At 43.9% G+C, this 43,303-nt stretch carries 35 protein-coding genes and 3 tRNA genes; 13 read left to right on the top strand and 25 right to left on the bottom strand.

Annotated features, from left to right (window positions below):
* Nucleotides 1–285: 285 nt before the first annotated feature.
* Both dnaE and H7844_12850 read left to right on the top strand, forming a co-directional pair.
* A complete protein-coding gene (dnaE, locus tag H7844_12855) occupies nt 286–3,657 on the top strand; it encodes a DNA polymerase III subunit alpha (GenBank protein MEO5358169.1) in 3,372 nt (1,123 codons plus the stop codon).
* An 8-nt stretch (nt 3,658–3,665) separates the two neighbouring features.
* A complete protein-coding gene (locus tag H7844_12850) occupies nt 3,666–4,643 on the top strand; it encodes an acetyl-CoA carboxylase carboxyltransferase subunit alpha (protein ID MEO5358168.1) in 978 nt (325 codons plus the stop codon).
* Here the strand turns inward: H7844_12850 and H7844_12845 are convergent.
* From H7844_12845 to H7844_12800, 10 genes are all read right to left on the bottom strand, one after another.
* A complete protein-coding gene (locus H7844_12845) occupies nt 4,640–5,194 on the bottom strand; it encodes a hypothetical protein (protein ID MEO5358167.1) in 555 nt (184 codons plus the stop codon). The genes H7844_12850 and H7844_12845 overlap by 4 nt on opposite strands.
* Nucleotides 5,195–5,263: 69 nt before the next feature.
* Complete coding sequence (locus H7844_12840; GenBank protein MEO5358166.1) at nt 5,264–6,346, bottom strand: glycosyltransferase; 1,083 nt, start codon at nt 6,344–6,346, stop codon at nt 5,264–5,266.
* Nucleotides 6,347–6,368: 22 nt separating this feature from the next.
* Nucleotides 6,369–7,709, bottom strand: coding sequence for a hybrid sensor histidine kinase/response regulator (locus H7844_12835; protein ID MEO5358165.1), 1,341 nt, complete (start codon nt 7,707–7,709; stop codon nt 6,369–6,371).
* A 46-nt stretch (nt 7,710–7,755) separates the two neighbouring features.
* The gene (locus H7844_12830; GenBank protein MEO5358164.1) at nt 7,756–10,686 is read right to left on the bottom strand and encodes a response regulator; all 2,931 of its coding nucleotides are present in this window, start codon (nt 10,684–10,686) and stop codon (nt 7,756–7,758) included.
* Between the two features lie 7 nt (nt 10,687–10,693).
* Complete coding sequence (cheB, locus tag H7844_12825; protein ID MEO5358163.1) at nt 10,694–11,791, bottom strand: chemotaxis-specific protein-glutamate methyltransferase CheB; 1,098 nt, start codon at nt 11,789–11,791, stop codon at nt 10,694–10,696.
* Nucleotides 11,788–14,217: a hybrid sensor histidine kinase/response regulator gene (locus H7844_12820; GenBank protein ID MEO5358162.1), complete on the bottom strand. Its 2,430-nt coding sequence runs from the start codon at nt 14,215–14,217 to the stop codon at nt 11,788–11,790. The genes cheB and H7844_12820 overlap by 4 nt, the downstream gene beginning before the upstream one ends.
* A gap of 36 nt (nt 14,218–14,253) precedes the next feature.
* The gene (locus H7844_12815) at nt 14,254–16,404 is read right to left on the bottom strand and encodes a methyl-accepting chemotaxis protein (GenBank protein ID MEO5358161.1); all 2,151 of its coding nucleotides are present in this window, start codon (nt 16,402–16,404) and stop codon (nt 14,254–14,256) included.
* Nucleotides 16,405–16,425: 21 nt separating this feature from the next.
* The gene (locus tag H7844_12810) at nt 16,426–17,478 is read right to left on the bottom strand and encodes a chemotaxis protein CheW (protein ID MEO5358160.1); all 1,053 of its coding nucleotides are present in this window, start codon (nt 17,476–17,478) and stop codon (nt 16,426–16,428) included.
* Nucleotides 17,479–18,996 (bottom strand): tetratricopeptide repeat protein, encoded by a 1,518-nt coding sequence (locus H7844_12805; protein ID MEO5358159.1) that lies wholly within the window; start codon nt 18,994–18,996, stop codon nt 17,479–17,481.
* Nucleotides 18,997–19,184: 188 nt separating this feature from the next.
* The gene (locus H7844_12800; protein MEO5358158.1) at nt 19,185–19,712 is read right to left on the bottom strand and encodes a hypothetical protein; all 528 of its coding nucleotides are present in this window, start codon (nt 19,710–19,712) and stop codon (nt 19,185–19,187) included.
* 591 nt (nt 19,713–20,303) lie between these two features.
* On the opposite strand from H7844_12800, the gene H7844_12795 reads away from it, so the two are divergent.
* The 3 genes from H7844_12795 (at nt 20,304) to H7844_12785 (ending at nt 23,095) form a co-directional block, all read left to right on the top strand.
* A complete protein-coding gene (locus H7844_12795; protein MEO5358157.1) occupies nt 20,304–20,717 on the top strand; it encodes a helix-turn-helix domain-containing protein in 414 nt (137 codons plus the stop codon).
* Nucleotides 20,718–21,212: 495 nt separating this feature from the next.
* Nucleotides 21,213–22,496 (top strand): ATP-binding protein, encoded by a 1,284-nt coding sequence (locus H7844_12790; protein MEO5358156.1) that lies wholly within the window; start codon nt 21,213–21,215, stop codon nt 22,494–22,496.
* The gene (locus tag H7844_12785) at nt 22,496–23,095 is read left to right on the top strand and encodes a hypothetical protein (GenBank protein ID MEO5358155.1); all 600 of its coding nucleotides are present in this window, start codon (nt 22,496–22,498) and stop codon (nt 23,093–23,095) included. The genes H7844_12790 and H7844_12785 overlap by 1 nt, the downstream gene beginning before the upstream one ends.
* Before the next feature lie 298 nt (nt 23,096–23,393).
* Here the strand turns inward: H7844_12785 and H7844_12780 are convergent, their stop codons facing one another.
* From H7844_12780 to pheA, 12 genes are all read right to left on the bottom strand, one after another.
* Nucleotides 23,394–24,044, bottom strand: a complete 651-nt coding sequence (locus H7844_12780; protein ID MEO5358154.1) for a cytochrome b N-terminal domain-containing protein — start codon at nt 24,042–24,044, stop codon at nt 23,394–23,396.
* 12 nt (nt 24,045–24,056) lie between these two features.
* Nucleotides 24,057–24,515: a Rieske 2Fe-2S domain-containing protein gene (locus tag H7844_12775; protein ID MEO5358153.1), complete on the bottom strand. Its 459-nt coding sequence runs from the start codon at nt 24,513–24,515 to the stop codon at nt 24,057–24,059.
* 13 nt (nt 24,516–24,528) lie between these two features.
* Nucleotides 24,529–24,813 (bottom strand): integration host factor subunit beta, encoded by a 285-nt coding sequence (locus tag H7844_12770; GenBank protein MEO5358152.1) that lies wholly within the window; start codon nt 24,811–24,813, stop codon nt 24,529–24,531.
* Nucleotides 24,814–24,866: 53 nt separating this feature from the next.
* Nucleotides 24,867–25,715 carry a signal peptide peptidase SppA gene (sppA, locus tag H7844_12765; GenBank protein ID MEO5358151.1) on the bottom strand — a complete coding sequence of 283 codons (849 nt, stop codon included), beginning with the start codon at nt 25,713–25,715 and terminating at the stop codon, nt 24,867–24,869.
* A 9-nt stretch (nt 25,716–25,724) separates the two neighbouring features.
* Entirely contained in the window at nt 25,725–27,293 is a 1,569-nt protein-coding gene (locus H7844_12760) for a 30S ribosomal protein S1 (protein MEO5358150.1), read from the bottom strand.
* Nucleotides 27,277–28,122 (bottom strand): 4-hydroxy-3-methylbut-2-enyl diphosphate reductase, encoded by an 846-nt coding sequence (ispH, locus tag H7844_12755; GenBank protein ID MEO5358149.1) that lies wholly within the window; start codon nt 28,120–28,122, stop codon nt 27,277–27,279. Before ispH ends, H7844_12760 begins: the two co-directional genes overlap by 17 nt.
* 2 nt (nt 28,123–28,124) lie before the next feature.
* Nucleotides 28,125–28,763, bottom strand: a complete 639-nt coding sequence (gene cmk / locus H7844_12750) for a (d)CMP kinase (GenBank protein ID MEO5358148.1) — start codon at nt 28,761–28,763, stop codon at nt 28,125–28,127.
* Nucleotides 28,764–28,769: 6 nt separating this feature from the next.
* Nucleotides 28,770–30,062 carry a 3-phosphoshikimate 1-carboxyvinyltransferase gene (gene aroA, locus H7844_12745; protein MEO5358147.1) on the bottom strand — a complete coding sequence of 431 codons (1,293 nt, stop codon included), beginning with the start codon at nt 30,060–30,062 and terminating at the stop codon, nt 28,770–28,772.
* A complete protein-coding gene (locus H7844_12740) occupies nt 30,055–30,987 on the bottom strand; it encodes a prephenate dehydrogenase (protein ID MEO5358146.1) in 933 nt (310 codons plus the stop codon). The genes aroA and H7844_12740 overlap by 8 nt, the downstream gene beginning before the upstream one ends.
* Nucleotides 30,971–31,996 (bottom strand): 3-deoxy-7-phosphoheptulonate synthase, encoded by a 1,026-nt coding sequence (gene aroF, locus H7844_12735; GenBank protein MEO5358145.1) that lies wholly within the window; start codon nt 31,994–31,996, stop codon nt 30,971–30,973. The genes H7844_12740 and aroF overlap by 17 nt, the downstream gene beginning before the upstream one ends.
* Nucleotides 31,997–31,999: 3 nt before the next feature.
* A complete protein-coding gene (gene hisC / locus H7844_12730) occupies nt 32,000–33,073 on the bottom strand; it encodes a histidinol-phosphate transaminase (GenBank protein MEO5358144.1) in 1,074 nt (357 codons plus the stop codon).
* Nucleotides 33,074–33,150: 77 nt separating this feature from the next.
* Entirely contained in the window at nt 33,151–34,236 is a 1,086-nt protein-coding gene (gene pheA / locus H7844_12725) for a prephenate dehydratase (protein ID MEO5358143.1), read from the bottom strand.
* A gap of 237 nt (nt 34,237–34,473) precedes the next feature.
* Between pheA and H7844_12720 the strand changes: the two genes are divergently transcribed.
* The gene (locus H7844_12720; protein ID MEO5358142.1) at nt 34,474–35,493 is read left to right on the top strand and encodes a Tim44 domain-containing protein; all 1,020 of its coding nucleotides are present in this window, start codon (nt 34,474–34,476) and stop codon (nt 35,491–35,493) included.
* A 108-nt stretch (nt 35,494–35,601) separates the two neighbouring features.
* Here the strand turns inward: H7844_12720 and H7844_12715 are convergent, their stop codons facing one another.
* Both H7844_12715 and H7844_12710 read right to left on the bottom strand, forming a co-directional pair.
* Nucleotides 35,602–37,347 (bottom strand): tetratricopeptide repeat protein, encoded by a 1,746-nt coding sequence (locus H7844_12715; GenBank protein ID MEO5358141.1) that lies wholly within the window; start codon nt 37,345–37,347, stop codon nt 35,602–35,604.
* Complete coding sequence (locus tag H7844_12710; GenBank protein MEO5358140.1) at nt 37,334–39,211, bottom strand: tetratricopeptide repeat protein; 1,878 nt, start codon at nt 39,209–39,211, stop codon at nt 37,334–37,336. Before H7844_12710 ends, H7844_12715 begins: the two co-directional genes overlap by 14 nt.
* 135 nt (nt 39,212–39,346) lie before the next feature.
* On the opposite strand from H7844_12710, the gene H7844_12705 reads away from it, so the two are divergent.
* The gene (locus tag H7844_12705; protein ID MEO5358139.1) at nt 39,347–39,874 is read left to right on the top strand and encodes a hypothetical protein; all 528 of its coding nucleotides are present in this window, start codon (nt 39,347–39,349) and stop codon (nt 39,872–39,874) included.
* 86 nt (nt 39,875–39,960) lie between these two features.
* Nucleotides 39,961–40,293 carry a hypothetical protein gene (locus H7844_12700; GenBank protein MEO5358138.1) on the top strand — a complete coding sequence of 111 codons (333 nt, stop codon included), beginning with the start codon at nt 39,961–39,963 and terminating at the stop codon, nt 40,291–40,293.
* A gap of 151 nt (nt 40,294–40,444) precedes the next feature.
* On the opposite strand, the gene H7844_12695 is transcribed toward H7844_12700, so the two are convergent.
* Nucleotides 40,445–41,047, bottom strand: coding sequence for a class I SAM-dependent methyltransferase (locus H7844_12695; GenBank protein MEO5358137.1), 603 nt, complete (start codon nt 41,045–41,047; stop codon nt 40,445–40,447).
* 60 nt (nt 41,048–41,107) lie between these two features.
* On the opposite strand from H7844_12695, the gene mnmE reads away from it, so the two are divergent.
* From mnmE to H7844_12670, 5 genes are all read left to right on the top strand, one after another.
* A complete protein-coding gene (gene mnmE / locus H7844_12690; GenBank protein MEO5358136.1) occupies nt 41,108–42,508 on the top strand; it encodes a tRNA uridine-5-carboxymethylaminomethyl(34) synthesis GTPase MnmE in 1,401 nt (466 codons plus the stop codon).
* A gap of 261 nt (nt 42,509–42,769) precedes the next feature.
* Nucleotides 42,770–42,851 (top strand) — tRNA-Tyr (locus tag H7844_12685).
* Between the two features lie 5 nt (nt 42,852–42,856).
* Nucleotides 42,857–42,928: transfer RNA gene (locus H7844_12680), tRNA-Gly, on the top strand.
* Nucleotides 42,929–42,945: 17 nt separating this feature from the next.
* A tRNA-Thr gene (locus H7844_12675) sits at nt 42,946–43,018 on the top strand.
* Nucleotides 43,019–43,151: 133 nt separating this feature from the next.
* A partial coding sequence (locus H7844_12670) for a GTP-binding protein (protein ID MEO5358135.1) occupies nt 43,152–43,303 on the top strand: 152 nt, incomplete at its 3' end.

Raw genomic sequence — 43,303 nt, 5'->3', positions numbered from 1 at the left:
TAATGAATATGGTTAGAGCTATAAATACTATAGATACATTAGAAGAGTTTAAAAATCTTATCAGAAAAGCCGGTTCATTAGATGAATTAAAGGAATTTCTGGGGAGTGCAGTATAAAACACTCAAATTGTGCTTATACCAGCTGTTTGCTTTTGTTTATGAGTGACTGATTCCCACTTTAGGGGAGACGTCAAGGAGCTTTCGACGAAGCCAGCAAAGTTAATCGAATGACTGCAACTTGGTATCAGATTGACAATGCAGTAAAAAAACAGGTATTATACAACCTATGCACCACGCTGATTACGTACCGTTACACCTGCACACACAATACAGTTTGTTAGACGGAGCTATCCGTATAGATGAACTGGTTGAAAAGGCGGTGGAGTATAAACTGGCAGCCCTTGCCATCACTGACCACGGTAACTTGTTTGGCGCCATGGAGTTTTATAAAAAGGTCTCAGATGCCGGCATAAAGCCTATCATTGGCTCAGAGGTTTATATATCCTCCGGCAGCCGTCTTGAAAAAATCAAAGGTACATACCACCATCTTATCCTTTTAGCTAAAAACATGGACGGATATAAAAACCTTGTCTCTTTAGTAACCAAAGCCTACACGGAGGGATTTTACTACAAACCGCGTATTGACAAGGACCTGCTCACACAGTACAGCGGCGGTCTTATAGCCCTTAGCTCGTGCATGAAAGGTGAGGTGCCATGGTATTTGCAGCAGGGATTGACCGATAAGGCCAGAGAGGCCGCTCTGTACTTTAAACATATCTTCGGCCCTGACTTTTATATTGAAATTCAAAACAACGGACTCCCCGAACAAGAAGAGCTTAACAAAAAACTAATTGAACTCTCCTATGACACTCACATAAAGGTTGTTGCCACAAACGACTGCCATTACCTAACAAGGGACGACGCCAAAGCTCATGAAATTCTACTTTGCATTCAAACCGGCAAAACTGTTTATGATGAGGACCGTCTCAAGTTTAAAACAGACGGCCTTTATTTTAAATCGCCGCAGGAGATGGCTGCCGCTTTTTCATACATACCCGAGGCGGTGTCAAATACCAGAGAGATTGCCGAAAAGTGTAATCTGACCTTTAAACTCTATGATATCCGCCTCCCCAGATATAACTTTAACGGCAATCTGAGCCCTGAGGACTACCTGGAAAAGCTGGCACGCGAGGGGCTGGCAAAGAAAGTAAGCCCAACGCCTGAGAAGCCCTACGTTGACAGATTTGAATCGGAACTAAAGGTTATAAAGAAGATGGGCTTTGCCTCATACTTTTTAATAGTGTGGGATTTTATAAACTATGCACGAACCAGGGGGATACCGGTTGGTCCTGGTAGGGGCTCCGCCGCAGGCTCATTAGTTGCCTACACTTTGGATATAACCGACATAGACCCACTTAAGTACAATCTGCTCTTTGAGCGCTTTTTAAATCCTGAAAGAATAAGTATGCCCGATATTGACGTGGATTTTTGTAAGGACAGGCGCGGAGAGGTTATAAGCTACACGGCTGAGAGATACGGCAAAGACCATGTGGCACAGATAATAACATTTGGTACAATGGCCGCAAAGGCTGCGGTACGAGACGTTGGAAGGGCCCTTGCAATGCCCTACGCAGAGGTTGACAGAATTGCCAAATTGATTCCCCTTACACTTAATATAACCATTAAAGAAGCCATGCAGGCTGAGCCGGACTTGAAAAATGCCTATGAAAAATCAGAGGAAATTAAAAATCTGATTGATATTGCAATGAGGCTTGAGGGATTATGCCGTCATGCCTCCACTCATGCCGCAGGTGTTGTCATCTCCCCCACGCCGCTTACCGACTATACCCCGTTGTATAAGCCCACAAACGAGGAAAACATCATAACCCAGTTTGACATGGGCTCTATTGAAAAGATGGGGCTTCTTAAGTTTGACTTCCTAGGCCTTAAGACACTTACAGTTATAAAGCAGACTCAGGATTATCTCAGAGACAGGGCTATAGAGCTGGATTTAAAAAGTATTTCATTTGATGACGAAAAAACGTATCAGCTCCTTGGGCAGGGGACCACAACAGGTGTGTTTCAACTTGAGAGTTCAGGGATGCGTGATATTTTAATCAGAATGGCTCCTAACAGGTTTGAAGACCTGATAGCGCTGGTTGCCCTGTACAGGCCCGGCCCTATTGGCAGCGGGATGGTTGATGACTTTATAAAGCGGAAAAAGGGGCTTGTCCCGGCTCAGTACGAATTACCTGAGTTAAGGGACATTCTGGAGGAGACCTATGGAGTCATTCTGTATCAGGAGCAGGTCATGAGGATAGCCAATAAGCTTGCAAGTTTCACCATGGGACAGGCCGATATACTGAGAAAAGCCATGGGGAAAAAGATAAGCTATGAGATGGATAAGCAAAAGGATGATTTTGTTAAAGGAGCTGTTAAAAATGGGATAAAAGAAGTTACGGCAGTTAAAATATTTGATCTGATGGCAATGTTTGCAAAGTACGGATTCAATAAATCCCATTCAGCAGCGTATGCCTACATAACATACCTGACAGCTTACCTGAAGACCCACTACTCAGTGGAATTCATGGCGGCTAACCTTTCCACGGAGGATAGCTCCGATAAGATTGTGAAATTTATAAAAGAATGCCGTGAAATGTCTATAGAGATACTGCCCCCGGATATAAACGTCAGCGACAGGAAGTTTAAAATAATCGGCAGCGCCATAAGTTTTGGGCTTGAGGCGGTAAAAGGGGTTGGTTCTGCGGCAATAGAGTCAGTGCTTGAAACCAGAGACAAAGGGCTCTTTAGAAGTCTTGAGGATTTTATCGGTAGGGTGGATTCCCGCAGAGTCAATAAAAAGGTAATAGAGAGCCTTATAAAGGCCGGGGCCTTCGACTCTATGATAAAAACCCGTAAAGGAGCGTTTGAAAACTTAGATATTTTATTAAACGGCAGCGGCCATAACACACCGTCTCTTTTTGGCTCTATACCGATATTTAGTGCAGCCGGCACAGAAACCGAATGGGATGAAAATGAAAAGCTCAGCTTTGAAAAGCAGTCACTTGGATTTTATATAACCGGCCATCCGCTTAAGAATCATGAAAGGGAATTAAAGCAGTTAAACATCGTAAAGACCTCCGCTTTTGAGAATATTATGGATAAGGAGGAGGTAAAGGTAGCAGGTATCGTATCAGCGTTGGCTAAAAAACAGGTTAAGGACAATAAGGGACAGATGGCGATAGTGCAGTTGGAAGACGATGAGGGGAGTGTGGAGGTTGTAGTTTTTCCTGATATTTTTTCCCGCTGTGATACGTTTCTTAAAAAGGATGCCCTGGTTGTTATAAGAGGCAAACTGGAGGCATCGGAAAAGGGCACTAAAATATTAGCCGCAGAGGTTCAACGGCTTCAGAAAGCTATAGATGACGCTTATAAACATATAGAGATAAAACTCTTTGAAAAGCACTGCAATAAAGCAACATATGTAAAACTGAGGGAAACACTGTCGTTTGTTGCAGGGCCGCTTCCGGTCTATCTTAAGCTCTATAACGACGATATGGTAACTACCATAGCGACAGCGTTTAACGTATCGGTGGAGTCCGGTTTAATTGATAAAATAGAAGATATTTTGGAGAAGGGCACAGTAGCCCTTAACTGAAGCCGACCATGAGATCATACCTTGATTTTGAAAAACCTCTTGAGGAGTTGGAGTTAAAAGTTGCACAGATGCAGGAGTTGCAGAGTGCGGAATCATCGGACAATGGTGCGGAAATTTTACCGGTTTTAGAGAAATTAGAAAGTTTAAGAAAAGAAATCTTCATTAATCTCACTCCGTGGCAAAAATGCCAACTGGCACGCCACCCTGACAGACCATACACAATGGATTATATAAGCAAAATAACCGGCACCTTTATAGAGCTTCACGGTGACAGGAGATTTGCAGACGATCCGGCAATCGTGGGAGGGTTTGGCACAATAGAGGGCATCTCCGTGCTGATTGTGGGACACCAGAAGGGAAGAGGAACAAAGGACAGAATTGTCAGAAATTTCGGGCAGCCAAACCCTGAGGGGTATAGAAAAGCGCTTCGCCTGATGAGGCTTGCCGAGAGGTTTGATATTCCGATACTGACACTTATAGACACACCGGGGGCCTATCCGGGAATTGGTGCGGAGGAGCGGGGACAGGCCGAGGCAATAGCCGTTAATCTGATGGAAATCTCCACAATAGAGGTGCCGATAATATCCATTGTTATTGGAGAGGGTGGAAGTGGCGGGGCACTGGCCTTAAGCGTATCAGACCGTCTTGTAATGCTTGAGCACTCAATCTACTCGGTAATATCGCCGGAGGGCTGTGCCGCTATTTTGTGGGACTCAGAGGCTGGGCTTAACCAGGAGGACTTCGCTAAGGCAGCCGATGCATTGAAACTTACGGCAAAAGACCTGATAAGTTTCAACATAATAGATGCGATTTTACCGGAGCCGCCGGGCGGGGCCCACAAAGACCCGCAGAGTACTGCTATGACGATAAAAAACTACGTAATTGAGAACATAAAATATCTCAGAAAAATCCCGCCTAAACAGTTATTGAAAAACAGACACAATAAGCTCAGAAATATCGGTTCTTTTTCAGAGATAAAACCCTAACGGTTTTCGTTAATCGTATCCTTTAAGGTTTTCAAATCAGAGTCCTGTCCGTTAGAGGTTGCCTCAGCAGCCGGTGATTTGCGTTTAAGTTTGATATCAAAGCCCATCGCCATCGTAACTATTTCTTTCCCCTGCATTTTAAACGTTAAAGCAGCAGATTTTAGCTCCTGCTGATAGCTGAAACACGGCCACAGGGAAACAATTAAAAGAGCAGGCGCAACCAAATGATGATATTTATGTGAAACGGCTCCTTTAGTTAAATCAACAATTACATTTCTTATAAACGCAAAGGCATAAAGCACCGCCGCCGCCAAAAAGATACCGGATGTGGCAAGCCAAAAAATAAATGTCAGAGCGGCACGGGCCGTAAGTCCCTCATCATCGGCATCTTTTATTTTATCAACTATTATAAATTTATTCATAGGTTGTGCTTCGATGTCAGGGAACCGGGAAGCCCAGTAAATAATAGAAAGAAGCCATACAAAAAACAGCACCTCACCTATTTTAAACCTGTTATCGTAAATCCAGTCAAAAAAGGTTCTCTCCCTCATACAACCTCCCTTTTGCATTAAAATTTTTAATAATTATAGCGTTTTGCCTAAGTTCAAACGGAAACATGTTCACTTCTTTTTTGACAAACCCGTCTTGTTTTTAGCCATCTTATTTATGATAGGGGCATATTTCAAATCCTTCCAGAGTTTTCTCATAAGCCACACATAGAGAAAGTAAGACCTCTCACAGATTTCATGGTAGTCATCCGGTGGTATCACAGCACTTGCAAGCACCGAGATTCTCTTAAGTATCTTGTATAATATGGGCGGGTTTGCGTGGGCAAAGTCTTTATATAACAGAGCTTCCCTCAGAGCCTTCAGTTTTTCACCTCTGCTGTTATAATAAAATATTTTCTTTCTGTTAATAGCCATCTGCATTTTATTTTCAACCAGTCTGTTTTTTAAACCTGCAGCATCCATCCACTTTTGCAGGTCGTGTAAGTTGAGAGATTCTTTCTCAATGATCTTTTCTATAGTAAAGGTATCATGGTTTGACCAGCAATTTTTACCATGAATTCTGTAGCCGCCCAATGGCTCCGGTATGTAGATGATCTTTCCGGCAACTAAAGGCATTACTGTATGCAGGTAGGAATCGGCACAAACTCTGTAGTAATCCGGAACAGGCAGCACTTTTTTAAGGCAATCCATCCTGAAAGTATTTCCCGATGTTGGAACAACAGGAATAAGAATACCACCGATATAATCATCAGAGTTGTATTGCCTGAAAGCAACCTCACCCTCATCCTGATTCCACCAATATGCATCTCCTCCATTTTCCTCTGATATACTAAGGTTGTGGTTTACGATATCCACAGAGCCGGAGCTTTTTTCAAAATGGCAAGCTACAATTTTTAGTTTATCCTTATACCAGAAATCATCTGCATCCAGGAGAGAAACAAATTTTCCCCTTGCACGTAAAAACCCCGCGTTAAAAGCCGATGCTTGCCCGCCATTTTCCTTATATATATAGGTTATAGCATCTTTGTACTTCTTTACCAGTTCAGAGGTGTTATCAGTGGAGCCGTCGTCAACAACTATAATTTCCACCTCACTTAGGGGAAATGTCTGGTTTAAAACCGACTCTATCGCTTCTTTTAAATAATTACCGTAATTGTATGTATCTATAACGACTGAAAAAAACGGAATTGCCATTGTCAGGCCATCTCCTCTTTGCTCATGAGTGCGGGATTGATATTTTCAAAATGGCTCCGCAGCTTCTGTTGTCAGCCGATATGGTACCACCCATGTTATTTTCTATTATAATCTTTGCTATGTAAAGACCGATTCCTGTGCCGTTTGACTGGCCCTTTGTTGTGAAATAAGCGTCAAATACTTTGGGGAGGATGTCAGGTGCAATTCCACCTCCGGTATCCATTATGTCTGTTACAACGTTTGCACCTTCTTTTTTAATTACTATTGAAATTGCACGATTTTCAGAGTGCCCGCTGTGCTTCCTTGCCACTATAGCATCCCGAGCATTGGATATTATATTTAAAATCACATGCATAAACTCATTACGATACCCTCTGACGGTTAGATCGCTGTACTTAACTCTTTCTACATTTATATCAATTGAGCTGTTCTTTATCTGAGATGATAATATTCGTATAACCTCGTTAACAGCATCAACCACATTAAACTCGGTTACTTCTTTTGATGGTTTGAAAAACTTCCTGAAATCATCTATCGTTTTTGACATAAACTCTATCTGCCTTGCTGAGTCCTCATAAGTCTTGTCTATGAAGTCCTGATTAAGCTCTCCATGTTCAAAGGTTTCTTTCAAATCCTGCATCATCAGGGCAAAGGAATTCAGAGGCTGCTTCCACTGATGTGCTATTACCCCAATCATTTCCCCCATCGTAGCCATTTTTGAACGATGAATCAACAATTGCTCTTGCTCCAGCCGCTTCCTTGTCTCCTCCCCCACCCGCTGCTCTAAAAGCGTATTCATTCTGGTTAATTCGTATTCCTTTTCGATTAATTGCTTATTCTGGTCTATAACCTTTTCATAAGTCGTTACGAGGAGATTTAAAATCTGGCGGCGTTCCGGGTTTAAAATATAATTCTTCCCCCCAAGTGTTAACTCTATCCCTGATGCCGGGCCGACCGGGCCCTGTTCTGTTTTATACAACCTAATCAATTGCTCTATTCTGTGTATTAATGAATCCTCGGTGTAGGGTTTTATTATGAAGTTATCCGCTCCGCTCTCAAGACCCTTTATTATGTCCTCCACAGCCGACAGCTGGGTAAGCAGTATCACCGGTATGCCCTTTAAGGTGTTATCGTGCTTAACCTTTCTGCACATTTCATATCCATCCATAACCGGCATCTGTACATCGCTTATTATTATGGCAGGCAGGCTTTCTTTCAGAAACTCCAGCCCCTCCATCCCGTTTCTGGCTATCCTCACCTGATATCTATATCTTACTAACAAGTTTTTGAGAAACACCGCCTGACTAAGGCTGTCCTCAACTAGTAATATCTCTGCGCCGCTTTTTTGATCATTTTCCGACATAATATAAAAGCCCCTTTATGTGATTAATGTATTTTACCATATATTGTTATCGGCTGTGTTGTTTTAGAGGGTTATGACGTTCTATCATCTCAACAAGTTCCGCCGCCCGTATCGGTTTTGTGATATAGTCATCCATTCCCGCATCCAGGCACCGCTGTCTGTCTTCCTTCATAGCGTGTGCCGTCATTGCTATCACAGGAATATGACGGGTTGACTCTGTTGCCTTGATTATCCTTGTTGCTTCAAAACCATCCATAACCGGCATCTGCACGTCCATTAAAACTATATCAAACAGTCCCTCACTTAAAAGTGCTACAGCCTTTTGCCCGTCCTCAGCCTCAGTTATGCTATAGCCGTGCTTTTTCATTATCCCTTTAGCAACCACACGGTTTGTAAGGTTATCATCCACAAGAAGAATGCGGAGTGCCGAGATATCAGTCGCTGCCGGCTGCAGCTTAAGCTGCTCAGTGACGGCTTCTATTTTAGGCAACGGCTTTTTTAGCAGCTCCTCCATGGTTTTTATAAGTTCCCTGTGTTTTATCGGTTTAATCAGATACGATGAGACTCCGATTTCTTTACACCTTTCAACGTCTCCGCTTCTTTGGTTGGAGTTGAGCATCATAACAACCGAGGATGGAATGGCCGGATCATTTATTATCCGCTCCGCCATTTTAAAGCCGCCAATCCCTGCAAGACGCACATCAATAAAGACTATATCGTAGGGAGTTACCGCCGCTTTGGCATCTTCCAGCTTTTTAAATGTATCATCCGCTCCTTTTGCTTCAATAACCTCGTTGTCGGAGCACTCCAGAATGTCTCTGATTATGGAACAACTGCTGGTGAAATCACAGGAAATCAACACCCTTGCATGGTCAAAGCACAACGGCTCTGCACATTCACTAACAGCGCTTAGAAAGAACTTTGATGTAAAATGGAACGTACTGCCCTTGCCTTCAGCGCTCTGAAGCCATATCTCTCCACCCATCAGAGTTACCAGCTGCTTTGATATGGCAAGCCCCAGTCCTGTACCTCCATATTTTCTTGTCATTGAGCCGTCCGCCTGAGAAAAGTTCTCAAATATATATTTAAACTTAGCGGCAGGTATTCCTATGCCGGTATCAGCAACGGTAAAGTGGAGCATTACCGACTGTCCGCTGTCATAGCCGGGCTCTGTATCCACCCCTATTGATATTTCCCCTTTCTCTGTAAATTTCAGCGCATTACCTATTAAGTTGATGATTATCTGCCCAAGACGGGCCGGGTCACCTATCAGTTTAAGAGCTACCCCCTGTCTTATATAGTATGAAAGCTCGAGCCCTTTTTTATGAGCCTGTATGGAAAGAGGGTCACATATGTTTTCTATTAAGTCACGGAGGTCAAAGGTTATTTCCTCCAGCTCAAGTTTGCCGGATTCTATTTTTGAAAAATCCAGAATGCTGTTTATAATGGTCAAAAGAGAATTGGCTGAATTAAGCACTATCTCTATGTATTCCTTCTGTTCAGGTTGTAACGGGGTATCGAGAACAAGCCCCGACATACCAATAATGGCATTCATCGGGGTGCGGATTTCATGGCTCATGTTAGCCAGAAATTCGCTTTTGGCACGGTTTGCCACCTCAGAGGCCTCTTTAGCTTTTCTTAACGCCTCCTCCACCTCCTTGCGTTGTGTAATGTCCTCATTTACAGACAGATAATGTGTAATAGTTCCATCGGCGTCCTTTATTGGAGATACTGTGATACTGTTCCAGTAGTAGTTGCCATTTTTTCTTTTGTTAAGAAGTTCTCCCTGCCACGTTTCACCGGCTCTGATAGTTTCCCAAAGATTAGCATAGACCTCAGGGGAAGTCTTACCGGATTGCAAAAAGCGGGGGTTTTTCCCTGTCACTTCCTGCCGGCTATACCCTGTCACCTCACAAAACTTAGGATTAATAAAATCTATTTTGCCGTCAATATCCGTTATAATTACAGCCACCGGGCTTTGTATTATGGCGCTTGAGAGCTTAATCAGCTGTGCCTCGGCACGCTTGCACTCTGTTACGTCATTTATAAATCCCTCATAGTACTGCGGCTGCCCCGCCTCGTTTTTCACCACCCTGATGTTCTGTTCAATAATCAGCTCGCTGCCGTCTTTCTTCTTTAAATGGCTCACAAAGTCTTTAATAGAAGCATTGTTTTTCAGGGCTTCCATAAATTTTTCATAGTCTTTGCGCTTAAAATACTGGCAGGACAGGTCCTGACAAAAGGTCAAAAGCTCGTCCTTACTTGAATAACCCAGCATCGTGGTAAAGGCCGGGTTTATCGAAAGGAATTTGCCCTCGGGGCTAAATCTGTAAAATCCGCTGAATGTATTTTCAAAGAGCACTTTGTAAGACTCCTCAGAGGCTTGCAGCTCCTTAGTCCGCTCTCTTACCTTATTTTCAAGCTCCTCGTTGAGGGTTTTTAACTCAAACTGTGCTTTGATTAATTCCGTGTTTTTCTGGACGGCATTTTCATAGGTTGAAAGGAGAAGGTTTAACGTTTGTCTCGGATTGGATTTTATAGTATATTGTTCACCCAGAAAGTTAATTTTCAGCCCCTCCTCGGGATTGTCATCCCGCCCTTTGTTTACATCTGAAAGAAGTGACTCTATACACAGCAGCAGATATTTTTCATCATACGGCTTAGTTATATAGTAGTCGGCCTCGGATTGGAGCCCTCGTATGATTTCCCTTACATCGGAAAGGGCTGTCAACAAAATCACAGGAATGGCTGCCAGCCCTTCTGTGTTTTTTATTTTTTGGCACATTTCATAGCCATCCATCCCCGGCATTGAAATGTCGCTTATGATTAACGACGGCCTGTGTTTTTCCGCCTTGGCAAACCCATCTATACCATCCACCGCTGAGACTACGTCATAACCGAAACGCAGCAAAACACGCTTCAGAAGCTCCCGCTGAATGGCACTGTCCTCTACGACAAGTAATCTGGTCTTATCCATAATTGCCTCAGGCTTTATTTATAACCACAGATTTCTCTTTGGCCGCAAAGTCAACTAAAACCCTTGCGATGCTGCCGACATCAAGTACATATTTGGCAGCGCCTAATCTGATGGCCTGCTCAGGCATCCCAAAGACAATACTGCTCTCTTTGTCCTGAGCTATTGTAACGCCCCCCGCCCTGCTTACTGTCAGCAGCCCGTCGGCTCCGTCCCTTCCCATACCGGTTAATAGCACTCCTAAGGCTGACGCTCTGAAGCGCTCCGCTAAAGAGGCCATTGTCACCGTGACAGAGGGCCTGTGCCCATCTACCGGAGGTGCACCGGTAAGGAGAAACCCGCCCTCATTGTTGAAGGTTAGATGTTTGTGATCAGGAGCAAAATATACGGTTGAGGGCTGCGGACTTTCATTGTTGTGTGCAATAGCCACTTTCATTTTGCAAGCCTTATCCAGCCACTCAACAAGACTTTCTAAAAAACCGTCACTTATGTGCTGCACGCAAACTATGGGAACAGGGAAATCATGAGGCAGCCCTTTAAGTATGGTTTCAAGGGCCTGTGGGCCTCCGGTTGAGGCCCCTATTACAATCATTCTCAGGTCCTTGTTTAAGGAAACACTTACAGCGTTATCCAATTGAGCAGGGGTGGGAGATGTGGCTGCCTGTCCCCTTCTCTTTAGTTTACTAAAGGGAATGACCCCTGAAAGAACCTTTATCTTGCTTATAAGTTCGGCGGCAAACTCGCCTGTGGTATCAACCAAAGCTCCCTGTGGTTTGGGAAACACGTCTATGGCGCCGGCCTGCAAAAGCTGAAATACGTTTTGGGTATGGTCTTCACTGACTGATACGCTCACCACAAGGGTGGGAAGCGGATGCCTTGCCATTATTTCCTTTGTAAACTCCAGACCATCCATGACAGGCATATGAAGGTCTGTGCATACTACGTCGGGGTTAAGTCTGGGAATCATCTCAAGCCCCTCTTTTCCATGCCGTGCCACTCCCACCACCTCGATTTCATCAGAGCTTGCAAACATACGCTTCAGAGCCAACACCGCCACAGGGGAGTCTTCCACTATGAGTACTTTTATGCGTTTTATCAAATTTTTCATACTATAAGCCTTTTTAATGTCTCCAGAAACACCTGTTTGTCAAATGCCGGTTTGGTTATGTAGGCATTTGCTCCCACCTCTATACCGCGCTTCATGTCTTCCTCGGAGGAGAGCGTTGTTACTAAAATCACTGGTAACTCCTTATACTTAGCATCCATTCTTATGTTTTCAGTTAAAGTTAGTCCATCCATATTTGGCATTTGAACGTCTGACACCACTGCGTCAAATTCTGAGGTTTTCAGCTTATTCAAGCAATCAAGACCATCCACACATGCTGTAACCGCATAGCCGGCTCCCTCAAGTATGCGTTTCATCTGAGTTCGGGTCGTTATGGAATCCTCCGCCATTAACACACTATGCTGCCGTGCCGCCGTCTCCGCCTGTTGAAGCGATGTGGAGGTAAAGCCCTTACTCTTTATCGTTTTCAGTATATCATGCGGATTCAGCACCATGCAAACCTCACCGCTGCCCAATATCGTTGAGCCTAAGACATTACGCACCCGCTTTAATATCCCGCCATAGGATTTTACCACTATTTCCTGTTCATCTACAAGCACATCCACCAAAACACCGAAAAACTGCTCATCCGCCTTAAACATTATGCAGGGAAGTCTCTGAGCCAATGAATCAGCTCTGAGGGTTTTACCTGAATCTCCCTGCTCTGAGACCTCAAGGATATCGGTTATATATAGGACGGAGACGGGATTACCGGCAAATGTAATTGTCTTGTGGCCTTCCAGGTTATATATATCCGACAGTGTCAGCATAAAGGTGGTCATAACGAGTTCTATGGGCAGGGCGTAAGTTCTGTTGCGGGCTCTCACCAGAAACACCCTGGTGGTTGAAATGTTCACGGGGATGCGCATTGTCATCTTACATCCCTCGTTAGGAACAGATTCCACCTCAATACCGCCCTTTAGGCGTTCAAGGGCAGTCTTGACAACATCCATTCCTATGCCGCGGCCTGAAATATCAGTCACGATACGGTTTGTAGAAAAGCCCGGCAAGAAAATTAACTTGTGTATTTCAGGGGTGGACATTTTATCCAGCACCTCACGTCCAATGAGTTTATTCTTAATGGCTGTCTCTTTTATCCTTTCCGTATTAAGCCCCTGACCGTCATCAAATACCTCGATAACTATATTTGTACTCTCTTTATAAGCCTTTAAGAGGATCAAACCGCACTTGTTTTTCCCAAGCGCTGTGCGCACCTCCGGAGTCTCTATTGCGTGGTCTGTCGAATTCCTTAACATGTGCATGAGGGGGTCTTTTATCTCCTCGATTATTCGTTTTTCCGCTCTTGTCTCTCCGCCTTCTATCACAAAGTTAATCTCTTTTGCCTTTTCATTTGCCAAATCCCTCATCATACGTTTAAAGGGGTTAAACACCGTGGAGAGCGGAATAAGCATGAGCTCGTGGGCTCCGTGGTCCAGCTGCTGTGCTACAAAGGAAATCCTTGAGCCGTCTTCCTGCAGTGAATTTTTAAGATTACTCAAAAACTTATGAAACACCTCCAGGTTATTTGCAAACTGAGCTTTATGTGCGGGGTTTGAACCGTTACCTGCCCTTAACTCCCGCAATATCACACTGTCCCACATTGCCACTGTCTCTGCAATGTCGCTAATGCGCTGGTTTATCCTGTTTTTGATTACGACAAGCTCCCCGACGTGTACAATGAGAGAGTCAAGTTTAGAAGCATCCACTCTTATAGTATCTATGGTGCGTTTTCCCTCATCAAGCCAAAGAACAGTGCCCTCGGCTTGTTGAGCCTCCACATCCATCTTTGTCTGTTCACTGTCGCCCTCCGAGGGCGGCGTTTTATCATCCGCTGTGACGTTAGGCTCTTTCACATAAGCAGGTGCAACGGGTTTTGAGGGCTCTTTAACTTGTGATGAAATCTCCTTATGCTCCGTATCGGTGGAACCGGAGGCAGGCTGCGATACTGCGGCTATAGCCACAGCCGCCGCTGTTTCATTTGCTTGTATTTCAGGCTCCCGGCTCTGCACTACCGGCGCCCCGGCAGCAGGTTTTATCTCAGAAGTGCCTCCGATCTTTTCACCTTTCAGCTCCTCGATTATTTGCAATATATTTATATTGGTGGTCTCTCCGGTTAAAGCCTCATGCAGCAGCGCTTTTATAATATCAAGACATTTATATATGCTGTTTACAGATGAGGTGGATAGCTTAGTGGCTCCGCGTTTGGCTTTGGATAACATATCCTCCAGCGTATGGCTGACAAGTTCTATTTTATCAACACCCATTAACCGTGCAGAACCCTTCAGAGAGTGTGACTCCCGAAACAGCTCTTCCAGCAACCCCGGCTTATCCGGCGTTTGCTCAAGCTGCAAGAGCCCTTCCTCGAGTTTCTGTAGATGCTCCTCTGTTTCAGCTTTAAATATTTCTCTTAATTCCTGATCTTCTATCATGATTGCCCTTTTAACCTGTCAAGCCGCTGCCCATCCTTATACCATCTCCTTAAGTTCCTTAGCCACATCGTTTAAGCTCCTGATGCCCTGCTTTGTCTGTGTGATGCCTGCGGAGGTTTCCTTCACACCCCTGTTTATTGAACCCATCGCATCCACCACTTGTGTAATAGCTGCTGATTGCTGCTGAATGTTAAGGAATATTTGTTGAATGTTCTCGGCGGAGCTTCTTATAACGGTAGTGAGCTTGTTAAACGTTTCGGCTGTGTTTTCAGCCAGTTCCATTTCCTTATCCACGGTCTTTGTGCTTTCCTCAGTGACCATAACAGTGGAATTTGTGGCTTTTTGAATCTCTGCAACCACATCGCTGATTTCTTCAGCCGATTTTTTGCTCTGCTCCGCTAGTTTTCGGATCTCCATAGCCACAACAGAAAACCCCTTACCGTGTTCACCAGCCCTTACAGCCTCAACGGCGGCATTCATAGCCAGCATTTTGGTTTCGTTGGCAAAGTCTGAAACCACAGATGCAATACTTTCTATGCGGGTGGTTTTTTCACTTAACTGTAAAATTCTTGTGGCGGTAGCTTCTACCCTCTCCTTTAGTACAGTCATGCCGTGAAGCATTTCATTTATGTTAACAACACCTTCATTTACCATAATTAACACCTGCCCTGCCCCGTCTGAGGCGGTTCTTGCCTGCTCGGAGGACTGTTTAAAGGAGGCGGAGAGCTCATCCATAGTTGTGGTTGTTTCATTAACCGCCGAGGCTTGCTGGGCCGCCGTCCTTTCGTGCTGTTCAACCGTGCTTGAGATTTCGGTTGTAGAGGATGAAATAGTGTTTATCCCCCTGTTTAGCGGAATACTTAAGGAGCGGCTTACAAAATAGCTTATAGCAATAACACAGGCAGCGGTAATTATACCCAAAATCCACATGATGTTAAACAGTTCATGCGATGTTTTCAATGCCTGTGCTTCCGACTCTTCCACAATGATAACCCATTTCAGACCAGGAATGTTAATCGGAGCATGTGCTATGAGGGATGGAACATTAAGATAGTTGAGCGCTCCTATATGGCTGTCTGAAATACCGGCAAGGGATTCTTTTACATCTGCTGTGTTTACTTTAAGAATTTCTACTGAAGTATTATGTCTTTTGATTTCATCTGTAATCTTTTTATCTACACCAAGTTTCTGAAGTGATCTGATAAAACTATCCTGAGATTCTATTAAAGGCCTCGAGTTTGTTTTCATATGAAAGTCATCACCCACTATGTAGCACTCTCCGGTAAGACCAAGTCCAACGCTTTTCCAGTCCTTGCTGCTTGTCATTATATCGCTTACTTTGTCTATAGGCAGTTGAAAGACAAGGACGCCTATTTTTTTATCGCCGTCAAATATGGGGGCGGCAATGAAACCGGCAGGGGCGTTGTTTGAAGGCGCATAGGGGTCATAATCTATCAGTTTAGCAAAACCCTTTTCTTTAGATTCAACAGCGGCAGCAAAGGCCCTTCCCAGGCCTGAATCACTGTAAGGACCGCTTATCAGATTAGTTCCAAAATCAAGTTCCTTATCCACTGTATAGACTATATTGCCTGTTTCGGCATCTATCAAAAACATGTCATAATAGCCGAACTTCCTTGTATAGTTACGCAGTATCTTATGGTATTTTTTATGTACAGAGTTATAGGTGTTGTCGCCGGCGGCGTAATCCAATTTCCCTTTACTTCCTACAGGGTAAGGATTCCCTGATATGTAGTCATGCTGGAGAATTCTGACAGTCTTTTTTTGCGGCCACCATGAAGCTATGATATTATCCGGGACATCCGGGGTGCTGTCTTTCTGTGTCTGATACCTCACCATAAGTTGGTCCTCGTTGTGCTTGAGGTTGGAATCGTATCTTGCGGCGGATTCTTTCTCGACCTGAGAAAACGCACTTGAAAACTCCTTCATAGCCTCCACAGTCATTTTGCTTTCACTAAAGGTAGAGGCTTGTGACTCAATTGTTTTAAAATATTGTTCTACCTGAGCCTTCTTTAGTTCCCTCATTCCTACGAGCTTATCAAGAGTTTTTTGTATAAACCTGTCCCTTGTTTTTGTGTATGCATAAATCCCAACGGTGGTAAATGGTATCATTCCAATTAATATAAACAGGGCAAACAGTTTCATCTTTAACGACATTTTCACTTTCATTAAAATTCCTCCTAATATTGGTTACAAGCTATCATTCACTACTAAACCACCCCTGTACAAAACACTTTGCAGGTTTAAAACTACAATAGCTCTGTCTTCAAAGATGGCGGTGCACTTAAAGAAGTTTTCATTAGCGTCTCTAACGGCTATCGGGAGCTCTTTTTGTTCCGATGCCGGAAGGTATAAAACGTCACGAAGAGTTTCTATACAAATACCTACTGTAAAATTATCTATGACAACCACAACGGCAGAGTCCATAGCCTTTCCACTGCCGCTACGGGACAGCCCGATGGTGCTGCGGATATCTATCAGGGTTACAATCTCACCCCTGAGGTTAATGTTTCCAATTATGTGAGAAGGACAGCAGGGCACCTGCCGGTACTCCTGCACGGATATAAACTCACGGATGCTCTCCAGCTCGATGCCAAAGAGTTCATTCTCAAGCTCAACTACTGCTACCGGCATAAGTGCACTGCCGTCATACCGCAGCACATCCCTGAGGGCCAGTGCCACCGCCCTCTTATGAAACACAGCGGCTGTCTCCGTGTTTTCCTCCGAGGATGAGGCCTTATCGGATAGCAGCTCATCAGCCGTGGATTCCAGCCCCTCATATTGGGTGATTAATGCCATGATACGGGAGTCAAAAAGTTTGTGGTGGCTTAAAATCATCAGTATATCTTCATTGATTTTTGCCACCTGCTCTATAAAACCGCTCCGGTGCATTGTATCATCACTATAGAGCGGCGCCTTTTCTATCGAATCTGAGGGTATATCATAAATATCTTCTATTTCATTTACAATGACGCCTATGAGTCTTTTATTGTGGCTAAAGATAATAACCTTATCGGTTAATGAGTAATGCAGCCCTTTACGTCCAAAGCGTTTATCAATGTCTATAAGGGGTATAACTCCTCCGCGGACATTGACAAGTCCTGCCACATAATCCGGTGCCTCGTCTATAAGTTTGAATTCAGGCAAATGGATTATTTCACGCACATGCAAGGAGTCAACGGCATAGACAAACCTGCCGCAACGAAATGCAATATAGGGTATTATCATAATCGCATCCGTCACTTATACCTTACCTCTGACTTCGGTTAAACCTTGCTTTTTTAACTGCCGGAGCAGCTCTCCGGCACTCAGGCTGCCGTAAAAGTCTATTTTCTTATCAGACGGTAATTTTTCAAGAATATTAAGCGCAGTCTCCTTTAGTTTTTCAGCCCTTAATACATCTCCGCTGTTTTCGTATAAAATACTTAACTCCATATAAGCCGCTACACAATTGGCATCGAGGTAGATAACTCTCTTAAGCATATCCTTTCCCTCCTCCTCATTGCCATACTCCTGTGCAATATGAGACAGGAGGTAATAGGGGCGTATATCCAGAGAGTTTATAGCAATGGCCTCTTTGCAAGCAACAGCTGCGTTGGCAAGGTCGCCGGTGTTGGCATACGCCTCCGCCAACAAAACGTATGCGTCTGAGCTGTTAGGATTATCTGTCAGGTGATATTTCATCTTTTCTATTACCTTGGGGTACTGACCAGCCTCTAATAAGGCATTAGCCTCATCCATAAACCCGGATGCTTTCCTGATGTCAGGTTTTTTCTTTATTGGCTCCACAGCGGTGCTCTTTTGGTGTGCAGCCTGAGTGTGAATTTTTTTACCTTGTGTGGATTTTTCGATTTTTTTAACCGGTATATGCACAACCGGTATATGCGCAAGAGGCACAAAATTAATTGGCAGTTCCGCCGGATTCTTGTGGTCTTTTTCACCACGCTTAAAAATAGTGGAGTCCGGGTAAGTCACAGGTACAAGACCCCGCAGCGGCACAGCTTGCAACTCCGCATGTCCGGTTAAGAGATAGCCGCCATGCCTGAGGCTTTGTGTTAACTTACGCAGCGCTATTGATATGTTTTCAGGCTGAAAATAAATAAACACGTTCCGGCAAATTATTAAATCCAGCTCACATATACCTGCGATAACATCGGGATATGTGTCTTTAATGAGATTGCCCTGCCTGAAATTAACCATACGGCGGATATGTGGGTCTATTTCGTAATGTCCTTTTCGTTTTATAAAATATGCCGATATAACGTCTTTGGGTACCATCCTGAAAGACCACTCACTGAAGTGGCCCTTGATGGCCTTTTCTATGGCGCTTTCGTTAATGTCTGTGCCGATAATCGAGATGTCCCACAGGTGGATATCAGGGAGTAATTCATTAACCACTATGGCAAGTGAGTATGGTTCCTCACCTGTTGAACATCCTGCACTCCAAAGGCGAAGTGTACGCCTATCCCTGTTGTGTTCAATAAGCTCCTTGAGAATTATGTTTCTAAGGAGTGAAAACTGTCCCTTGTCACGGAAGAAAAAACTCTCTCCGGTTGTTATAGTCTGATAAAGCACCTTCCACTCATGCTTGCTCTCCGGAGTGTCCGCCGTTAGAAACGTACAATAAGCGTCCACAGAATCTACAGACACATGGCGCAGTCTTGACGATATTGTGGTGTTTAAGTCCTTTTCATCAACATGCAAGCCTGTATGGGCGGAGATGAAGCTCTGAATGGTGGTTAGCGACGGACTATTGCTCATCCGAATTGTTTTTAAGAAATCTTAACGCCATATCCAGAGTTTAACGGACCCTCCTTATCAGGTATTTTACATAATAAGCACTTTTTAAAGCGCTACGATATAATACATTAAAGGTGAAAAAATTATAAAGAAGAGAAATGAAAAGGGGCCTGTGGAAGGCCCCTTTTTGTGATAAAGAGTTTTTTTTCTTATTTAAATGGATTTGGAATATTGATGTTTACAGATGGTGCAACCGTGGTGGTGGTAGGTGGTGGCGGTACAACAACCGGCGCAGCACGTCCGGCAGGCCTGATTCTTTCCGGCCCAACCCACTCATCCCATGAGCTGTCGTATCCATCATAGTGAATATATGTTTGGTTTCCGCTTGCCCTTAGAACATGAGCTGGATACCATGAGCCTTTCCATTTAACGTCAACCGGGTCGCCGGCTGAATAAAGCCCCGACGACGGCCCTGAGGACGACGGCCCGTCTGTGCTTCTTATCCTGTCCAAACCAACCCATTCATCCCATGACTTGCTATAGCCGTCATAGTGAATGTACGTCAGATCACCTTTTGTCTTAAGCACTGTTGCAGGATACCACGAGCCTTTCCACGATACCTCCACCTTATCACCCCTTGTAAAGGCAAACGACAGAGCTGTAAAACTCAGAGTCAATGCCAGAGCCAGCAACAAGGTTAATACTTTCGAAAAACCATAATTTCTCATCTTACCCATTAATCCCTCCTTAAACTATTTTTCGAGGGGTTTTAGCAACCCCAGGCAGCTACAGACTAATACCGAGTTACATTCAATCGCCTAACTTTGTTGGCTTCGTCAAAAGCTCCGGGGCGTCTCCCCTAAAGGGGAATCCCCTATGAGGGGAGGTGTCGCTTTCTCCCAGCCGCCTGCGTTTACTTCTGACTGCAACTCGGTATAATATACTTGTTTGAACACTCTTAACGCTTACAGCTATTAAGTGCTCACAAATGCAAACATCAACCTTGCTTACTTTACAATATATTCAAATGGTTTTGCAAGTACCGGGTAAACAGGCGGTATCTACTGCTATGCAACTCATCGTAAGTGTCTGTTTTTGAAGGATAATCTATATCACGGCAAGCATGGTAATATGCCCTTCTTTTCTCCCCTTGCGGGAGGGGGAATATCCCCGAACTTTTATCGATAGTTTCTTCCTGAAAGAATGCAAGGTGATATGAAGATTGTAATCCTTTTTTCAGAAACAATTGCCGGCGATATATAGAATTTTTTTATTTTTCTCTTGACAATTTTTTTTATTTGTTTTAGCGTATATATGTATAAGAATTAATGAAGATGATAGGTGATTATCTTAAGAAAATGCGGGATGAAAGCGGTATTTCTTTGGAGGAAATATCGGTAAGGACTAATATTAAGATAAGTTACCTGATGGCGCTTGAGCATGAGGATTATAGTTCCCTTCCCTCAGAGCTATATATTAAGGGTTTTATAAGCTCATATGTTAAATCACTTGAATTAGACCCTGCAGAAGCTGTTAAGATTTATAGCAATAACGGCGGAAACGGAAAGCACAGTCAAAAGGAGCATATACCTGCGTGTGTAAAACCGCTGAGGTTTCAGCTGGATGATGTTAAGAGCAAGTCCGGAGGAAGCAAAAAATATATTTATATAGCCATTACAATACTAATTGTTATATCTATAATTTTAGTGCCGATAATACTCAACGGCAAATTAATCAAGTAAATGTAAGCGTCAAGTTACCCCCACCCGTGATTTAAAAATAACCTCCATAAAGCACCTCCTAAAACTATCGGCAGACATGCTGCCACGCTATTTTATTTACAAACAAAGCCTTCCGTTGGAACAATAAGCAAGGGTAGTTAAACGCAGGGATACGTCTTTAAATTTGAATGGTAAGATTATTACTATTAAAGGAGAGTTAAGAGAGAGAAGCAAAAACCACACCAATTTGATTACGCATCAGATATTTCATAACCAAGCTCCTCCATCCCTGAAAAAATTAATTGAATACTTACGCCTACACTATACAAATTAAAAACGGAAGTGTCAAGCAAAAAATTTTGTTAAAAGTGTAAAAAAAATTTTGCTAATGCGTTTGCCCTGCAAGATTTCTTAATTTGGGGAAAGCACAGTTTGTTTTTATGCTATAATAGTAGTGAATTGACATAAAATGAGAAATATATTAACACATAAAATTCTAAAAACCGGGATGCACGGATGATTTGTTTAGTCGAGGCATTACGTTACAGATGTTTAAAGTATATCAAAAAAGATATTGGCAACTTCCATATTTTGGTTGGTCCCAACGCTAGTGGAAAATCTACCTTACTTGACGTCATTTCTTTTCTTGGCGATGTTGTCAAAAACGGGCCTGAATCTGCCGTAAGAAAAAGAACTCCAAATTATAATGATCTTTTTTGGCTTAGAGAAGGTGATTCTTTTGAACTTGCCGTCGAAATGAAAATTCCCGATAAGTATGAAAACGAAGGTAAATGCAGGTACGAAATAACAATAGGAAAGATTGAAGAGACCGGTGAATTAGGTATTTTAAGCGAAACTTTGTGGTTTATACCAAAATACTCAGAATGTTTAAACAAGAATTCAGAACGCTATGATACTTCCTCAATACATCCAAAACAGACAATAGTTAACAGACCGGAATTATCATGGATAAAAATGATAAACAAAATTAAAAATGGTAAGGATGAATTCTACCCTGAGAAAAAAGTTACTTTTACTGTAGGCAAATTGTTTGAAGGTTTTATAAGTGGTGGGAGTGCAACTATTTCGTATTCATTTAAACTGGGGCCTCAAAAATCCGCTTTGGGTAATTTACCTGAGGATGAAACTAAATTTCCAGTGGCTATCTGGTTTAAGAAAATGCTGATGGACGGCATCCAAACCCTGATACTTAACAGTGAGAAAATGAGAAACTCGAGCCCGCCGGGAATGCCAAGGCAGTTTAGCACGGAAGGCTCAAATTTGCCATGGGTCATAGAACGTCTCAAAACGGAATATCCCCAAAGATTTTATAACTGGATAGAACACGTCAAAACTGCGCTCCCTGAACTTAAAACTGTAAAAACTCTAATCAGAGAAGATCTTCAGCACCGTTATCTTGTCGTTGTATATAAAGATAATCTGGAGGTACCGTCATGGATGGTTTCCGACGGTACTCTCAGACTGCTTGCATTAACAATTTTAGCGTATTTACCGGATATTGAGGGAACACTCTTGATTGAGGAGCCGGAAAACGGAATTCATCCAGGGGCGATAGAAACAATATTTCAATCCCTGTCCTCAGTCTATAATGCTCAGGTGCTTGTAGCCACACACTCACCTGAAATTGTTAATGTGGCAGGGATAAAAGACATCCTGTGTTTTGTCAAAACAGAGGATGGTGTAGTGGACATCGTATCAGGTAAAAACCACCCTAATCTTACACAATGGAAAGGAGAGACGCCTCTTTCCATACTTTTTGCCTCCGGCGTGTTGGGATAATGAAAGACCTTTTTATTCTTGTGGCTGACAAAAATATGGAATACACATTTAACGGAATATTAGAACGGAAAGATTCGTTAAAAATAAGGGATATTACGTTTTACGTTCAGGGACATAAGCTAAGAGATCCTGGTGTTTACAAAGGAGCTCATGAATTTCTGAAGATATATATAGGCCAATATAATTATGCTTTAGTTGTGTTTGACAGGGAAGGTTGCGGCTGTGATGATACAGCATCCGAAATTGCATATGTTGTGCAAACTAACCTCAATAGTAACGGATGGGAAAACCGGTCAAAGGTAATAGTGTTGGATCCGGAACTTGAGATATGGATATGGAGCGATTCTCCTGAAGTTGCCCAATGTATAAACTGGGACCATAAGGAGCTGAGAGACTGGTTAGCCCAAAAATATCTTACAACGGATTCAACTAAACCTGCAAAACCGAAAGAAGCATTTGAAGAGGCGTTAAGAGTTAAGAAAATACCACGCTCGTCATCTATATATAGAAAATTGGCGGAAAGAGTTAGTTTTAAAAGGTGTGAGGATTCTGCATTTAAAGAATTCACCGGCACATTGCAACAGTGGTTTCCGAGGTAAAGGCAAAGTGCTCTGTGCTTAGATGGTGCAAAATCAATGACAGACATTAAATTTAATAAGAGAGAGTTTACGGCTCAGGTAACATCGTGGCTGAATGTGTTTTTAAGGGATGGCACATCCGCTTTTGAGGTGGTGACATCCGAGACATCTGTAAAGATATCGGGAAGATAAAACAAGATTTCCCGATACTCAGATATGGTTAAACAGACAGGCTAATCAGGGATTTTGCGGCTGGGAGTTAAAACCCCCTGCAACTGAGGTTGATGGCGAGGAGCTTCTTAAGTAAGCGTCAAGTAAATTACAAGTTACCTTTTATCCCCTGCCGTTTAATCATATGGAAGTGTGCCCACAAAAGCATTGCCATGCAAAGGGGAAACCACAAAACGTGCATACTGTAAAACCTGATTAATGTGTTTCCGTCTATGTCAGCCCCTCCTCTTATCAAATACACAATGTGTTTGCCAATGAAGGGTACGGTTGCACCCATTGAAGTGCCCACCTCTGTAGCCCAGTAGGCCTTTTGGTCCCATGGCAGAAGGTAACCGGTAAACCCTGAGGCAAAGGCAAAGAACAGTGTCAATGAGCCCACAACCCAGTTTAGCTCCTTTGGCTTACTGTATGCTTTAGAAATAAAGACCCTGAGTGTGTGGCTAAGAATAAACACAATAAGAAAGGTGGCGGACCATTTGTGCACAGAGCGGATGAACCATCCGAGATGTACCTCTCGCTGAATTTTTACAATGCTTATGTATGCCTCATGCTCCGACGGCACATAGTACAAGGAAAGGAGCAGACCGGTTGTTAATAAAAGCAGGCAGGAGGTAAATGCCGCCCCGCCCAGGCAATAAAAGTAGTTTAATCCCTCAGGGTTTATCCTGCGTTTAAGAAACCTGCTGTGAGGTTTCTTTACATGAAACACGTCATCTATCCAGTCAAATATTTTTCCCATTTTAGCTGTTTGCTAAATTTTAAAACCTATAAAAACGTGTCCGTTTTCAATCTTAAGAGGAAGTCTTGTAAGGGGCTCAGGGGGAGGGCCGCCAAGCACTGTTCCTTCCGTGTCATATCTTCCACCGTGGCACGGACATGAAAATTCGTTTTTATGCCGGTTATAGGTGACAAGACACCCCAGATGTGTACAAACCGGCGACAGCGCATATATCTTCTTTGTATTGTTAACGATATAAACCACACCGGTCAGCTCACCTGATACTCCCTGTCGCTCTGATTTAAAGTGGTAATCAAACCTCTTCACCCCTCTTATGGGAAGTCCGTCCTCTGTCATTAAACTAAAAAATGTATATTTTTTTTGCCTTATACCGGCTGGATATGAAAAAATAACGGTGACTACAGAAAAAACCGCTGCGATTAAAACAAAAAAAACCTTTATGAGTTTTTTAATAAATTCCCTTCGTACCAAATTTACACTACCGTCAGGATTTATTATTTATCATTTCCCTGAGTTCCTTGCCTATTTTGAAATGGAGGATTCTCTTGGCAGGCACTTCAACTTCCTCACCGGTCTTGGGGTTCCTTGCAATGCGGGCTTTACGTTCTTTTAAGCGGAAATTTCCAAATCCTCGTATCTCTATTTTCTCCCCTCTCTCCAGAGCATCAATAATACTTTGAAAAAACGCTTCCACTATTATTTCGGTCTGGCCTCTGGTTAACCCAGGTGCCTTCTCAGTAACCACGTTTATTAGCTCTGACTTTGTCATCCTTCCCCCAATATTTATTTTTCAGGTTATTTCAAAATATTAAATATTTAAAATTAGAAATGCATCAAATAATTTAACTTCATACCGGGCGATAAGTTTAAATTTAACTTATTGGAGAGCAGCTCGGTAAGTGAAAAATCCTCTTTTTTTGACACAACCCGTGGCTCTCCTTTAATTCCGGCCATTGCGGCGGCCTCATAAATGGCGTCCTGGAGTGTTCCAAGTTTGTCAACCAGACCAAGGGCAAGCGCTTGTCTGCCCGTGAAAATTCTGCCGTCGGCTAATTTCCTAACTGTTTCAACAGGCATATTGCGGCCCTCAGACACCGCCTCAATGAATTGGCCGTGAGTATCATCAAGCATGTTTTGCAATATCTCCCGTTCCTCTTTTCCTATTCCCCTGTACATAGAGGCTATGTCCTTATATCTGCCGCTTTTTACCACCTCGCTGTTGACTCCCAGTTTGGACATGAGCCCGCTTACATTTAGTGTTTCCATTATCACTCCGATGGAACCGGTAATCGTACCCTGGTTGGCTATGATTTTTGTTGCAGGCGCCGATATGTAGTAGCCCCCTGAGGCTGCAAGCGACCCCATCGAAATCACCACTATCTTCTTTTTCCCGGTAGTTTTCTTAATTTCACTGTATATTTCCTGAGAAGGCACCACCGCACCGCCCGGACTGTTTACGCTAACCACTATGGCCTTTATTGAAGGGTCTTCCCTGTATTTTTTTAACTCTTTAACGGCTTCTTTAGAACTCATGATTATCCCCTCAACCTTAACAAGCCCTACCTTTTCACCCAACTGCACCTCATTAGTCAACAGTGCAAGAGTAAAGGCCACCGCCGCCAACAGTATAAAGAGTCCTATAAAAAAAAACAGAATTCTCTTTCCACGCATAGTTACACCTTACTTCCCTTTTAACCCCAGCATGCTTAAGCCGATTTTTCTCTGTTCAAAATCAAGTTTTATTATGGTTGCCACAAGCGGGTCGCCCTCAGTGTAATCTCTGTCGCCGTTTTTAACTATCTCAGATGCATACACAAGTCCCTCTACACTGTCCTCTATTTCAACAAAAAGCCCAAACTCCGTAACTCTCAACACTTTGCAGTTTACGTCGTCACCTATTTTAAATCGCTGCGGTATTTCACTTATCCACGGATCGGGCTTCATTTGCTTTATTCCCAGCAGCATTCGTTTTTTATCCGGCTCAAGGCTTAACACCACGGCTTCCAGCCTCTGCTTTAACCGGAATACCTCAGAGGGATGCTTTATGTGCTTAGTCCACGATATATCAGAGATATGAATAAGCGCATCAACACCCTCCGGCATACCGACAAAAACTCCAAAGTCCGTAATCGTCCGCACTTTCCCTGTAACTTTCTGCCCAACCTTGTACTTCTGAGACACCACTTCCCATGGTTTGGGTTTAAGTTGCTTGATACCAAGGGATATCCGCCTCTGGGCATTTTCTATCTTAAGTATGACAGCACTTACCTCATCTCCTATCTCCAAATACTTTGACGGGTGTCCGGGGCGTGGTGACCAGTCAAGCTCAGAGACATGCACCAGTCCCTCCACACCATCCTCAAGCTCTACAAATGCCCCGTAATCGGTTATCCCCACCACCTTACCTTCCACCGTCTTAGCCTCGGTATATCTCGTTTCTATATCTATCCACGGATCAGCCTTTTTCTGTTTGTATCCAAGCGTGACCTTTTCCGACTCCGGCTCATACTTAAGCACCAGAACCTCTATCTTATCACCGACTTTAAAATAATCCGACGGATGGTTTATCCTTCCCCATGAAATATCAGAGATATGCAAGAGTCCGTCCACCTCTCCGAGATCTACAAAAACGCCGTAGTCGGTTATGTTTTTAACCACACCGCTAAGAATTGCGCCCTCTTTTATGAGCTCCAGCGTGACACTTTTTTTCTTGTGCTTTTCCTCCTCTATGACCGCACGGCGGGACACTATGACGTTGTTGAGCTTGTTGTTGAGTTTGAGTACCTTAAATTTACAATTCTGCCCAATGGCGTCGTCATAAGATTTCAATTGCTTTACATCATACTGCGAGCCGGGCAAAAATGCCTTTACACCGGATATATCTACAAAGAAACCTCCCTTTGTTTTCTCTACAATTTTACCTTCAAGCACCGTTCCCTCTTCCAAAGAGCGCTGTAATCGTTTTTGCGTTTTAAGAATCTTTGCCTTGCTCTTAGACAGAGTAATTGTGCCCTCTGAGTCCTTTATGGACGACACCAGCACCTCGATGTCACTTCCCTCTTTTAACTCCAGAAGCTCATCATTGGTAAAATCGTCAATAGGAATAAACCCCTCGGACTTATAACCAATGTCAACAATTATGGCGTCGTGTTTTTTGGATACTACCTTGCCGGTCAGTATCATTCCGGGACTTATACTCTTAAATGTACCGGCGTAGAGTTGTTCTAAATCGTTATTCTGTAATTCCATTACCTGTTATGCCCCCTATATGATTAATTCTTTCTACTATCTCATCTATTATCCAATCCGGAGTGGAGGCCCCGGCTGTTATTCCAACATGTGTAACACCGTCAAACCACTCACTCTGCAGCTCCGGGGCTGTCTCTATATGGTAGGTTTTCACTCCCAGCAAACGACAATGATTGGCAAGCTGGGTAGTATTGGCGCTGTTTTTACCACCGGCTATTATCATCACATCAACGCTTGATGATATCTCGCTTGTCTCTTTAAGCCGAAGCGCCGTAGAATTACAGATGGTATTGAAGACTTTTAACTCTTTGACTCTATCCACAATGCCTGAGACCAGCTTTGTCAGAGCCGAGACCGGTTGCGTTGTCTGCACAACCACTCCGACTTTCATTTTCAGCCTCTCCGGCAACTCACCCTCTTTAAGCACCACAGCATCTGTGCCGGCATAGCTCATTATTGACTTGACTTCAGGATGGTCCCTGTCCCCAAGCACTATTACCTGATAATTTTCCTCTCTCAGGAGTTTAGCATATTGTTGTGCTTTTTTAACAAACGGGCACGTTGCATCCACTATCTCAAGCCCTGTGGTCGAAATCTTCTCATACATGTCAAGGGGGATACCGTGGGTGCGGATTATCAGTGACTTTACGCCGGGCTCAGGGTCATTTACACACCTTACTCCCTGTTCACTCAACCGCTCCACCACCTGCGGATTATGAATTATCGGGCCCAGCGTACAGACGCCCTCTCTTTTTGAGGCCATGTCAAAGGCTATATTGACCGCCCTCTTAACGCCAAAACAAAAACCCGCCCGCTGTGCCACTGTCACTTTCAACCTATCTTCCTCATCATCTCACTAAGCACCTCTTCCACATCCTTGCCCGTGGTGTCTATCTCTATGGCATCCGCAGCCCTCTTAAGAGGTGCATTTGCCCGTCCCGTGTCTCTTCTGTCACGCTCCCTGACGTCACTGAGAGCGCTATCAAAACTCACTGTGCCGTTAAGTTGGCTGTAACGTCTTGCCGCCCTGACCTGTTCATCAGCGGTTATAAAGAATTTCCTGTCGGCCTCAGGGAATACAACTGTTGCCATATCCCTGCCCTCGGCCACCAGATTAGTCCTGCCGCCTGCCTCTTTCTGTACGATAAGCAAAAAATCCCTGACTACCTTTTTGGATGAAAACACCGAGGTATAATGCCCAATCTCAGGCGCTCTTATTTGCCCTGAGACATCCTTATTATCCAGAAAAACACTGTCTCCGGAAAACTCTATGTTTGTATCTTTTAATATTTCCATAATCTCACCATCAGATGCCTGCTCGTCCAACCCCGCCGTTACAAGTTTAAGCGCTGTTGCACGATACAGTGCGCCGGTATCCAGGTAATTAAACCCAAGCCGCCTTGAGAGCTCCTTTGCCACAGTGCTCTTTCCGGCCCCCGCAGGGCCGTCTATCGCTATTACCCTTGGCATAGTACTTTATACGGTTAATCTCCTTAATTGTTCAAAAAACCCGGGATACGATATCTCCACCGAGGATATCCCGTTAATTGTAGTTTGCCCCTTTGCAACAAGTGCGGCTATTGACAGAGCCATCGCTATACGGTGGTCTCCGTGGCTTTCCACTACCGCGCCGTAGAGCTCCTGAGGACCCTCCATGGCTACTCCGTCGGGATATTCCTCAATTACCGCTCCCATCTTTCTTAACTCACCGGCCATTGCAGTTATCCTGTCGGATTCCTTTACTCTTAACTCCTCAGCCCCCCTTATTTCGGTAACCCCATGTGCACACAAACCCAGCACACACAGAATCGGGAATTCGTCTATCAGTGCGGGAATATCAGGAGCGTCAAGGGTAAAAGCCCTTAAACCGTCAGTGTATTTTACGCATATATCCCCTTGTGGCTCATCCTGAAGCTGTTTGTCTTCATTGATTTCAACCTGCACTCCCATAGCAATGAGCGCATCAATAAATCCGGTTCTTGTCTTGTTTAGCCCCACGCCTTTAACCACTATCTCAGAGCCTGCAACAATGGCGGCTCCGGCTAAGAAAAAAGCGGCTGAGGATATATCTCCAGGCACTGTTATCTCAGCGGCGGTAAGTGTGTTTGTGCCGTCTATTGTTACACTAAGGCCGTTAACGGTTATATTGGCGCCAAAGGTTTTAAGCATACGTTCGGTGTGGTCGCGTGACTTTGCAGACTCTGTAACCGAGGTAATTCCCTCTGCGTTTAAACCGGCAAGAAGTACCGAGGACTTAACCTGTGCAGAGGGTATCGGCATAGTGTAGTCTATTGCTTTAAGACCACCGCCTTTTACCGCAATCGGGGCATACCTGCCGTCTTCCCTTCCTATAAATTGGGCATTCATCCGCCTAAGCGGCACTGTAACTCTTGCCATCGGTCTCTTTCTTAAGGAACTATCCCCTGTTAACACACTGCTGAAGCGGCATCCGGATAGTACCCCCAGTAAAAGCCTCATTGTAGTTCCTGAGTTCATACAATCTATAACATCTGAGGGTTCCTTCAGAGCATTTGAGCCTTTGCCGGTTATTATGAGCTCATCTTTACGCTCAGTTATTTCCACCCCAAGATTTCTGAAAGCACCCACAGTAGCCTTTGGGTCCTCTGCGTACAGAAAGTTTTTAACTACAGAGACGCCCTCTGCAAGGGACGAAATAAACACAGCCCGATGTGATATGGATTTATCAGGGGGCGACTTAAGCTCTCCCTTTAAACAACCGGCTTTTGACAATGTTATACTGTCAGACATTGTCTATACAATCCTCTATGCCGGTATTTGAAACGTCTGTTTTTATATCATTTCTCAATGCCCTTGCATTGTCAAATTCCTTTAAGAGTCCGTCTTTATTGGAATTCTTAATGTGTGTTAATATGGCGTTGAGTTTTTCTATATAAATCCCGATGTGATTAGTTATATTTTCTTTATTGAGAAGACAGATGTCACTCCAGATGTCCGGTGAGCTTCCAGCTATTCTTGTAGTATCTTTAAAACCTTTACCGGCATATTCAAAAAATCCGTTATCAATACCGGCGATTGTGTTAACCATAGCGTAGGCAACAATGTGGGGCAGATGGCTTATAGAGGAGAATATCTCATCGTGCTTTTCAGGTGTGAGGGTTTTAATCGAACAACCGATTAACTTCCAGAGAGTCTTGACAGTTTCCAAAGACGGCCGGTCTGTCTTGCCGGTGGGGGTTACTATACAGAGTGCGTTATTGTAGAGGCAATCCGAGGATGCCGACATTCCGGACTGGTCTTTACCTGCGATAGGGTGAGCACCTACGAAATGCACACCTTCAGGCATAAGCTCCTCAAGAGTATAAACAAGAGAGCCCTTTACGCTGCCGACGTCGGTAACAATGGCACCTTGCATTAAATACGGACTGATTTGGGTAGCCAGGGTTTCAAAGGTGCCTGCCGGAGTTGCCAGAAGGATTAAATCGGCACCGTCGGCCAGGCTGCTTAAAGTGGTATCATAACAGTCTATTATTCCGTCTTTCTTAGCCCTTATTAAACTTTCTTCGTTTCTGCCATAACCGCATATCCTTGAGGTAACCCCAAGTTTTCTGACGGCCCTGGCAAAAGAGGCGCCCATAAGACCTACGCCCAGAATTGCTATTTTTTCAAAATACAATAACCCATAACCCCTTTTTCCCTTATATTTCCCTTCCAACAGCCGCCGCTATTGGCTTTAACTGTTTCATTAGGGCACTGAAAACCTCCGGCTTAAGTGATTGCTCGCCATCTGAAAACGCCTCTTCAGGATTAGTATGAACTTCAATGATAAGACCATCCGTCCCTGCCGCCACGGAAGCCAGCGACATAGGCTGCACAAGGTCCCAACGTCCTACCGCATGTGAGGGATCCACAATAACCGGAAGATGGGTCAGCTGCTTAAGCACCGGAACACAGCTTAGGTCCAGCGTGTTTCTTGTTGTCGTTTCAAAGGTTCTTATCCCTCTTTCGCACAGTATCACGTTGTGGTTTCCACGTGACATTATATACTCGGCAGCCATAAGCCATTCCTTAATGGTGGCGCTTAGTCCGCGCTTGAGTAAGACCGGCCTGTTGCAGGAGCCCACCTCCAGAAGAAGACGGAAGTTCTGCATATTTCTGGTTCCTATCTGAATTATATCAGTGTATTTCAGCATTGTATCTAAATCACGCGGGTCCATAAGCTCAGTTACAATGGGCATACCTGTTTTTTCCCTTGCCTCGGCTAAAATCTCAAGCCCCTCCTCGCCAAGCCCCTGAAACGTATAGGGCGACGTGCGCGGCTTATAAGCTCCCCCTCTTATAAAAGAGGCTCCGGCCTCTTTTACTTTTTCCGCTATAGACAGTAAAATTTCACGGCTTTCTATGGCACACGGCCCGGCTATGACCGGTATGAAGCCGCCGCCGATTTTTATGCCGCCAACATCTATTACCGTATTTTCCTTTTTGAAATCACGGCTGGCAAGCTTGTAGGGTTTCACTATGCGCATAACATCCTCTACACCATGCATAGCCCTGATGGCGTTAACCTCATCATCCGAAAACTTCGAGGTATCCCCTATCACCCCTAAGACTGTGCGTTCAGTACCCTTTGAGATATTTACCGTCAGCCCCTTGCCTTCAACTTTCTTTATCAAGTTGTTTATTGATTCCTGTGATGCACTTTGTTTTAATACTATAATATCCATCCTTTACATAACCTCCTTGAAAATTCTGACGAAAGCCTCATTTTCCACCTGTAGTCCTATTGTCACCCTTAAAGAGCTCTCCCCCATCGGACGTACTATCATACCTTTTTGCAGCATTTTTTTATATACCTCTTTTGCATCTTTTTTTAAGTCTATATATAAGAAATTGGTTTCCGTTTTAGTGAAGTTAACGCTCATTTTCGATAACTCATTATAAAGGAATTGTTTGCCGTCCTCGTTGGCGGTCACTGAGCGTGCAACGTGGGCTTTGTCGGCAAGGGCGGCAACCGCCGCAGCCTGTGCCAATGTGTTGGTATTAAAAGGCTCTCTCACCTTATTCATCTCGTTTATAATCTCAGGGGCGGCTATCCCATAGCCGATTCTTAGTCCGGCCAGTCCGTGGATTTTTGAGAAAGTTCTCAGTATTAAAATGGTCTTACCGGCACGGAAATGTTTCATACTATCAGCATTTCGGCTGTCCTGCACGTACTCAAAATATGCCTCATCAACCACCACAAGAATATCGTCTCTGAGGTTTTCCATAAAGGCGTCAAACTCATCTCTTGTCACAATGGTGCCGGTGGGATTATTTGGGTTAGCGATGAAAACAATTTTCGTTTTCTGGGTAATTTTGGCAGCCATTGCTCTGAGGTCATGACGCTTATCCGGGGTAAGGGCAACGGAGACCGGCACTGCGTTAACTTTTTGCGTGCAATTGCGATACACAACAAAAGACGGATGCCCCATCACAGCCTCATCCGAGGGCTGCATAAACGTCCGTGCCGCAATATCCAGCAGTTCGTTTGAGCCATGGCCGACTATTAGTTCCTCAGGGCGCACATTTAAATGATTGGACAGGGCGGAAATTAAACGGTAACTTCCGCCGTCTGGGTAGCGGTTCAGAGAAGGGATAAACATCTGTAACTCAGCAACCGCCATTGGAGACGGTCCCAACGGATTTTCGTTTGAAGCCAGCTTTATGGAATTTTTTATACCGAGCTCCCTTTCCAGCTCCTCAATGGGCTTTCCCGGCACATATGGGTTTATCTCCGTTACATGTTTAGGTGCTCTAATCAAAAATAAAAAAACCTCCTGTCTCAGAAATAGAAGCTGTTAGCTCAGTTACAGCCTGAAGTAAGGGCCGGTAAAAGAGTTTATTTTTCAATGGTGTCAACCTGTGGATATGACCCTAAAATCTTTAAAAAGGTACTTCGTTTATTAACGGCAACGAGGGTTTTTTTGACTTTTTTATCTTCAATATGTCCCTCAAACTCGGCAAAAAATATATACTCCCACGCCCTCCTCTTAGACGGCCTTGACTCTATTCTTGTCAGATTAATCTTTTGTTTTTTAAATGGCGTTAGAATATCATACAGAGAGCCGGGCTGGTCTTTTGCGGAAAACATAATAAGGGTTTTATCGTGACCGGAGCGTTCCTGCGATTCTTTTGAAATCACAAGAAATCTGGTCACGTTGTCTTTAACATTTTCAATGTTTCTTTCTATAAAGTTTAAATTATAGATTTTAGCTGCAAGATCGCTGCTAATAGCGGCGGCTCCTTCCTCCTCAGCGGCGACAGAGGCAGCCTGAGCCGTGGAGGCGGCTTCAAATATCGGCACACCCAGCATGTTTGCCTCAAGCCACTTCCTGCACTGCACTGTTGCCTGAGGGAAAGAGTAAATTCTTTTTATCTCCGCCCTGTTGTTACAGGTAGAGAGCAGATGGTGATGTATGGCTAAGAGAATTTCAGCATATACACTGAGGTCATAATCAATAAACATGTCAAGGGTGTAGTTTATCGCGCCCTCATTGGAATTCTCTATCGGCACAACACCAAAGACGGCCTTCCCGGTATCGACAAATTCAAAGACCTCCTTTATGCTGTTTGTGGGAAGGTATGAGCATGATGAACTAAAATATCTCATAGTGGCCAGATGGGTATAGGTAGCCTGCGGCCCGAAATATGCTACAGTCAGGGGTTTTTCCAGAGACAGGGTCGCACAGAATACTTCCTTAAAAATTATCTTCAGGGTATCATTTGGAAAGATTCCCTTATTAGCCTTAATAAGCCTCTCCAGTATCTCCTGTTCCCTTTTGGGATTATAAAAATCAAGCTTATGGCTTTTCTTTATTTCGGCTATCTCAAGCGCAATCTGTGCTCTTTCATTCAGAAGCTCCAGAATTCTCTCGTCAATTACATCTATTTTCTCTCTTAAAGGTTTTAATAAATTGTTATCCATACCATCCAATCCCTTCCTTACAATTACATACTTTAACAGATTTTTTTCTTTTAATTCAACTATATTTTATTATTTTCAAAAATATTTTATAAGTACCGGCTTTAAGTTCTGAAAAAAGGGGCGTATTGACTATTAGGGGTACTCTATGATATAATGTTAATAGGAGAGTAATAGAGGTTGCAGCCACCTCTATTTAAGCTAAAAATTTAAAACAACAATAAAGGGGGACGGTAGTATATGAAAAAACACTTTACAATATTATTGATAGTATTGTTTCTGAGCACATTGGTAATAGAAGAGGCATATGCCCGTGCCGGTGGCGGGGGCAGAAGCAGTGGAGGGGGCAGCCGAAGTTCAGCATCATCTTCAGCAGGCAGCCGCGGTTCAAGAACATATAGTGCACCAAAGACATCTCAACAAAATTTAAACGCTGTGCAGGCACAGAGACCATCAACTAATTATACTTCACCTCAGGCGGCGGCACCTCAGCGCAGTGGTTTCTTTGGCAGCACATTTGGAAAAGCACTGGCAGGTGGTCTTATTGGCGGCGCTATCGGCAGTTTACTGTTCCGTTCTCCGGGTTACGGCGGCGGCTATGGCTATGGCGGTGGTGGTGGTGGCTACGGCGGTGGATTTGGCGGTGGGATAGGGCTTTTTGATATCATACTTCTGCTGGTTGTCGGCTATGTAATCTACAGGGTGGTAAAATCACGGCGCCGCAACGCATACAACACTTCCTCAGACACAAGTTATTATTCCAACAGCTACGAGGAGCAGCCACAACAGGACTATCTGTCAGAGGCGGAAACTATGGACAATGTTACAGGACTTGCAGATATAAAACGATTTGACCCGCGTTTTGATGAGTACCATTTTACGGAAGCTGTTTCAACATTTTTCTTTAAATTACAGGATGCATGGTCAAAGCGCAACCTTGAACCCGTAAAACACATGATGATGCCTGAGATTTATGTAACTTTTAACTCCGATGTGCAAAACTTGAAAGCACGCGGAGAGATCAACAAAATCGAAAATATATCCCTTAAACAGGTGGTAATTACCGAGGCATGGCAGGAAAAGGGCAAAGATTATATAACTGTGGAAATATCTGCAACTCTGCTTGATTACACCACAGACGAATCCGGCAAACTAATTGACGGCGATGACAGAAATCCCGACAGATTTACTGAATACTGGACTTTTGCCAGAGATACCAACACCAATGAATGGAAATTCTCGGCTATTCAGCAACAATAGCCCGATAATATGTAACTTTATCTGATACACTCCACTATCCCCTCCCGATACAGGGAGGGGATGAGGCACACCGCCGTGATGGGGTGCCTCATCCCCCTTAACACATCTTTACCTATCTGTACCGCCTCTCTTCCGATTAAGTTCTTTTAGCTTCACACCGGCCTCAGAGTAATCAGGATTGAGCAGGACAACTTTTTTTAATGCCGCTATGGCCTCATCATATCTGCCCATGTGTTCTAATGCGGCAGCGATTAGTTTTAATGCTTCAACATCGTTTCTGTCTGCCTGAAGAGATTTCAAGAGGTAGTTAAACGCATCTTCATACTTTCCGTCTTTAAGCAAAGCAGTCCCGAATTGTTTATAAAACACCCGCAAATCACCCTTATACCATACAGGGGCGGAGGCGGCATAATATTTTTCAGCCTCGGAATTCCGGCCAAGCCTGTTTAGTGTAACCCACATGTTGTAGTTTATCTCAGGATTATCCGGCATTATTTTGTAAGCCTCCGTGAAGTTTTTAAGTGCTGACTCAAGCTCTCCACCTTTCAGATACACCTGCCCAAGGTTGCTGTAAGCAACATAATTAAGTTTAACAGCGGAAGCACTATGAGTATATAAACTTACTGAGTCTTTCCAGACCGATACCTGCCGCTGTGTCATAAATAAAAGCGCCGGAATAATTACCACAAGTGCCGGTTTTATTATTAAACCGGCTTTACTGTGCTTTTGGGCCACATCAGAGAGTCCCCACACCACAGCTATCGCTACACCTATTACCGGTACATACATATACCTGTCGGCCGCTGCGGCATAACCCACATGGATAATCCCAATAACCGGCAAAAGTGTGCTTATAAACCACAACAGCCCTGTTAGCAGATATGGAAACCTGTTTCTGAGTTTTACAACTATTACGATTGCCGCTAAAATAACAAACCCTTCAATAGTTGAGATTGCCGCCTTGCTTTGAGCAATATACGGATAGAAACAAGACAGATTCACCGGATACATTAGTTTTCCCAGATATAAAAACACTGAGTTAACGGCATTTGGAATCCTAACGCTAAGTGGAAGAACCTGAGTTGAAACCACCGCACCATAAATACCCTGCGACCACAGAGCAGAGAGGCTTCCTAAAACAGCAAGCGCAAAAAAAGGGATTTTCTCTGATAATATTTTTTTTAGTTTGCCGATATCCTTAAAACGTTGAAGCGGCCAAAAATCCAGTATCAACATAGTTACAGGGATAATCACCGCCTGCGGTTTTGACATCAAGGCAAGGATTTCAAAAAGCAGGGCTAACAGATATTTATCCCACTTTGAAGCATTCCTCGTATATTTAACATATGAAATAAGGCAAAGCAGCCAAAACATAGTGGATAGCACGGTTTTTCTCTGAGCTGCCCACGCTACCGCTTCCACAGTAAGGGGATGAACAGCAAAAACTGTCGTCACAATCAGACTTTCCCATGTCCGCCCTGTAATCAACATCAACAGTGCATACAGGAGGCATACGTTTACTATGTGAAATAACAGGCTTACAGCATGATGCCCACCGGCATTAAAACCAAACATTTCAATATCCGCCATGTGGGAAAACCACGAAAGCGGATGCCAGTTTGCAGCATGTTGGGTAGTCAGAGCGGCAACCACACCCCTTGTGGTAAACCCGCCGTTTACTAAAGGGTTATCAATTATACAAAGATAATCATCATAACTGACAAAGCCATTGTAAAGCACGCCACGGTAGGCAATAAAGGTGGTTAAACATAAAAACAGGACGGCAAAAAGCGGTGTTTTTTCAGCGGCTGCTAACATATATTTTATAATATTGAATTGTTTATTTTGTATCATTTTCAGTAAGCGCTTTAGTGGCAAGCCCCATATGAAACTTAAAATCAGAGCGGTCAGGATAAATTTTAAGCCCTCTCTGAAAAACCAACTTAGCTTTATCATATTCCTTAAGGCCAAGATATGAAAGCCCGAGATAGTTATAGCCGTCTGCGTCTTTAGGGCTAAGTGAAATCACCACTGAAAAATATGCAGCAGATAATGCGTAATTGTGTTGCTTTAAGAGCTTAACTCCAAGGTCTTTAATGGCTGAGAGGTTTTCAGCGCTGTCTCCTGAGGAAAGAGCAATATAAAGGTGCTTTTGTGCCTCATCCGTGTCACCTTTTCTTAAAAGTGCGTCCCACATGTTAAAGTGAAGAACTCTGCTTCCGGGGGCATAACTAAGCCCACGCCTGAACATTTCAACAGCGCCGTCTATATCTCCCTTATCTTTCAAATACATTCCGTACTCATTACAGGCTACATAATTACCGGTGGTCACCTCTGTGGAGTGCTTAAATAATGTGCCTGAATCCCTCCAGTACGACAGTTGCTTAACACTCATATAAGACAGGGCAATAACCACAATCAATAAACCCACAACGACAACGTACTTTTTCAGCTTGCCCGTGTAAACCTGCTTACATGCAAAAGCAGCAGCTGTGGCAAACAATCCGATAAGGGGCACATAAGCGTAACGGTCAGAGAGCGACGCCCCCCCAATCTGAACAATCTGAGAAACCGGCAGCAGAGTGACAACATACCATAGAAATCCTGCGGCCACATACGGCGCCCTTTTTATAAACACTACCGCTGTTGCGGTAATCACTATAAGCATAAAAATGTCCGTACCTGCCGTTAAAAAATTAACCGTATCCATTATAGGGTAAAACACGGAGAGATTAACCGGATATAGCATCTTCTTGATGTATCCGGCATAAGATGTAACGGCGTTGATAAGCCGCTCCGAAACACTCACAGAGGAGATAGCAACAATAGCACCGGATTGTTTCTGTGAAACTGCAGTTACAACCGAGGCTGCTATTGAAATAACAAAAAGTGGTATTTTTTCATAGATGACTTTCAATTTTTCATTTAACGACACCCCGCCAACTCTTTGAAGCGGATAAAAATCCAAAATCAACAGAGTAACCGGCAAAGTCACCAGCATCGGTTTTGCCATAAGGCCGATGATAAAAAAAACGGTTACAGCAATATATGTAAATACTTTTTGCTTTTCAACATAAGTAATGTATGTTATCAACGAGAAAAACCAAAAAGTTGTAGAAAGCAGTGTTTTCTGCTGTGACACCCACGCCACAGACTCCACATTAATCGGATGAACTACAAACAGCAGGGCGCCTAAAAAAGCCGGCACCGCCTTTTTCATTAACCGGCATAAAACCCTAAAAAGCAGTACTCCGTTAACAGCATGTAAAATAAGGCTGACTAAGTGAAACCCCTGAGGGCTGACTCCAAACACCTGTGCTTCCGTCATATACAAAATCCACGTGGCAGGATGCCAGTTTGCAAAATACACTGATTTCATAGCCCACATAATCCCGTTAAGTGTAAGCCCCGCCTTCACCGCCGGATTTTCAACCACGTAATTGATATCATCATAACTGATAAAATCATTGCGTATAACCGGTAAATAAAGAACCACCGCTACAAGAGCAAGGATAAGGGAGAGGAAGGGATGGGAAAGGAGGGAAGGAGGAAGTAAGGGGAAGGACTCCGTCCCTCCCCTTAAACCCCTCTCTGCAAGGGAGCCTGCCCCCTTGACCCCATCTTTTTGTTTTGTTTGATTACTCAGATGTTTTCTCATTGAGGTAGAAATATATACTATTGTAATGAAAAGACGGGGTTGTGTGCAAGTGATATTCATACCAGAGTCTGCCGCCCTGTCTTAATCAGTTGCTGTGTATATTCTTTATACATTTAAACATGTTCTGTAAATTATATATAATAAGACTAATGGCTTTCTCAGATTTATTGATACTTTGCGCACAACAGTAAAACATTGCCGGGCAGCATGGAGGTGTTTGCCTCATCCACAACTACAAAAATGGAATCGCCGGCCTCTTTTACTTTTGAAGTGCCAAACGGTTACTGGACGCTTCATATAGACGTCAGGGAGCATGCAACGACATCTGCTCATATCATACTGAGTTATATTATAGTGGTGGCGGTTATTATTTCTTTTTTGGTGTTTCTTGTGCTTAGGAAAGCCCAATTACTTCAGATGAGTACAAAGGAGATTTTTCAAATAAACGAGGCGTTAAAGGCAGAAATAGCACAACGAAAACAGTATGAAGCGAAACTTATGGAAATGAATGCAGAATTGACAAATCGGGTAAATGCAGAGGTTAACGCTAAAATCGAAAAAGAACAGCTCTTGATACAACAATCGAAAATGGCGGCTATGGGTGAGATGATAGGTGTCATAGCACATCAATGGCGACAGCCTCTTAACGCAATTTCGTTGCTTATATCCGACGTCATGGACGCTTACAAATACAATGAGCTAAACGGGGAGTATCTCAAATGATCTTATGATGGAATAATGCTGATGCTGCATAGAAAAAAAGGGAAAGAGCGGTTAGCTCTTTCCCTCTGTAATAACTACTTTTGACGTTGCGTTATTTAGCTGCAGGTGATGCTGCCGGTGCCGCTGCTGCCGGGGATGCCGGTGCCGCTGCCGCAGGTGATGCTGGTGCCGCTGCTGCAGGTGATGCCGGTGCCGCCGCCGCAGGGGATGCTTCAGGTGCCGCTGCTGCCGGTGCCGCTCCCTCAGGTGCCGCCGCTGCCGGGGATGCTTCAGGTGCCGCCGCCGGTGTCGGAGCCGGTGTCGGAGCTACCGTTGGAGCCGGTGTCGGGGCCGGTGTCGGGGCCGGTGCAGGCGGTTCAGCTTGTTTACAGCCTGCTAACCCCACAGATAACACTAATGACAACATCAACACTACATAAAGTACATACTTCATTCTCAAATCCTCCTTATAGTTTTTTGTCGTATTAAATCTCATTACGATGTAATATGCCAAATTCAAGGTATTATACTATATTTTTTTTTATTTTTAAAGAAAATAAATTATATCGTATAATTTTTTTATTTAGCTTTTTATTTGTAAACGAATAAACTCAACGCCTGTGGTACATCTCTGCCGTGGCTTACCACAACAGACGGAGAGAGCTCTTTCAGGGCAAAAGAAAGCAATAGTTCAGGAGATGTGTAGTTAAGCTCATAGCTCTTATGGCTTGAGTATGCCGAGAGCCCTGTATAGGCAAGTACCTTGTTTGTACGGAAGAAAAGTTTTTTCAGGACATTTTTTATCGTATTGTCAACTCCCTCGACTTTGAGATTAAACACACCACAAAGCAGTACGTAATCAAAACTTTCTTCTAAGTCCTCATCCTCAACATCAAATACTCTGAAGTCCACCCCCGGATACTTATCTTTTGCAAATGCAATAAGCTTTTCGTTTATATCAAAGCCCGCATAATGCCCCTTAAATTCTCTGTCTTTCAAAAAAGCATAAAAATCACCTTTACCACAGCCATAATCAAGTACAGAGGCGGGGGTTTCCGGCAGCACGGAGGCTATACTTTCATAATGCAGAGTTTGCCCGTTTTTATTCCATCTAAGGGCCTCAGGGCGGTCTCCAAACATAGAGAGAGTTGTATCGAAAAACCCTGTTACATATTCTTTAACTAATTTATCCATTGGCAACATCGCTATTTTAACACTATCATCAACTCAAATGATATAATATGCGGCAGAGTTATGAATTCTTATGATGATACGATAGCTGCTGTGGCAACACCGCCTGGTGAGGGAGGCGTGGCAATTGTGCGTATAAGCGGTAAAGATGCCCTTACGATAGCAGACCGGATGTTTAAGTCAAAAAGGGGCAAGCTGCCCTCAAAAATGCCTGCCTTTACGATGTCTCTGGGAATGGTCATCAATCCTGAGGACGGCAGTGCAGTGGATGAGGTGCTGATTGCTGTAATGCGGGCGCCTCAGAGCTATACCGTGGAGGATGTCGCAGAGTTTCACTGCCACGGAGGGTACTTTACGGTAAGAAAAACTCTTGAAATATCTCTCGCCCTTGGCGCCCGCCTTGCAGAGCCGGGGGAGTTTACACTGAGGGCTTTCTTAAACGGACGCATTGACCTGACCCGGGCCGAGGGTATCCTTGATATTATAAAATCAAAAACCGCCGAGAGTTCCCGCATTGCCCTGGAGCAACTCTCCGGCGGCCTCTCCGGTACAATTTCTACAATAGTGTCCTCTTTGGCCCAAACCTGCGCTTTAATTGAAGCCCACATTGATTTTTCCGATGAGGATGCCGACTTGACGGAAACCGAAGGGATACTCAACAGCATTAACGAAATAACAAAACAATTGGAGAGGCTCTCTATCTCATATGAAGCAGGGCGGTTTTTCCGTGAGGGCATGTCAATAGCTATTGTGGGAAGAGCAAATGTCGGTAAATCATCTCTGCTTAATGCACTGTTGGAAAAAGACAGGGCTATAGTAGCCGACACGGCAGGCACGACCCGTGATACTATAGAGGAGTACCTGAGTATAAAAGGAATTCCAGCAAGGATTATAGATACGGCGGGAATACGGGAAAGCCGTGAGTATGCCGAACTTGAGGGCATTAAACGCTCTATGGAAGCCATAGAGAGCGCAGACGTTGTCATTGCCGTATTTGACGGAAGCACAGAATTGACTCAGGGAGATTACTACATTGTAGAGAAGACAGCAGGCAGGAACACCCTTATAGCAGCAATAAATAAATCTGATCTTACGGCGGCTTTCCATGAAGCCGTATTGACTGACTCTTACGGTGGAGAGAAGAACATTCCGGTTTTACGCATATCCGCTCAAACCTCAGAGGGTATCGGTGCTCTTAAAGATATGATTTTTACTATCGCAACAGGAGGTCCTACGGAGGTAAAACAAGGGGTGGCCATAACAAATGTCAGACACAAGCGGGCTATAGATGAGTGCTTATCATTCATCGAAAAGGCTGCCGGGTTACTCTGTTCAGGCATGCCCCTTGAGCTAAGTGCTATAGAGCTTCGCAATGCCTTAAACTCTCTTGGTGAGATTACCGGAGGGGTGACAACCGACGGTATTTTAAGTTTGATATTCAGCAAATTTTGTATCGGTAAGTAGTGCGGGGAAGCGTTTCAATTAAGAAACAGCGTATTAATTCAATATATAAGGGATGTAACATTTTGTGGAATTAAAATAAATAATAAAAAAACTTTTTTTAATAAAGCAATGTATGTTATTATTTAAGCTATGGCTTAGTAAAGAAAATTATGAATCTCTTAAAAAATCATATTGACAACAATAATAAAAAACTATATAATTATCAATTCTATGCAGAGTTGGCAATGAAAGCAGAGACAGAAGTTGGCAAGTAGCAACTGTGGAGAGGTTCCCGAGCGGCCAAAGGGGACGGGCTGTAAACCCGTTGACTCAGTCTTCGGAGGTTCGAATCCTCCCCTCTCCATTTATGCGGGAGTAGCTCAGTGGTAGAGCGTCAGCCTTCCAAGCTGAGGGCCGCGGGTTCGAATCCCGTTTCCCGCTCTGACATTAGTATGTTTGCCCATGTAGCTCAGTCGGCAGAGCACATCCTTGGTAAGGATGAGGTCACCGGTTCGATTCCGGTCATGGGCTTTTAAGACGAAAGCAAAGGGCGGTACGGCTTTGGCAGGTGGATAGCACTGTGCCGGCTGCATTGCCGTTGATATAAAAGTGGATTATAAAAAGTAGATTGATAAAATGGTGAAAATGACTAAGGAGGTAAGAGATGGCAAAGGCTAAGTTTGAAAGGACAAAGCCGCATGTTAATGTGGGAACGATAGGGCACGTTGACCACGGCAAAACGACATTAACGGCGACTATAACCAAGGTGTTGGCAATGAAGGGTCAGGCCAAATTCACGGCCTATGATCAGATAGA

This window comes from Nitrospirae bacterium YQR-1 (genome assembly GCA_039908095.1).
GTDB lineage: Bacteria > Nitrospirota > Thermodesulfovibrionia > Thermodesulfovibrionales > Magnetobacteriaceae > Magnetomonas.
The sequence above is the reverse complement of the archived record's forward strand: the minus strand, read 5'-3'. Positions and strand labels throughout refer to the sequence as shown.

Bases quoted from the DNA above. Each gene is read 5' to 3' on its own strand.
- aroF (MEO5358145.1), bottom strand. From the start codon at position 31,996: ATGGATATTATAGTATTAAAACAAAGTGCATCACAGGAATCAATAAAC.
- H7844_12780 (MEO5358154.1), bottom strand. From the start codon at position 24,044: ATGGGAAAAATATTTGACTGGATAGATGACGTGTTTCATGTAAAGAAA.
- H7844_12795 (MEO5358157.1), top strand. From the start codon at position 20,304: ATGAAGATGATAGGTGATTATCTTAAGAAAATGCGGGATGAAAGCGGT.
- H7844_12720 (MEO5358142.1), top strand. From the start codon at position 34,474: ATGAAAAAACACTTTACAATATTATTGATAGTATTGTTTCTGAGCACA.
- H7844_12805 (MEO5358159.1), bottom strand. From the start codon at position 18,996: ATGAGCAATAGTCCGTCGCTAACCACCATTCAGAGCTTCATCTCCGCC.
- pheA (MEO5358143.1), bottom strand. From the start codon at position 34,236: ATGGATAACAATTTATTAAAACCTTTAAGAGAGAAAATAGATGTAATT.
- cheB (MEO5358163.1), bottom strand. From the start codon at position 11,791: ATGAAAAATTTGATAAAACGCATAAAAGTACTCATAGTGGAAGACTCC.
- H7844_12715 (MEO5358141.1), bottom strand. From the start codon at position 37,347: ATGATACAAAATAAACAATTCAATATTATAAAATATATGTTAGCAGCC.
- H7844_12790 (MEO5358156.1), top strand. From the start codon at position 21,213: ATGATTTGTTTAGTCGAGGCATTACGTTACAGATGTTTAAAGTATATC.
- dnaE (MEO5358169.1), top strand. From the start codon at position 286: ATGCACCACGCTGATTACGTACCGTTACACCTGCACACACAATACAGT.
- H7844_12835 (MEO5358165.1), bottom strand. From the start codon at position 7,709: ATGTCGGAAAATGATCAAAAAAGCGGCGCAGAGATATTACTAGTTGAG.
- H7844_12845 (MEO5358167.1), bottom strand. From the start codon at position 5,194: ATGAGGGAGAGAACCTTTTTTGACTGGATTTACGATAACAGGTTTAAA.
- H7844_12800 (MEO5358158.1), bottom strand. From the start codon at position 19,712: ATGGGTAAGATGAGAAATTATGGTTTTTCGAAAGTATTAACCTTGTTG.
- mnmE (MEO5358136.1), top strand. From the start codon at position 41,108: ATGAATTCTTATGATGATACGATAGCTGCTGTGGCAACACCGCCTGGT.
- H7844_12830 (MEO5358164.1), bottom strand. From the start codon at position 10,686: ATGGATAAGACCAGATTACTTGTCGTAGAGGACAGTGCCATTCAGCGG.
- sppA (MEO5358151.1), bottom strand. From the start codon at position 25,715: ATGCGTGGAAAGAGAATTCTGTTTTTTTTTATAGGACTCTTTATACTG.
- aroA (MEO5358147.1), bottom strand. From the start codon at position 30,062: ATGTCTGACAGTATAACATTGTCAAAAGCCGGTTGTTTAAAGGGAGAG.
- H7844_12710 (MEO5358140.1), bottom strand. From the start codon at position 39,211: ATGAATATCACTTGCACACAACCCCGTCTTTTCATTACAATAGTATAT.
- H7844_12815 (MEO5358161.1), bottom strand. From the start codon at position 16,404: ATGAAAGTGAAAATGTCGTTAAAGATGAAACTGTTTGCCCTGTTTATA.
- H7844_12850 (MEO5358168.1), top strand. From the start codon at position 3,666: ATGAGATCATACCTTGATTTTGAAAAACCTCTTGAGGAGTTGGAGTTA.
- H7844_12820 (MEO5358162.1), bottom strand. From the start codon at position 14,217: ATGATAGAAGATCAGGAATTAAGAGAAATATTTAAAGCTGAAACAGAG.
- cmk (MEO5358148.1), bottom strand. From the start codon at position 28,763: ATGCCAAGGGTAATAGCGATAGACGGCCCTGCGGGGGCCGGAAAGAGC.
- H7844_12770 (MEO5358152.1), bottom strand. From the start codon at position 24,813: ATGACAAAGTCAGAGCTAATAAACGTGGTTACTGAGAAGGCACCTGGG.
- H7844_12785 (MEO5358155.1), top strand. From the start codon at position 22,496: ATGAAAGACCTTTTTATTCTTGTGGCTGACAAAAATATGGAATACACA.
- H7844_12695 (MEO5358137.1), bottom strand. From the start codon at position 41,047: ATGGATAAATTAGTTAAAGAATATGTAACAGGGTTTTTCGATACAACT.
- H7844_12760 (MEO5358150.1), bottom strand. From the start codon at position 27,293: ATGGAATTACAGAATAACGATTTAGAACAACTCTACGCCGGTACATTT.
- H7844_12840 (MEO5358166.1), bottom strand. From the start codon at position 6,346: ATGGCAATTCCGTTTTTTTCAGTCGTTATAGATACATACAATTACGGT.